This window comes from Streptomyces sp. NPDC058985 (assembly GCF_042740985.1).
Taxonomy (GTDB): domain Bacteria; phylum Actinomycetota; class Actinomycetes; order Streptomycetales; family Streptomycetaceae; genus Streptomyces.
Window position 1 is genome coordinate 4,547 of record NZ_JBHYJX010000048.1, and the last position, 57,379, is coordinate 61,925.

Sequence of the window (57,379 nt, forward strand, 5' to 3'; positions counted from 1 at the left end):
CGCGCTCCCCCGCCTCCGATCCCCCCGCCCCCCCCCCCCCACCCCCCGCCGGCGCCGGCCCGCCCCCCCCCCCCCCCCCCGACTCGTTCACCGGGCGCGGCACTCCCGTCGGGTCGAGCACGAACAGCGCCACCCCGAGCAGGTCGGCGCGGGTCCGGGCCTCGTCGGCGTATCCGGTGAGGGAGAAGTAGACGCAGCGCGCGGACTCCGCCATCGCCGTCAGCCACAGGCACTCCACGTCCCGCAGCGAGGCCGGGCCCACCGTCGGATCCACCTGGACGACGAGGCCGGCCGCGGCCAGCCCGATGCCGGACAGCGGCCGCTGGTCGGCGCGGCGCACGTCCCGGTGCCCCAGCCCGCGCAGATACAGCACGGCCGCGGTGACCGCGTCGCGCGCGGTGCGGATCGGGACCGCCCGGTGGGCCGGGACCCGTGACCCGGGGGCGCGCCCGGACCGGCCCGGGGCCGCGTCGTCCACCGGCACGCACAGCACCGTCCCGCACGGGCACCCCAGCTCCGGCCGCGGCCACCGGCTGCGCTCCCCGCAGGCCGTACAGCGCACCCCGACCCATTCCTCGTCCCACGCCCGGTGGGTGACGGCGGTCGCCCTCCCGTGCGGATCGAGCGCGGGCGCGACCGGCTTCCCGCACACGCAGGGATACGAGGGCGCCGTGTAGCGGTGCCGCCGCCCGCAGGCCGTGCAGCACACCGAGATGGTCTCGGACATGACCCCATCGTCCTCTCTTGACTGCCCTCGGCCGCCCACTTACATTACTTCCAGATCGTAGAAAACAAATTTCGCTATACGGAAGTTGCTACGGAAGAAGCTCACCGCGGGGCGCGACGGGAGTGCGAATCCGACAGCCGGAGCAGGAGTACTCGATGGCTCGTATGACCGCTGCCCGAGCGGCAGTTGAGATTCTCAAGCGCGAGGGCGTCACCGACGCGTTCGGTGTGCCGGGCGCGGCGATCAACCCCTTCTACGCGGCGCTCAAGGCGTCCGGCGGCGTCCAGCACACCCTCGCCCGCCATGTCGAGGGCGCCTCGCACATGGCTGAGGGCTACACCCGTACCCACCCCGGCAACATCGGTGTCTGCATCGGCACCTCGGGACCGGCCGGCACCGACATGATCACCGGCCTGTACTCGGCGATCGGCGACTCCATCCCGATCCTGTGCATCACCGGCCAGGCGCCGACCGCGGTGATCCACAAGGAGGACTTCCAGGCCGTCGACATCGCCTCGATCGCCAAGCCGGTGACCAAGATGGCCGTCACCGTTCTGGAGGCCGCGCAGGTCCCCGGCGTCTTCCAGCAGGCGTTCCACCTGATGCGCTCGGGCCGCCCCGGTCCGGTCCTGATCGACCTGCCGATCGACGTCCAGCTCACCGAGATCGAGTTCGACCCGGAGACCTACGAGCCGCTCCCGGTCTACAAGCCGGCCGCGACCCGCGCCCAGATCGAGAAGGCGATCGGCATGCTCAACGCCGCCGAGCGCCCGCTGATCGTGGCCGGCGGCGGTGTCATCAACGCCGACGCCGCCGACCTGCTGGTGGAGTTCGCCGAGCTGACCGGCACCCCCGTCGTGCCGACCCTGATGGGCTGGGGCCTGCTGCCCGACGACCACGAGCTGAACGCCGGCATGGTCGGCCTCCAGACCTCGCACCGCTACGGCAACGCGACCTTCCTGGAGTCCGACTTCGTCCTCGGCGTCGGCAACCGCTGGGCCAACCGCCACACCGGCAAGATCGACGTCTACACGGAGGGGCGGAAGTTCGTCCATGTCGACGTCGAGCCGACCCAGATCGGCAAGATCTTCGCTCCGGACTACGGCATCGCCTCCGACGCCAAGGCCGCGCTGGAGCTGTTCGTCGAGGTGGCCAAGGAGCTGAAGGCGGCCGGCAAGCTGCCCGACCGCTCCGCGTGGGCGGCGTCCGCGCAGGAGAAGAAGGCCACGCTCCAGCGCCGTACGCACTTCGACGACATCCCGATCAAGCCGCAGCGGGTCTACGAGGAGATGAACAAGGCCTTCGGCCCGGAGACCCGGTACGTCTCCACCATCGGCCTCTCGCAGATCGCCGGCGCCCAGATGCTGCACGTCTACCGCCCGCGGCACTGGATCAACTGCGGCCAGGCGGGCCCGCTCGGCTGGACCGTCCCGGCCGCGCTCGGCGTCGCCAAGGCCGACCCGGACGCCCAGGTCGTGGCGCTCTCCGGCGACTACGACTTCCAGTTCATGATCGAGGAACTGGCCGTCGGCGCGCAGCACAAGATCCCGTACGTGCACGTCCTGGTCAACAACTCCTACCTGGGCCTGATCCGTCAGGCGCAGCGGGCGTTCGAGATCGACTTCCAGGTCAACCTCGAGTTCGAGAACATCAACTCGCCCGAGCTGGGCGTCTACGGCGTCGACCACGTCAAGGTCGCCGAGGGCCTGGGCTGCAAGGCGATCCGGGTGACCGACCCGAGCGAGCTGGGCGCGGCCCTGGAGCAGGCCAAGAAGCTCGCTGCCGAGCACCGGGTGCCGGTCGTCGTCGAGGCGATCCTGGAGCGCGTCACCAACATCTCGATGTCGGGCACCAACGACATCTCGAACGTGGTGGAGTTCGAGGAGGTCGCGACCGAGCCGGGCCACGCCCCGACCGCGATCCGCACGCTGAAGGTCTGACCCTCCGCGGTACACCGAGAGCGGCCCGTTCCTGACGGACGGGCCGCTCTCTCGTGCGTGGCGGTGAAATGCACGGCGCGGCCCCGCTCAGTCGGATCCGCCGCCCGTGCCGCCGCCGCAGGAGAAGGCGCCCGACGCGCCGCTCGGGCCGCCACGCGGCGCGTGCCGCCGCAGGCCGCGGTCCGCCACCTCCGCCCGTTCCACCAGACCGGCCCTGAGGGCGAAACGGGGCAGCAGGAGGAGCAGCGCCGCCTCGTCGTGCAGGGCGACGGCGAGCAGCCGGTCGTCGGCCGTCAGACCGCGCCGGCTGCCGGGCAGCGGGTGCCGCTCCCGCAGGTCCCGCACGCGGCGGCGGGCGGCGCGGGTCGGGCCGAGCAGCGGGTAGCGCAGCAGGCCGTCCTCCGCGAGCGGGATCCGCATCAGCGCCACCGCCAGGCGGACGTCCGGGTGCCGGGTCAGCCTCCGGACGCCCAGCGGCTCCTCCAGGCTCCTCCGCACCGCCTCGGCCAGCGGCGGAAGGGGCGTCGCGGCCGTCCCCGGCTCCGTCGGCAGCGCCCGTACGGTGCCCGGCGGACCGGGCTCGACGGCGCCCCGCAGATACAGGTCCACCACCGCCACCGTGACGGCGGCGCGCGGCCCGCCCCGCAGCAGCGCCACCTCGTGCGGCTCCAGCCGGAACGTCCCGTCCTCGTCCATGACACCACCCCCGTGCCCCCGTGTTGCCGGGGTTGTGCCCGCCCCGGGGGGTGCCTACGCCCGGGTCAGTCCCCGTGGTGCTCGTGCAGCCCCGGCCACTCGTCCGGGCCGCCGCCCTGCCACTGGACCAGGTCGCTGTCCTCGACGTCGGTGACGTACAGGTCGGCCAGGCGCAGCAGTTCGGCGACGTCGTCGATGTGCGAGGCGACGCCGAGCGTCTCGTCGCCGGAGGTGACCCGGCGGGAGCCGTCGAGGGCGGGGGAGTGGACGACGATGTGCGGATGCTCCGGTGGATGTGCCATACCTTCAGGCTGCTGCGGCGGCGCCGGGCGCGCACCCTGGGCGAACGCCGGAAAGCGCCGGATGCGGGACCGTCCGCATCCGGCGCTCTCCAGCCGGTGAAGGTTCTTCACGTGGTGTCCGTCCGGCGGCGCGAGGCTGGGCGCGACAGGTCGTTCGCGCCGCCGGACGGAGTCTTGGGGCCTCTGGGGAAAGCAGAGGCGTGGTGTGGCTGGGACCGCGGCGGTGCGACGGGCCCGGAGCGCGCCTCCCCTCAGGTCGTAGGAGGACGTCCGTGCCCTTCACCACCGCACTGGCTCGCCTGCCGCCGCGGTCCTCGCCCTGCCCGCGCCGGCACCGGGCACTCACCCCTCATCCGGGCTGCTCGGTGCCTGCGCGGGCCGCGCACACGGTCCCGGCCTCCCCGCCGGGTTCCGTGCGCGAGCCGGTGGGTCAGTCCTCGCGCAGGGCGCGGACCGCCTCCTCGACGCGCTTGCCGTACTCGGTGTCGGCCGCGTGGAAGTGCGCGAGGTTCTTCTCGACCACGTCGTTGCGCGAGACCTGGGACAGGCCGCCGGCGATGGTCGCGACCAGCCTCTTCTTCTCGTCCTCGGACATCAGCCGGTACAGCTCACCGGCCTGGAAGAAGGGGTCGTCCTTGGTGTGCTGCGGCGCCTCGTGGCTGCCGGTGTGGCCGGAGACGGCGAGCGGTGCGGCCAGCGGGCGGCCGGTCTCCACCGGGCCGTCGTACGAGTTCGGCTCGTAGTTCCTGGCGTCACGGCCCTGCGCGTTGGACGCCATGAGGCCGTCGCGGCCGTAGTTGGCGGCGCCGCCGGGCACGGCCTTCGGGGCGTTCACCGCGAGCTGGGTGTGGTTGACGCCCAGCCGGTAGCGGTGCGCGTCGGCGTAGGCGAACAGGCGGCCCTGGAGCATCTTGTCGGGCGAGGGGCCGATGCCCGGTACGAAGTTGTTCGGGGAGAAGGCGGCCTGCTCGACCTCGGCGAAGACGTTGTCCGGGTTGCGGTCGAGCACCAGGCGGCCCACGCGGCGCAGCGGGTAGTCGCCGTGCGGCCACACCTTCGTCACGTCGAACGGGTTGAAGCGGTAGTTCGCCGCCTCGGCCACCGGCATCAGCTGCACGTGCAGCGTCCAGGACGGGTACACGCCCCGCTCGATGGCCTGTACCAGGTCGGTCTGGTGCGAGGTCGGGTCCTGCCCGGCCTGCTCGGCCGCCTGCTCGGCGGTCAGGCAGCGGATGCCCTGGTCGGTCTTGAAGTGGTACTTGACGAAGTACGACTCGCCCTTGGCGTTCGTCCACTGGTAGGTGTGCGAGCCGAAGCCGTCCATGTGGCGGTAGGACGCCGGGATGCCGCGGTCGCCCATCAGCCAGGTCACCTGGTGCGTGGCCTCGGGGGAGTGCGCCCAGAAGTCCCAGACGTTGTCCGGCTCCTGGCGGCCCGAGAACGGGTCGCGCTTCTGCGAGTGGATGAAGTCGGGGAACTTGATCGGGTCCTTGATGAAGAACACCGGGGTGTTGTTGCCGACGAGGTCGTAGTTGCCCTCCTCGGTGTAGAACTTCAGCGCGAAGCCGCGCGGGTCGCGGACCGCGTCCGCGCCGCCGAGCGAGTCGGCCACGGTGGAGAAGCGCAGGAAGACCTCGGTGCGCTTGCCGACGGCGCTCAGGAAGTCGGCGTGCGTGAAGCCGGTGACGTCGTCGGTCACCTCGAAGTGGCCGTAGGCGCCGGAGCCGCGGGCGTGCACCACGCGCTCCGGGATGCGCTCGCGGTTGAAGCGCGCGAGCTTCTCGATGAGGTGCTGGTCCTGGATCAGGAGGGGGCCGCCGATGCCGGCGGAAGCGGAGTTCTGGTTGTCGGCGACCGGGGCGCCGGACTCGGTGGTGAGCACGCGCTGCGACATCGTGGACCTTCCGTGGTCTTCCGTGCGAGATTCAGCGGAAACATGTTTCCGCTTCGTGGAGCCTAGATTTGGGGCGAAGCCACGTCAACAGTTTGTTGAAGTGGTTCCGGGTGGCGCCGCCGCTCGGGCGCGACAGGACAGGTGTCAGCGACGGCGCCCCCCGGAGGTCTGGTGAGGTGCGGCGGTCAGACCTGGGCGCCGGACAGGCGCTCCACGGCCCGCAGCAGGGCCGAGTGGTCCAGGCCGCCGTCACCCTGGGCGCGCAGCGAGGCGACCAGCTGGGCCACCACGGCGCCGACCGGCAGCGCGGCGCCGACGTTGCGGGCGGCGTCGGTGACGATGCCCATGTCCTTGTGGTGCAGGTCGATGCGGAAGCCGGGCTTGAAGTCACGGCCCAGGAAGTTGTCCTTCTTCCGCGTCAGCACGGTCGAGCCGGCCAGGCCGCCGTTGAGGACGTCGAGGGCGGCCTTCAGGTCCACGCCCGACTTCTCCAGGAAGACCACGGCCTCGGCGCACGCCTGGATGTTCACGGCGACGATGAGCTGGTTGGCGGCCTTCACGGTCTGGCCCGAGCCGTGCGGGCCGCACAGCACGATGGTCTTGCCGAGCGCCTCCAGGAGCGGCTTGGCCTCGTCGAAGTCGGCCTGCTCACCGCCGACCATGATGGACAGCACGGCCTCGATGGCGCCGGCCTCGCCGCCGGAGACGGGGGCGTCCAGGACGCGGATGCCCTTGTCCTTGGCGGCCTTCGCGAGGTCCACCGAGGTCTGCGGGGTGATCGAGGACATGTCGACGAGGAGCGCGCCGGACCTCGCGTTCTCCAGGATGCCGTCGGGGCCGTAGGCGATGGCCTCGACCTGCGGCGACGCGGGGACCATCGTCACGACGACGTCGGCGTCGCGCACGGCCTCGGCGATCGAGCCGGCCACGGTGCCGCCGGCGGCGGACAGCCGGTCCAGCTTCTCCTGCTCCAGGGTGAAGCCGGTGACCTGGTAACCGGCCTTGATCAGGTTCTCGGACATGGGGGAGCCCATGATGCCGAGACCGATCCAGGCGACCTTGGGGAGCGTGCTCATGATGGGTACCTCTCTGAAAATCTGAAAGTCGCGAACGTTCCTGCGGGCCGCGCTCAGCGGGCCGCGCGGGCCTCGGCCGGCAGCCAGGAGAAGGACTGGGCGCTGGGGTTGTCGCCCGGCTTGTACTCCAGGCCCACCCAGCCGTCGTAACCGGCCTTGCACAGCTGGTCGAGCAGCTCCTCCAGCGGGAGCGAGCCGGTGCCGGGAGCGCCGCGGCCCGGGTTGTCGGCGATCTGCACGTGGCCGGTCTTCGCGGCGTACGCGTCGATCACCTGCGGCAGGTCCTCGCCGTTCATGGACAGGTGGTAGAGGTCCATGAGGAACTTGGCGTTGCCCAGTCCGGTGGCCTCGTTGACCTGGTCCACGACCGCGATCGCGGCCGGCGCCGACACCAGCGGGTAGAGCGGCGACTCGGGCTTGTTCAACGCCTCGACCAGCAGGATCGCGCCGATCCGGTCGGCCGCGCGGGCGGCGAGGACCAGGTTCTCCAGCGCGAGGCGGTCCTGCTCGGCGGGGTCCACGCCCTCGGCCCGGTTGCCGTAGAGGGCGTTGAGCGCCGTGCAGCCCAGCGACTGCGCGAAGCCGGCGGCCACGTCGATGTTGGCGCGGAACCGGTCCGACTCCTCGCCCGGCACCGACAGGGCGCCGCGGTCGGGGCCCGGCAGCTGCCCGGCGTAGAAGTTGAGCCCGGTGAGCTGGACGCCCGCGTCCTCGATCGCCGACTTCAGGGCGTCGAGCTCGGACTGCTCGGGGGTGGGCGAGTCGATCCAGGGCCACCACAGCTCGACCGCGGTGAAGCCGGCCGCGGCGGCGGCCGCGGGGCGCTCCAGGAGCGGGAGTTCCGTGAAGAGGATCGACAGGTTGACGTTGAAGCGCTGATCTGCGTAGCCCATCGGGTGCCGCGCTCCCTTCCGTTCGAGTGTGTTCCGCATTACGGAAGTTCGTTTCTGCTTAACGGAAGATTGCCGTCGAGGTTCCGGGCTTGTCAAGAGGGGGCGGCGGAAAACGGTCACCCCGCGTTAGGTTGACCGCGTGCGATTGAGAGTGGAGTTCACGACCGAACCCTTCGACCTGGACGAGGCGCCCGCCCACGCGGTGGTGGCCCGCGAGGTCGTCGAGGCCGCCGAGCTGGACGCGGTCGACGTCGGCCCGTTCGGCAACACCGCCGAGGGCGGCGCCGACCAGGTGCTCGGTGCCGTGGACGCGCTGCTGCGCCGGACCCTGGAGGCCGGTGCCACCAGGATCTCGCTCCAGGTCAACGTGGTCGACGCGGTCGGCGCGGGCCGGGACGGGGAGGGCGAGCGGTGACGGGCCCGGGGGAGGAGCCCTTCATCGCGGCGGTGAAGCCCCTGGTCGACGCCATCGGCGGCGAGATGGTCCCGCCCGACGAGGCCGGCCAGGACGACGTGGTGCTCTCCTGGGAGGGCGCCGACGTCGTCGCCGTACGCCTGCCGCAGCTCGCCGACTCCCTGGACCACATCCTGGCGGCCCTGGAGCGCCGGCAGGGCATGCCGTTGGCCGATCTGGACCGCAGGGCCAAGCAGGAGGTGGTGCGGATGCTGGAGGCGCGGGGCGCCTTCTCGGTGCGCCACGGCGTCGAGACCGTCGCGGGCGCCCTCGGCGTCAGCCGCTTCACCGTCTACAACTACCTCAACCGCGAGAAGGGCGCCTGAACCGGGACACCCGTCTGACCAGGCATGACACCGTCGATGACGAGCCGCCGTCCGTTCACCGGGCGGCGGCTTTCGTAACCCCGAATTTTCAACAAAGTGTTGACGGCTTGTTTCCGAGGGCGTTAGCTATCGGCACGCCCGTTCAGCACAAGGCCACGGAGGCTCCCGTGACGTCCACATCCGCGTCGGGCCTGGCCCGATTCAACACCCTCGAGGAGTCCGCGGCACGCGCCGAACTCCACGAGGCGTGCGCCTCCACGGCTTGGGCCCGGCACCTGCTCGCCGCCCGCCCCTACGCCACCCCCGAGGACCTGTACGCCGCCAGCGACGCCGCCATGGCCGCCCTGACGGCCGACGACCTCGCGGAGGCGATGGCCGGGCACCCGCCGATCGGCCGCCCCAAGCCCGGCGACCCGACGTCGTCCCGCGAGCAGGCGGGTATGGCCGGCGCCGCCGAGGAACTCAAGGCGGAGATGCTCGAACTCAACCTGGCCTACCAGGACAGGTTCGGCCACGTCTTCCTCATCTGCGCCACCGGCCGGACCGGCGAGCAGATGCGGGACGCGGTCAAGGAGCGGATCGGCAACTCGCCCGAGCAGGAGCGGGAGATCGTCCGCACCGAGCTGGGGAAGATCAACCGCATCCGCCTGACCCGACTCGTCGAACAGGACGCCTGACCATGAGCACCAGCACCACCGCCTCCGTGTCCACGCACATCCTGGACACCAGCGTCGGCCGCCCCGCCGAGGGCGTCGCCGTCCACCTCTCCGCCCGCTCGGGCGGCGAAGCGGACTGGCAGGCGCTCGGCGGCTCCGCGACCGACGCCGACGGACGGTGCAAGGACCTCCCGGCACTGCCGGAGGGCACCACCCACGTACGCCTCGACTTCGACACCGAGACGTACTTCGCCAAGAAACAAGCCGCGGCCCAGCAGGACGCCCCCGCGCTCCGGGACAGCGAGAACGGCCGGCCCGTGTTCTTCCCCGAGGTCACCATCACCTTCGCGGTGGTGCCCGGCGAGCACTACCACGTTCCGCTGCTGCTCAACCCGTTCGGCTACTCCGTTTACCGAGGGAGCTGACCGAAGCCATGACCCGTTTCGTCCTGGGACAGAACCAGTACGGCAAGGCGGAGAACCGCGTTGTCAAGATCACGCGCGACGGCGACACGCACCACATCAAGGACCTCAACGTCTCCGTCGCCCTCTCCGGCGACATGGAGGAGGTCCACCGCAGCGGTTCCAACGCGAACGTCCTGCCGACCGACACCACCAAGAACACGGTGTACGCCTTCGCCAAGGAGCACGGCATCGAGAGCGCCGAGGACCTCGGCGTCAAGCTCGCCCGCCACTTCGTGGACAACAACGAGCCCATCGGCCGGGCCCGCATCCGCATCGAGGAGTACGGCTGGGAGCGGATCGAGACCTCCAAGGGCGGCGCCCGCTTCGTCGGCTCCGAGGAGATCGCCCACTCCTTCGTCCGCACCGGCCAGGAGACCCGCGTCGCGGAGATCACCTACGACGGCCACGGCATCCAGGTGCTCTCCGGGTTCAAGGACCTCACCGTCCTGAACTCCACCAACTCCGAGTTCTTCGGCTACCTGAAGGACAAGTACACAACCCTCAAGGAGGACTACGACCGGATCCTCGCCACCACCGTCTCCACCTGGTGGCGGCACAACTGGGACGGCGTCGACTCGCACGCCCCGGACTGGGACCGCTCGTACAACGGGGTGCGCAAGCACGCGCTCCAGGCGTTCGCCGAGACCTACTCGTACTCGCTCCAGCAGACCCTCTTCGAGATGGGTGTGCGGGTGCTCAACTCCCGCGATGAGGTCGACGAGATCCGCTTCTCCATGCCCAACAAGCACCACTTCCGCTCCGACCTGTCGCCCTTCGGGATCGACAACGAGGCCAAGGACGGCGCCGTCTACTACGCCGCCGACCGCCCCTACGGCCTGATCGAGGCCACCATCCTGCGCGACGGCGCCGAGCAACTGATCCCGGTCGACATGACCAACCTCTGACGCGGGACGCGCGCCGCCGGCCCGGCCACCGAGGCCGGCGGCGCGCCACACCGGAGGGAACACCATGGCAGTGCCTGCATCGGAGCCGGCGAAAGGCTCCCGTTCCACCCCGCCGGTGCACACCGAGGACGCCGTCACGTCCGTGCACCCGGTGGACGAGAAGCTCCACCCCTCGCGGCTCGTCCCCGCCGCGCTCCAGCACATCGCCGCGATGTACGCCGGCGTCGTCACCCCTCCGCTCATCATCGGCCAGGCCGTCGGACTCGACCTGGAGGGCCGCACCCGGCTGATCGCCGCGAGCCTGCTCATCGCGGGCGTCGCCACCCTGCTCCAGACCCTCGGCGTCAAGGGCTTCGTCGGCAACCGGCTGCCCTTCGTCAACGCGGCCTCCTCGGCCGGCATCGCCCCCATCCTCGCCATCGCCGAGACCAACGGCGGCGGCGGTCAGCTCCCCGCCATCTACGGCGCGGTGATGGTGGCGGGCGTGTTCTGCCTCGCCGTAGGCCCGTTCTTCGGCCGGCTGCTCCGCTTCTTCCCGCCGCTGGTCACCGGCGTGGTCATCACCCTCATCGGCGTCACGCTGATGCCGGTCCCGGTCGCCTGGGCGCAGGGCGGCGACAAGGCCGCCGCCGACTTCGGCTCGATGCGCAACCTCGCGCTCGCCGCCTTCACCCTCGGCGTCATCCTCGTCTTCCAGCGGTTCGGCAGGGGCTTCCTCAAGCAGGTCGCCCTGCTCTTCGGCCTGCTCATCGGCACCCTCGTCGCCCTGCCCCTGGGCATGGCCGACCTCGGCGCCCTGAAGTCCGCGCCGGTCGCCGCGCTGCCCACCCCGTTCGCCTTCGGCGCCCCCGAGTTCCAGCCCGCGGCGATCCTGTCGCTGTGCATCGTGATGCTGGTCCTGATGACCGAGTCGTCCGCCGGCATGCTGGCCCTCGGCGAGATCTGCGACCGCCGCGCCGACTCCAAGGTCATCACCCGCGGCCTGCGCACCGACGGCCTCGCCACCCTGATCGGGCCGGTCTTCGGCGGCTTCCCCACCTCCGCCTTCGCGCAGAACGTCGGCGTCGTCTCGCTGACCCGGGTGCGCAGCCGCTACGTCGTCGCCGTCGCCGGCGCCACCCTGCTGGTCCTCGGCGCCTTCCCGGTGCTCGGCGCGGTCGTCTCCCTGGTCCCGATGCCGGTCCTGGGCGGCGCGGGCATCGTCCTCTTCGGCTCCATCGCCGTCAGCGGCATCCGTACGCTGTCCGAGGCCGGACTGGACGACAGCTCCAACATCATCCTGGTCGCCGTGGCGCTCGGTGCGGGCATCATCCCGCTGGCCGCGCCGGCCTTCTACGCCGAGTTCCCCGCCTGGGCGCAGACCGTCCTCGGCTCCGGCATCAGTGCCGGCGCGCTCGTCGCGGTCACGCTCAACCTCTTCTTCCACCATCTCGGCACCCGGAGCCGCCAGCCGGTTCCGGTACTCAAATCCTCCTAGGGTCCTGCCGTGCCCTCCCCGTGGGTACTCGAATCCCCGCCCACGGGCCCCACTGAAAGACAAGGAAGCAGCATGGCAGCATCATCGGCAGCCGAGCGCACGGTCATCGAGAACTGCGCGATCGCGACCGTCGACGCGGGCGACACCGAGTACGCCTCGGGCCATGTCGTCATCGCCGGCAACCGGATCGAATCGATCGGCGCGGGCCGGGCACCGGAGGGCCTGGAGAACGTCGTACGCCGGATCGACGGGACCGGGCACCTGGTCACGCCCGGTCTGGTCAACACCCACCACCACTTCTACCAGTGGATCACCCGGGGCCTGGCCACCGACCACAACCTGTTCAACTGGCTCGTCGCGCTGTACCCGACCTGGGCGCGCATCGACGAGCCGATGGCCTACGCGGCGGCCCAGGGCTCCCTCGCCATGATGGCCCGCGGCGGCGTCACCACCGCCATGGACCACCACTACGTCTACCCGCGGGGCTCCGGCGACCTGTCCGGCGCGATCATCCGCGCCGCCCGTGAGACGGGTGTCCGCTTCACCCTCGCCCGCGGCTCCATGGACCGCGGCGAGTCGGACGGCGGGCTGCCGCCGGACTTCGCGGTGGAGAGCCTGGACGGCGCGCTCGCCGCCACCGAGGCCACCGTCAAGGAGCACCACGACTCCTCCTTCGACGCGATGACCCAGGTCGCCGTCGCCCCCTGCTCGCCCTTCTCCGTCTCCACCGAACTGATGCGCCAGGGCGCCGAACTGGCCCGCCGCCTCGGCGTGCGGCTGCACACCCACGGTTCGGAGACCGTGGAGGAGGAGAAGTTCTGCCACGAGCTGTTCGGCATGGGCCCGACCGACTACTTCGAGTCCACCGGCTGGCTCGGTGAGGACGTGTGGATGGCGCACTGCGTCCACATGAACGACTCCGACATCGCCGCCTTCGCCCGCACGAGGACCGGCGTCGCGCACTGCCCGTCCTCCAACGCCCGCCTGGCCGCCGGTATCGCCCGGGTCCCCGACATGCTCGCCGCCGGCGTCCCGGTCGGCCTCGGCGTCGACGGCACCGCCTCCAACGAGTCCGGCGAACTCCACACCGAACTGCGCAACGCCCTCCTCATCAACCGCCTCGGCGCCCACCGCGAGGCCGCGCTCAACGCCCGCAAGGCGCTGCGCCTGGGGACCCACGGCGGTGCGCAGGTCCTCGGCCGGGCTGCCGAGACCGGCTCCCTGGAGGCGGGCAAGCTCGCCGACCTGGTGCTGTGGCGGATGGACACCCTCGCCCACTCCGCGATCGCCGACCCGGTGACGGCGCTGGTCTTCGGCGCCGCGGCACCGGTCACGGCCTCGTTCGTGAACGGCCGGCAGATCGTCGAGGACGGCCGCCTGCTGACCGTCGACGAAGACGCCATCGCCCGCTCCACCCGCGACGAGGCTCAGCGCCTGGCGCGGATCACCGCCCAGGCCTGAACACCTCACCACAGCACACCACATGATCTCCGGCCGGGAGGGACGGCTCCCGGCCGGTAGCCGTGGACCCGAGCGGGGCCCACGGCGGCCGACTCCGGGGCGTGCGCGCCCATGCGCGCGCCCCCGGAGCGGTCACCGTTTCCCCAGACGGTCCGTCACGGTCCCGCACGACCATCACCACCAGCACCACCTCCATGACACCCGCGTCGGAGCCGACGCGTAACCGACCGGAGGGACGCCGCCGTGGCCGACCACCCTGTTGACGAGAAACTCCCGCCCCTGAAGATGGCGACGACCGGCCTGCAGCACGTGGCCGCGATGTACGCCGGAGTAGTCGCACCACCCCTGATCGTCGGCGCGGCCATCGGGCTGTCCGCCACCGAACTCACCTTCCTCACCGGTGCCTGCCTGTTCACCGCGGGCCTCGCCACCTTCCTGCAGACCCTCGGCATCTGGAAGATCGGCGCCCGGCTGCCGTTCGTCAACGGCGTCACCTTCGCGGGTGTCGCCCCCATGACCGCCGTGGTCGCCGCCACCGACGACAAGTCCGACGCGCTGCCGATCATCTTCGGCGCGGTCATCGTCGCCGGACTCCTCGGCTTCCTCGCCGCGCCCTTCTTCAGCAAGGCGATCCGCTTCTTCCCACCGGTCGTCACCGGCACCGTCATCACCCTGATAGGCATATCCCTGCTGCCCGTGGCCTTCGGCTGGGCACAGGGACCCAGCCCCGAGGCGGACGACTTCGGCTCGGCCACCAACCTCGGCCTGGCCGCGATCACCCTCGTGATCGTGCTTCTGCTGCGCCGCTTCACCCGCGGCTTCGTCAAGCAGATCGCGGTGCTGCTCGGCCTGGTCGCGGGCACGCTCATCGCGATCCCGTTCGGCGTCACGGACTTCGCCCCGGTCGCCGACGCCGACGTCGTCGGCTTCCCGACGCCGTTCCACTTCGGCGCCCCGCAGTTCCAGATCGCCGCGATCGTCTCCATGTGCGTGGTGATGGTGGTCTCGATGACCGAGTCCACCGCCGACATGCTCGCCCTCGGCGAGATCGTGGACCGCCCGGCCGACGAGAAGACCATCGCGGCCGGCCTGCGCGCCGACACCCTCGGCTCGGCGATCAGCCCGGTCTTCAACGGCTTCATGTGCAGCGCCTTCGCGCAGAACATCGGCCTGGTCGCGATGACGAAGATCCGCAGCCGCTACGTCGTCGCCGTGGGCGGCGGCTTCCTGGTGCTCATGGGCCTGTGCCCGATGGCCGCCTCGCTGATCGCCGTCGTCCCCCGGCCCGTGCTCGGCGGGGCCGGCGTGGTGCTCTTCGGCTCGGTCGCGGCCAGCGGCATCCAGACCCTGGTCCGGGCGAGCCTCGACAAGGACAACAACGTCCTGATCGTGGCGGTCTCGCTGGCCGTCGGCATCATCCCGATCGCCGCCCCGGAGTTCTACCACTCGTTCCCGGAGAACGCGAAGATCATCCTGGACTCGGGCATCTCGACGGGCTGTGTGGCCGCCGTCGTACTCAACCTGCTCTTCAACCACATCGGCGGCCGGGCACGGGAGGCGGAGGACGTGACCCACCCGATGGAGGCGGGAGAGGAGATCACCGAGGCATCCCGGGAACGCGGCCACGCCGTGACCCCCGGCACCTGACACGAACCGGGCCGGCGCCTCTCCCGCAGGGACGCCGGCCCCGTGGCGGGCGGCGGCCGCCTACAGCCCGAAGAGTCCCGGATCCGCGGCCAGTTCCTTGAAGCGCTCCCGCGGATCGGTCACCAGCTTGCGTGCCCGCAGGTCCATGAGGCCGCCGACGCCCTCCACTTCGGCGGCCACGGTCCCGTCCGGCTTGCGGATGATCTGGTGGATGCGGAAGGTCTTGCCCTCGCCCCACTCGAACGCGCAGGTCACCTCGACCTCGTCCCCGGCGAGCAGTTCGCGCTTGAAGCGGATGGTCGTCTCCAGGGCGACCGGCCCCACACCGCGGGCCACCAGATCGGCCTGCCGGATGCCGGCCGCGCCCAGCAGGGACCAGCGGGCGTGCTCGGCGTAGTTCAGGTACACGGCCTGGTTGAGATGGCCCTGCGTGTCGGTCTCGTACCCGCGGACCGTCACGGGTACGGAAAACGGCTCACTCACCGCTGCTGCCTCTCCTCTTGCACGTACGGACTGTCGACGTACGGACTCGTGGCCGTACTGACCGGTCGATCCTGCCACGGTGGGGGAGCGTCACACCTTCCGCGGGGAGGCCAACAGGTAACGGGCCCGGGTGCGCGGTTCGGTGTGCTCGCCGACCTGCCACCCCGCCCGCTCCAGGGTCTGCGCGCAGGCCCGCCGCGCGGTGTCGTCCGGTTCGTGCACGGCGACGGCCTCCGGCTGCGGGGTCGCGCGCACCCGGTACCCGTCGTCGCCCTCCGGGCCCGCCGGACGGTGCCCGGCCGCCTCCAGCGCGAGGGCGGCGGCCCGCACCAGGTGGGTCCGCTCCCACGCGCAGGGCAGCTCCGTACTGCCGTCGGGCCGCGTCATCCGGCGCAGTTCGAGCAGCCCCTGCCAGGCGCCGCGCACCTCACGCAGCCGGGCAGGCCCGACGTCGTCCGGCACGTCCTCCTCGCCGCCCACCCGTGCGGCGAACACGCCCCCGCCGGAGTCGGCGGCCGGAGCGGGCTCCGGGCTTCCCGGCGGGTCCGGCTCGGCGCTCGCGTCCCGTATCCGGTGCCCGGCCGGGGTCAGGAAGTGGTCGTGAGGCGGGCGCGGATGCCGGAAGGCGAGCCCCCGCTTCACCAGCGCCGCGAGCTGTGTCTGCGACCCCCTGAGACGCCCGGTGGCGGGGTCGGCCGCGTCGATGACCCGCCGCTGCGCGGGAGTGGGCGACAGTGCCACGGCGTCCTCCCTTCCCCTCACCGGTGATCACCGGTGACGCCGTCGGTGACGCTCTCGAACACTACGACGGCGGTCTGACATTCCACGCGGCGATCACCGGCCGCGCGTGCTCCGTGCCCAGTCGGCACAGGGTGCCGGTGCCCAGCTGGAACAGCGCCCCGTGCGAGGGCGGCAGCCCCAGGTGGCGTGCGGTCAGCACGCGCAGGAAGTGCCCGTGCGCGACCAGCACCACGCACCCCTCGGTGTTGGCGAACGCCGCCTCCACCCGGGCCAGCACCCGGTCCGCCCGCTCCCCGACCTGTTCCGGGGACTCCCCGGGATGTTCCGGCGGGCCGGGCACGACCCCGTCGCTGAACAGGAACCAGTCCGGCCGCTCCCGGTGAATCTCGACCGTCGTGATCCCCTCGTAGCCGCCGTAGTCCCACTCGTGCAGGTCCGGATCGACGCGCGCCTCGTCCCGCAGCCCGATCAGCTCGGCCGTCTCCCGGGCCCGCTGGAAGGGGCTGACGAAGGCGGCCCCGATCCGGTGCGAGCGGATCAGTGGCACCAGGCTCCGCGCCTGGTCCCGCCCGTGTTCGGTCAGCGGCACGTCCGTCAGCCCGGTGTGCCGGCCCGACCGCGACCACTCGGTCTCGCCGTGCCGGACCAGAAAAAGATCACCCATGTCTCCAGGCTACGGTCCCGGGCAGGCCGTGGCCTCGCGGACCTCGGCCGCGGCCGGCAGCTCGATCCGCACCGTGAGCCCGCCCCGGAGGTTCGCCGCCGCCGTCGCCCTGCCGTGGTGCGCCGAGGCGATCGACCGGACGATGGCCAGGCCCAGACCGTGGCCCGAGCGGTCGCTGCCGACCCGGGGCCGGGCCCGGTAGAAGGGTTCGAAGAGCCGGTCCAGCACGGCCTCGTCGACCGGCGGGCCGGTGTTCTCGACCTCCAGCACCACCCTCCGTGCCGCTCCTTCCCGGAAGACGCGGACCTGGACGCTGCCGTTCTCGGGCACGTTGTGGGCGAGCGCGTTGTCGAGGAGGTTGAGGACGAGCTGTCGCAGCAGCGTGGCGTTGCCGGTGACGTCGTGAAGCTCACGGCCGTCACCGGTGTCCACGTCCAGGCGGACACCGAGCGCCGCCGCCCGCCCGGCGCGCTCGGCGGACGCCGGCTCCACCAGCCCGGCCAGGTCCACCGGGTCCGGGTCGAAGGGGCCGGGGCCCGCCCCGGCCAGGTCGAGCAGGGCGCGTACGACGCCGATGTTGCGTTCGTTGGTCTCCCGCAGCAGCGGAACCAGCTCGGCGAACTCCGCGGGGGTGGGGTCGTCCCCGACGACCTGGAGGGCGGCCCGGGTGGTGGCCAGCGGGGTGAGCAGCTCGTGCGAGGCGTTCGCGGCGAACCGCTGGTGCGCGGTGAACGACTCCTCCAGCCGGGCCAGCATCGTGTCGAAGGTGTCGGCGAGCCGTTTCAGCTCGTCCTCCGGGCCCCGCGCGTCGATCCGGTCCTTCAGATTGCCGTCCGCCGCCTTCGCCGCGGCCTCGCCGATGGTGTGCAACGGGGCGAGCAGCCGCCTGGTGAGCAGCCATCCGGCGCCGAGGCCCAGGGCCGTCACCAGTGTCACTCCGCCGACGGACACCAGCAGGACCGTGTTCCAGACGTCCTCCTTGCTGGAGATGTCGCCGAGGTTCCTGGTCTTGGAGCCCTGCTGGATGTCGGGGCTCGACCCGCCCGTGGGCAGCGTGTCCACGGCCCCGCGCGGGGGCCTGGTGTCAGCGGAGGCGGCGGGGACGATCACGGTCGTGCTGAGGTCGTATGTCGGAAGGAAGCGCATCCCGACGTAGGTGATCGCCACCATCAGCGTGGCGCACACGCCGAGCACCGCCCCGAAGCCGAGGTGGAGACGGGCGCGGATGCCCAGGGCCCGGGGGCGACGGGGGCGGCGAAGGCGGCGGGTGCGGTTCACTCGGACCCCAGGTAGTAGCCGGCGCTGATCGCGGTCCGCACCAGCTGGGGGTCGCCCAGCTTCCGGCGCAGGGTGTGCACGACCAGGCGCACCGCGTTGGTGGAGGAGTCGGTGCAGGCGTTCCACGCCTTGTCCAGGAAGTACTCGGCACTCAGCACCCCGCCGTCGGCCCGCATCAGCAGCTCCAGGACGGTGAGTTCCTTCGGGGTGAGGCGGATCTCGGCGCCCGCGCGGGTGACCCTGCGCCGGTCGGTGTCCAGGCGTACGTCGGCGAAGGCGAGGACGGGGGCGTGAACCGTGGGGCTGCGCCGGTACAGGGCGCGCAGCCGGGCGACCAGCTCGGGGAAGTCGAAGGGTTTGGCGAGATAGTCGTCGGCGCCCAGGCCCAGGCCCTCGACCTTGTCCCCGAGCCGCCCGGCGGCGGTCAGCATCAGGATGCGGCACCCCAGGTCCATGGCGACGATCCGGCGGCACACCTCGTCGCCGTGCACGCCGGGCAGGTCACGGTCGAGGACCACCGCGTCGTAGTCGTAGACGGTGACCCGCTCCAGGGCCGTGGCCCCGTCGTGCACCACGTCGACCGCCACGGCCTCCCGGCGCAGTCCCATCTCCAGGACCCGCGCCATGTACTCCTCGTCCTCGACCACCAGCACCCGCACCCGCGACAACCCTCGCTTCCCACGACTCCCACCCGGTACGGGACCGGTTCTATCAAGCCGCGCATTTGATCCGTGTATGAGCGGCCCGGCACCTGCCGGATCCGGCAAACACCCCTCAAAGCACCGCGCTCCTAGCGTGGATCCCATGAATCTGTTCAAACGAGCCTGGTGGCGGCTGCGCGGTCATCCGGGCAAGACGGTCATGCTCGTCGGCCTGTTCTCCGTCATCTGCACCCTGGTCCTGTCCGGCTTCCTGATCCGGTCCGCCGCGGCCCGCGCCGCCGACTCGGCCAAGAGCAGCGTGGGCGCGGTGGCCACGATGCAGCTGGACGTGGAAGCACTGATCAGCTCGGGCGGAGCGTCGCAGGGCGACGGCGCGCGGCCCGGCACCATCGGACCCGGTGGCGACCTGCGCAGCAAGCTGGTCGACAAGGTCTGCGGGTCGCCAGTCGTGGCGTCGTGCAACTACACCGTGGACAGCGGCGCCGCCCCCACGGACCAGGTCGCGCTGCACCGGCAGGGTGAGCCGCCGGCCGGGCAGGACACCACGGGCACCGACCTCTTCAGGGCGGCCGGTGTCCGTGACCTCGACTCGGTCAAGGAGTTCCGCAACGGCGACTCGAAGATCGTCTCCGGTTCCGGACTCGAACGGGACAGCGCGAGCGACGCGATCGTCGTGGAGGAACGGGTGGCCGAGGACAATGATCTCGAGGTCGGCGACCGAATCAGGCTCAGGGTCGGGGAGATCGACCCCGAGAAGGGCGGCATGAGCACCGAGGAGGTCGAGTTCACCGTCGGCGGCGTCTTCAGGAACGACACCGCCGACACCGGCACCTACGTGCCGGCGATGGCAGATCCGGCGAACCAGGTCTACGTCACCCCGGAGGGCGCGACCCGGCTGCAGGGCAAGGAACCGACCGCCGGCGGAGCCGCCCTCAGGGACGCCACCTTCACCCTGCGCGACCCCGGCGACCTGGGCCGGCTGAAGAAGGACGCGGAAGCGGCCGGCATCGACATCGAGATCTTCCCGCTGAGCGCCAACGACAAGGCGTACCGGACGATGGTCGGCCCCATCAACAAGACCGCGGACTTCGCCACGGTCACCGTCTGGCTCGTCGCGGTCGCGGGCACCGTCATCCTCGCACTGGTCATCGCCTCGAACATGCGGGAGCGGCGCAAGGAGATGGGCATCCTGCTCTCCCTCGGCGAGAAGAAGCCCAAGCTGCTCGGCCAGCACCTGGTGGAGGTCGTCTGCTGCGCGGTCCTCGCCGTCGGCTTCGCGGCCGCCGGGAGCCGGTTCGTCGCCCAGACCGTCGGCGACCGGCTCCTGGCCGACCAGGTCTCGTCGGCCGAGGACGCCGCGGCCAACGAGGGCCCACGGCGTGACCCGTCCGACCCCACGGGACTGACCCACGAAGACCCGGACGGGGCCGAGCCCGTCGACTCGATGGACGTCGAACTCGGCGCGGACGGCATCGGCGCCGTGGGCGCCACCGGCCTCGGCATCGCCGCCCTGGCCACGATCGTTCCCGGCACCCGGATCCTGCGCCTGAACCCGCGCGACATCCTCACGAAGGGCGACTGAGACGTGACCACCACCGAGGCGGGCACCCCGCTCCTGCGGCTGTCCGGAGTGAGCCGCGTCCACCAGTCCGGCAACAGCCGCCGCACCGTCCTCAAGGACGTCGACCACTCCTTCGAGGAGGGCAGGATGTACTCCGTCATCGGCCCCTCCGGCAGCGGCAAGACCACCCTCCTGTCGATCGCCGCGGGTCTCGACTCGCCGACCGCGGGCACGGTCCGCTTCCGGGGCCGGGACATAGCGGAGATCGGCCTGGGCCGGTACCGCAACCGCCACGCGGCCACGGTCTTCCAGTCGTTGAACCTGCTCACCTACATGACGGCCGTGCAGAACATCACCTCCGCGATGGAGATCACCGGGGTGAAGGGCGTCCGGAAGAAGCAGCGCGCCGTCGAACTCCTGGACCTGCTCGGGGTGGAGGCGGCCGACCGGAACCGCAGGACGCCGGCGCTGTCCGGCGGTCAGCAGCAGCGGGTGGCCATCGCCCGGGCGCTCGCCTGCGAGGTCGACGTCCTCTTCGCCGACGAGCCCACCGGCAGCCTCGACCAGGACACCGCCGACGGGATCATCGGGGTGTTCCGGCGGCTGGCGCACGAGGAGGGAAAGTGCGTGATCCTGGTGACCCACTCACGGGCGGTCGCGGAAGCCTCGGACGAGGTGATCCGCCTCAAGCGGGGCAGGCTGACGAAGGCCTGAGCGGCCGCTACTGCCGGTACCCGCCCAGGAACCGGCCGATCCGCCCGATGGCCGCCTCCAGGTCGTCCGCGTGGGGCAGCGTGAGGATGCGGAAGTGGTCGGGGCTCGGCCAGTTGAAGCCGGTGCCCTGGACCACCTGGATCTTCTCCCGGAGCAGCAGGTCCAGGACGAACCTCTCGTCGTCGTGGATGCCGTGCACCTTCGGGTCGATGCGCGGGAAGGCGTACAGCGCCCCCTTGGGCTTCACGCAGGAGACGCCCGGGATCTCGTTCAGCTTCTGCCAGGCCACGTCACGCTGTTCGCGCAGCCTTCCGCCCGGGGCCGTCAGCTCGCGGATCGACTGGCGGCCGCCGAGCGCGGCCTGGATGGCGTACTGCGCGGGCGCGTTGGCGCACAGGCGCATGGAGGCCAGCATCGTCAGGCCCTCCAGGTAGTCCTTCGCGTGCTGCCTGGGACCCGTGACGACCAGCCAGCCGGAGCGGAAGCCCGCCACCCGGTACGTCTTGGAGAGCCCGCAGAAGGTGAGGACCACCAGGTCGGGGGCGAGGGCGGCGGCCGAGTGGTGCACGGCGTCGTCGTAGAGGATCTGGTCGTAGATCTCGTCGGCGAAGACCATCAGGCCGTGCCGCCGGGCGAGGTCGAGGATGCCCTCGACGATCTCCTTGGGATAGACCGCGCCGGTGGGGTTGTTGGGGTTGATGATGACGACCGCCTTGGTGCGGTCGGTGATCTTCGACTCCATGTCGGCCAGGTCGGGGTACCACTCGGCCTGCTCGTCGCAGAGGTAGTGCACCGCCTTGCCGCCGGCCAGGGTGGTCACCGCCGTCCAGAGGGGGAAGTCGGGGGCGGGGATCAGTACCTCGTCGCCGTCCTCAAGGAGCGCCTGTACGGCCATGGAGACCAGCTCCGAGACGCCGTTGCCGAGGAAGACGTCGTCCACGTCGACCTCCAGACCCAGGGTCTGGTAGCGCTGGGCCACGGCGCGGCGGGCGGAGAGGACGCCGCGCGAGTCCGTGTATCCGTGCGCCCGCGGCAGCATGCGGATCATGTCCTGGAGGATCTCCTCCGGCGCCTCGAAGCCGAAGAGGGCCGGGTTGCCGGTGTTGAGCCGCAGCACGCTGTGCCCCGCCTCCTCCAGCGCGTCGGCGTGCTCGATGACCGGGCCGCGGATCTCGTAGCAGACCTCGCTGAGCTTGTTCGACTGCCGGAACTCCATGCGCCGCTTCCCCTCCGGTATCTGGTGTTGCTTGGTTTTACCAAGTAGGAGCTTGGAAAGTCCAACAACTTGTCTACACTGCGTCGCATGTCACCTCGCCGAAGCTACGACCAGTACTGTTCCGCCGCCCGTGCGCTCGACGCCGTCGGCGACCGCTGGACCCTGCTGATCGTCCGGGAGCTGCTCGCCGGGCCGCGGCGCTACACCGACCTGCACGCCGATCTCCCGGGCGTCAGCACCGACGTGCTCGCCTCCCGGTTGAGGGACATGGAGCGCGAGGGGCTGACGGCCCGGCGCAGGCTGCCCCCGCCCGGAGCGGCGTACGTCTACGAACTCAGCGCGCGAGGACAGGAGTTGCTGCCGGTGCTGGAGGCCCTCGGCGCGTGGGGCGCGGGCGAGCTGGGGGAGCGGCGGCCCACGGACGCCCTGCGGGCGCACTGGTTCGCCCTGCCGCTGCTGCGCGCCCTCAGGGAGGCCGGGGCGGCTCAGGGGCTGGTCGAGGTCCGGCTGGAGGAGGGCGACTTCCACCTGTACGCCGGTCCGCGGGGCGACGACGGCTCCGTGTACGGCGACGGGCCGGCGCCCGCTGAACCCGACGCCCGGCTGGTGCTCGACGCCGGGACCTGCGCGGCGCTGAGCCGCGGTGAGACCGGGCTGCGGGAGGCGGTGCGGGAGGGTCTGGTCGAGGTCACCGGTGACGGCACGGCGGCCAAGGCGCTGCGCGAGGGGTGAGACGCCAGGAGTCCCGCCCCGGTGGCGGGGCGGGCCTCCTGAGCGGGCGTCAGACCGTCGGCGGCACCCGGGACGGGCGGCCCGACCCGCGGGTCAGCGCGTAGCCGCCGATGCCCGCGAGCGCGGCCAGCACCGCGCCGACGCCGGTCCACACCCAGCGGTCCGACCACCAGCCCGACGACCAGCCGTCCTCGGGCTCGATCGCGGAGAGCACGGCGCCGCGCTCCTTCCCGTCCTCACCGTCCCCGTCGTCCCCGTCGTCCTCGCCGGACGACACCGCGACGCCCGGCACCAGCGGCTCGGCAAGCGAGCCGTCGACCGCCGCGGCCCCGCCGATGTCCTTCGAGTCCACCCGTACCTCGGTGCCGACCGGGACGCCGAGGTCGGACGTCGGCAGGTTCACCGCCGTCAGCCGGACGTAGTACGTGCCCGGCAGCGGGTCGTTGGCCCACGGCTCCGACCAGGCGCGCACCGTGCGCAGCACGCAGGCCAGCTGCAGGGCGGAGGCGTCCGCGGCGGCGGTGCGGTTCTCGGCGCCCCACTGGCATGCCTGGCGGCGGCGCAGACCGTCGTACACGTCGATCCGCCAGGTCTGTGCCTCGTGCGTCTCGGGCAGCTTCACCGTGGCCCGTACGGTGGGCCGCTGGCCGGCGTCGGCGGGGAACGACCAGTACAGGTAGTCGCCGGCGGAGCCGTTCGCCGTGGCCCGCTGCCCCTGCTCGATCTCGGCCGCCGTACGGAACGACGTACCCGCCTCGGTCGGCGCGCCGCCGTCGTCCGACGGGCTCGCGGAGGGCGAGGGGCCGGCCGCCGCGGGGGCCGCGGCGACTCCCAGCAGCAGCACCGCCGCGCTCAACACTCGGGTGAAACGCATCAGTTGGTCCTCCAGACCGCGAACCGCCAGCGCGACAGCCAGCCCCACAGCAGACCGGCGAGGAAGCCGACGAGCACCAGCACGCCGAGCAGCCACCAGCCCCGGCCGAGTCCGAAGGAGGCCACGTCGTCGGCGTCACTCGGGGCGTCCACGACGTCGACGGTCAGCTCCAGCGGCAGACCGGGCGTGGTCTTCACGCCGGAGGCGACGGAGAAGGAGTGGGTGACCTGGAGGCACACGGCCTCGGCCGCCGAGTCTGCCGAGTCCTCGTCGGAGTCGCTCTCCGCCTTCGGGTACCGCAGCCCCGTCGAGAGCACGTCGGTGCGGCCGTCGCCCGCCGCCTCGCCGCGCACGATCTCGCGCCCGTGCGCCGTCACCGCCCGCAGCAGCACGCCGTGGGACCGGTTCACGGCCCGGTCGGCACCCACGCTCACCGAGGCGCGCACCTCCTCACCGGGCGCCACGTCGACCCGGTACCAGCGCTGCCCGCCGAACTCCGCGCGGTCGGTGTACAGACCCGACTTCAGCGTCGGCGCCTTCGCGCAGGAGTCCGCGCCCTCGGTGGCGACCGGCGTCACCACGGGGTCGGCCGCGCGGTCCACCAACTGGTTGACCTTCTCGGTCAGTTCGTCGGTGTGCTCGACCGACGTGTAGGTGCCGCCGGTCGCCTCCGCGATGCAGCTGAGCTGCTGCCGCATCTTCGCGTTGGGGACCAGGCCCAGCGTGTCGATGGTCAGTCCGATGCCCTCGGCGGCGATCTCGCGGGCCACCTCGCACGGGTCGAGCGGGGCGCAGGTGTCCTCGCCGTCGCTGATCAGCACGATCCGCTTGGACCCGGCGCCGCCGTCCAGGTCGTCGGCCGCCTTCAGCAGCGCCGGGCCGATCGGCGTCCAGCCGGTGGGCGCCAGCGTGGCCACCGCCGTCTTCGCCTCGGTGCGGTCCAGCGGGCCCACCGGGTAGAGCTGGGCGGTGTCCTTGCAGCCTGTTCTGCGGTCGTCGCCCGGGTAGTCGGCGCCGAGCGTGCGGATGCCCAGCTGCACCTCTTCGGGTGTCGCGTCCAGTACCTCGTTGAACGCCTGCTTCGCCGCGGCCATCCGGGTGCCGCCGTCGATGTCCCGCGTCCGCATCGACCCGCTGACGTCGAGCACGAGGTCGACCTTCGGAGCGTCCTCACCCGTGGGTTCACCGGCCACCGCTCCGGCCGGGAACGCCAACCCGGCCGTCAGCGCGGCGAGCAGGGCACAGGTGCCCGCCGCCAGCCGTGTTCTTGTGATCATCGGCGGATCTTATTGACCACTGACGCCCGGCTCCAAAACGAGACCGTCACGACGCCCCGACTTCACCCCGCGTGCAGCGGATTGGGCAGCTCCGTCCACAGATCCCCCGCGGTCCCCAGCGAAGTACGCATCAGTGTCAGCGACTTCACCGGCAGCGGCTCCTCGCACAGGGCCAGGACGTCGGGGGTGCGCGGCAGGTCGCGTACCGCCTCCTCCAGCGCCTTGCCCAGCACCGCACCGGAACCGGCCGTCGCCGCCAGCGCACCGCCCACCAGCGAACCGAACAACTTGCGCCGCAGCGCCACCGGATCGTCGGTGAGCATCCGCGCGGGAAGCGGCGGGACGGCGACGCCGTGCCGGGCCAGGCGGGCCGGGCTGACGCGGATGTCGGCCAGGTCGCGGTAGACCAGGCGCCGCGGTCGGCCCGTCGGGGAGAGCACCACGAGCAGATTCTGCCCGTGCGCCTCCAGGGCCACGCCCAGCTCCAGCAGGCGCAGCCCCACGCCGAGCGCGAGCCGCGCGAACGCCGCCTGCCACCCGGGCGACCCGGACAGGCCGGTGCCCGCCAGCGCGGCCACCGGGACCACGTGCTCGCCGGGGGCGGCGTAGGCCCGCGGCGACTCGCGCAGTACGGCGGCCAGGTCGGGGGAGCCGGCGGCCACCGCGCCCAGGGTGCCGGTGACGTGCAGCAGCCCGTCCAGGCGCGCCGCCAGCTCCTGCCCGAAGCGGGACACGTCCGCCGACGCGCCGACCGAGGCGACCGAGATGTCCCGCACCGAGGAGGTCAGGCGGGCGCTGAGCGCGGTCTTGACGTGTGGTCCGCCGGGCACGGCCAGCGTCCGCAGGGACATCAGCGGGTGCGCGGCGATCCCCTCCTCGCAGGGCCGCTTGAGCACGTGCGCCGCCTGCCACGGATGCACCGGGACCAGCACGGCCGGCCCGTCCCGCAGCTCCCGCGGCCACGCCCCCGTCACCAGGCACCCGGCCGCCGGGACCGGCACCAGGCCCAGCTCCACCACCGGCCCGTGCTCGGGTCCGTACGCGAGCTGCTCCGCCACCGAGAAGCCCGGCCGCGAACGGCAGCCGGGGTGGTAGGGGTGCCCGTCGACCACGCGCCGTTCCCAGCCCCAGTCGGTCTCCGGCCACTCGTCCGGGTGAATCTCGGGCGCCGCACCGCCCGCCGCCCGCGGCTGCCCGGCGCGGGACAGCGCCAACGAGGCGACGCTGTGCCCGAGTTCGGCGGCGAACCCCGTGGAGTGCGCTACGGCGAGGTCGGTCATCAGCCGCTCCGGATCGTCGTACGCGACCTCGTCGAGGTGGACGACCGGGGCGTACGCGTCCGTGCGGTACGGGTCGGCCGCCGGACCGGCCAGCCGCCGGCCGTCCACGAGGCGCAGCACCAGTCCGTCCCCGGCGGGCTCCCGGCCCGCGATCCAGGGCAGCGGCTCATGGGCGAACGCACGCCACAGCCGGGACAGCACGGCCGAGCGGGCGCCCGGCCGCTCGGCGGCGAACCGGTCGGCCAGAGCGGGCCGGACGGCCGCCAGCTCGTCGGCGACCTCGGCCTCTGTGCTGCTGGGACGGTGCACGGGCGGGCTCCTCGGGTACGGGTACGACGGCACGACGGCAGGGGAGGGACGACTGCGGACCCGGCGTCTGCAGACATACTGATCGTCTCCGTCCTCTCCGCCATGGACAGACCGTAGGGAACGAGTGGAACGCGTGGATCTCCTGCCCCCGCCCACCGGCGCCGACGCCGCCCGGGACGCCGCTTCCCCGGGCGGCATCGCCGAACGCGCCGATGCCTGCGCGGCCGTACCGCTGCTGAACTGCCTGCTGCGCGAGGTGGCCCGGCCGCTGCCCGGCGCCGGGGCGCGCCCGGTGTACCGGCTGCCCGGCGGCAGACTGCTGCGGGTGCGCGCGGGCCGGCGTCCCGCCGAACCGGAACTCCGCGTGGCGGGCGGCTGGCACCGCGTCGGCCACGCCGAGCTGGTGAAACTCGTCGCGGAGGAGCTGCGCCGGCACACCGGCCTGGCCAACCACGAACTGCCCAGCGAGATGACCGACAGCCGGGACGCGGTGGCCGCGCTGCTGACGGCACGCGCGCGTGCCACCCCGCCCGAGGACCCCTACCTCCGCTCCGAGCAGTGCCTCCTCACCGGCCACACCCACCACCCCGCCCCCAAGGCGCGCGGGGGCGGCCCGCACACCGGCTGGCTGCCGTACGCGCCCGAGGCGCACGCCCGCTTTCCGCTGGTGCTGCTCGGCGTGCGCGAGGACACGGTCGTCGACGAGGGCGACACCGCCGCCCTGGACGCCCTCGGCCAGGCCCCGCCCGGCTACCGGCTGCTGCCGGCCCACCCCTGGCAGCTGGAGCTGGCGGCGGCCGCCCTCGCCCCCGCCTTCGCCGACGGACGGCTCGTCCGGCTGGGCACCACCGGCTTCTCCACCTGGCCGACGGCGGCGATCCGCACGGTGTACGCGCCCGAGTACCTGCCGGGGCGCGACCTCTTCCTGAAGTTCAGCCTCGACGTGCGCATCACCAACGACATCCGGCGCCTGTGGCGGCACGACCTGCTCCGGCTGCGCCGCACCGACACGGCGGTCACCGAGGCGTTCGCCGCCGCCGGGCCCCCGGCGGCCTGGCTGGGCGACCGCGGCCACCGCACGGCGGACTTCGCCTTCGAGGAGCTGGCCGTCGTCGTCCGCGACGGACTGCGCGACCGCGTCCTGCCCGGCGCGACCCCGCTGCTCGCCGCCGCGCTCGTGGAGGGCTTCCCCGGCAGCCCGCTGGCCCGCGCCGGCGACCCGGCGGCCTGGTGGCGGGCGTACCTCGACGCCGTCGTGGAGCCCGTCCTGACCGCCTTCGCCGACGACGGCGTCGTCCTGGAGGCCCACCTCCAGAACACCCTGGTCGCCGTGGACGCCGACGGCACCCCGGTGCAGGCACTGTTCCGGGACGCGGAGGGTGTCAGGCTGCTGCCGGAGACCTCCCGTGCGAACGGCTGGGAACGGCTGGTGTACTGCCTGGTCGTCAACCACCTCTGGGAGATCGCCGCCGCCCTGGCCGAACACCACCCCGGCCTCGACCCCTGGCCCGCGGTCCGCCGTGCCCTGTCCCGTCACACGCTCCCCGAGATCCCCGCCCTGCTCACCGCCCCCACCCTCCCCGCCAAGACCAACCTCCTCCTGCGCTGGACCGGCGCCGACGGCGCGGACGCCCGCTACCTGCCGCTGCCCAACCCCCTGCGGGAGGCGTGAGCGGACCGGTACCGCCGCGATAATCCGTGCGATCGCGGGCCCCGGAGGTGCACACTCGCTCCATGGCGGACATCGAGGCGTTCCGGGACGAGGCGGCCCGCTGGGCGGCCGGCGGGACCGGCGGCACGGCGGGCGAGCTGGCGGGGGCGCTCGGGCTGCGGACGGCGGTGCTGCTTGAGGGCCCCAGCGACCTCGCGGCCGTCGAGGCGCTGGCCGTGCGGCAGCGCCGGGACCTGGTCGCCGAAGGGGTGGCCTTGGTGGCGATGGGCGGGGCGATGAGCGTCGGCCGCTACGCCGGTCTGCTCGGCCCGCCCGGTCTCGGCCTGTGCCTGAAGGGCCTGTGCGACGTGGGCGAGGTGCGGTTCTACGAACGGGGCTGGCAGCGGGCCGGGGCACCGCGCGACTTCTTCGTCTGCCAGGCGGACCTGGAGGACGAACTGCTCCGCGCGATCGGTCCGGAGCGGGCCGAGGAGATCATCCGGGCCGAGGGCGAGCTGCGCCCCTGGCAGACCTTCCTGGGCCAGCCCGCCCAGCACGGCCGTTCCCGGCACCAGCAGCTGCGGCGCTTCCTCTCCACGAAGAAGGGCCGCAAGATCCGCTACGGCCGCCTCCTGGTCGAGGCCCTCGACCCCGCCCGGACACCCGCTCCACTGCGCGGACTCTTCACGAGCCTGTGACCGGGCGGGCGCCGGCTCGCGGCCCGCGTCAGAACTGGGTCAGCCGGCCGATGTCCACCGGATCGATCCCGGTGAGCTGCGCGATGCGGGGCGCGGGGATCCCGGCCGCGTGAGCACGGTGCACCAGCGTCTCCCAGTCCTGGGTGACCTCGCGGAAGCCGAGGAGCTCCCTCTCCAGGTCGGTGACGGACGCCGGGGTGCACTCCTGCTCCACGCGTAGGGCCTCGTCGGCGGTCAGCGGCACGGGCAGCCGCTCGGCGTCCTCCGGGATGAGGACGTCCTTGGCCGCCGGAAGGATCCTGACCTGCTCGGACCCCGGCGCCGTGCCGTGCGCGGAGAGCCAGCCGCGCACGGCCGGCGTCTCCAGACACTCCAGCGGACCGACCGTCGCCAGCGGCGCGGCGAGCCGCGGATGACGCTCCGGCAGCAGGAACAGGTACGCGTCATCGGCCATCGCTCAGCCTTGCCTTTCCCGACACGGTTGTGGGCCACCGATGTTAATGCCGCGCGGAGGGCTCCGGAGCGTCCGGCGCCGCGACTTGCCGACGCCTCTTTGCGGTATGGGTAGCCTTACCTAAGTTAATCGCGTAAGGTCCGGCACGGGACAGCCGCGTGAAGGTCACGACCGCCCCCCACTCCTGGAGACTCCGACGTCATGATTCCCCCACCTCGCCCTGCGGTATGCCCTGTTGGGCCGCACGGATGCCCGCGTCATGCCGGGCGGCGCCACGGCTCCACCGGTCCGAAGGCCGATGTCCGGTGAGCGGTGCACGGGAACTGGAGGGGCGGTTCGCCCTGGTCACCGGGGCCGGGCGAGGGATAGGTGCCGCCGTGGTGGACGCGCTCGTCGCGCAGGGAGCGCGGGTGCTCGCCACCGACCTGGACGCGACCGCGGTGGAGGCCGTCGCCGACGGGCACGGAGGGGCGGGTGGCGGCGTGGTCGCCGCGCGGGGCCTCGACGTGAGTGACGCGGCGGCCGTGGAGCGCGTGGTCGACGAGGCCGAGCGTGAACTCGGGCCGCTGGACGTCGTGGTCAACGTGGCAGGCATCCTGCGCGGCAGTGCCGTATGCGAACTGGACGACGCCGACTGGGCGGCCACGTTCGCCGTCAACACCCATGGCGTGATGCACGTGTCCCGCGCCGCCGCGCGCCGCATGACCGCCCGCGGCCGGGGGAGCATCGTCACCGTCGCGTCGAACGCCGGGGGCATCCCGCGTACCGGGATGGCCGCCTACGCGGCCTCCAAGGCCGCCGCGGTGATGTTCACCAAGTGCCTGGGCCTGGAGGTCGCGTCCTTGGGGGTGCGGTGCAACACCGTCTCGCCGGGCTCCACCATGACCGAGATGCAGCGGGCCATGTGGGGGGAGTCCCCCGGGGGCGTCGAGGCCGGGCGGCGTGGCGTCATCGAGGGCGACCTGGCCTCGTACCGCACGGGCATTCCGCTGGGCCGGATCGCCGAGCCCTCCGACATCGCGGACGCCGTGGCCTTCCTGGCCTCCGACCGCGCCAGGCACATCACCCTGCACGACCTCTATGTGGACGGCGGGGCCACGCTGCGCGCCTGAGCCGAACGCCGCCGCCGTCGTACGTCCCGGACGGGAACTCCCGTATGCCGCTCCGCCGCGGCCCGCCCCCATCCCCCCCCCGCCACATTCCTGGAGTCAGCCGTGACCGCCGAACCGACCCACGCCGAGCCGGGCCCCGGCCCGACCGCGCTCACCCCCGGTCTCCACGCCCCCACCTGGCCCGCCGAGTTCGCCGACCGCTACCGAGAGGCCGGGTACTGGCGTGGCGAGACCTTCGGCGGGGTGCTCCGCGAGCGGGCCGCCGCCCACCCCGACCGGATCGCCCTGGTGGACCCCGCGCCCGAGCGCAGGGTGCGCACGTACCGGGAGCTGGACGTGGCGGCCGACCGGCTCGCCGCCGGTTTCGCGGCGCGGGGGATCGGGCGGGGGGACCGGGTCGTCGTCCAGCTGCCCAACGTGGCCGAGTTCGTCGAGGTGGTCTTCGCGCTGTTCCGGATCGGCGCGCTGCCGGTGTTCGCGCTGCCGGCCCACCGCGATACCGAGATCCTGCACTTCTGCTCCTTCAGCGAGGCCGTCGCCTACGTCGTCCCGGACGTGCTCGCGGGCTTCGACCACCGGGAACTCGCCGCGCGCGTACGGCAGAACTGCCCGGGGCTGAAGGAGGTGTTCGTGGTGGGCGAGCCCGGCGGGCACACGGCGCTGTCCGAGGTGCCCCGCGACCCCTCCGGACCGCTGCCCGGACCCGAGCCGCACGAGCTGGCCTTCCTGCAGCTCTCGGGCGGGACGACCGGGGTGTCCAAGCTGATCCCGCGCACCCACGACGACTACATCTACTCGCTCCGCGGCTCCAACGAGATCTGTGGCGTCGACGCCGGCACCCGCTACCTCGTGACCTTGCCCGCCGCCCACAACTTCCCGATGAGTTCACCCGGTTGGCTCGGCACCCTGTACGCGGGCGGAACGGTCGTCCTGTGCCCCCGCCCCGAGCCGGCGACCGCCTTCTCCCTCATCGAGCAGGAGGGGATCACCCTCACCGGTCTGGTGCCGCCGCTCGCGTTGCTGTGGACGGAGGCCGCCGCACGCGGCGAGCACGACCTGTCGTCGCTCGGTCTGGTCCTGGTCGGCGGCGCCAAGTACAGCGAGCAGGCGGCGCGTCGGCTGGAGCCCGCACTGGGCTGCCGCCTGATGCAGGTCTTCGGCATGGCCGAAGGTCTGGTCAACTACACGCGCCTGGACGACGATCCGGAGACCGTCGTCACCACGCAGGGCCTGCCGATCTCCCCGGACGACGAGATCCGGATCGTCGACGACGCCGACCAGGACGTGCCGGACGGGGAGTTCGGCCACCTGCTCACCCGAGGCCCCTACACCATCCGCGGCTACTGGCGGGCGCCCGATCACAACGGGCGCTCGTTCACCGAGGACGGCTTCTACCGCACCGGCGACATCGTGCGCCGCACGCCGAGCGGACACCTGGTCGTGGAGGGCCGCGCCAAGGACCAGATCAACCGGGGCGGCGAGAAGGTCGCACCGGAGGAGATCGAGAACATCATCCTCGCCCACCCCGACGTGCACGACGTCTCACTCGTCGCGGTGCCCGACGACTTCCTCGGCGAACGCACCCTCGCCCACGTGATCCTGCGCGAGGGCGCCGAACCGATGCGCCCCGCGGCCGTCAAGGCGTTCGTCCGCGCCCGCGGAGTCGCCGCGTACAAGATCCCCGACCTGGTCCGCTTCGTGGACGCCTTCCCCCGGACCGGCGTCGGCAAGGTCAGCAAGAAGGGCCTGCGCTCCGCCGCGTCCGCCCCCGAGCAGCTCTGAGGAACCCCCATGCCCCTTCCCGCCATCGCCGCCTATCCGCTCCCCACACCCGAGGAGCTCCCGGACAACCTGGTCTCCTGGACCGCGGACCCGGCCCGTTCCGTACTGCTCGTGCACGATCTGCAGCAGCACTTCCTGTCCGCCTTCCCGGCCGGCGAGCAGCCGCTGACGGGGATGCTCGCCAACACCGCCCGACTGCTGGAGGGCGCGCGCCGTCTGGGCGTGCCGGTGGTGTACTCCACCCAGCGCGGCGGGCAGAGCCCACAGGAGCGCGGACTCCAACTCGACTTCTGGGGGCCCGGGGTGGCCGACGATCCGGCGGTGCTGGCGGTACCCGCGGACGTGGCGCCGGCGCCCGGGGACACGGTGCTGACGAAATGGAAGTACAGCGCCTTCGCCCGCACCGATCTGGAGGAGCGGCTCCGGGGCTGGGGCCGCGATCAGCTGGTGATCGTCGGTGTCTACGCGCACATCGGCGTGATGATGACGGCCTGTGACGCCTGGATGCGGGACATCCAGTCCTTCGTGGTCGCCGACGCCGTGGCGGACTTCTCCCCGGCCGACCACGAGATGGCGCTGCGCTGGTCCGCGGGCCGCTGCGCGGTGGTGTCCACCACGGACCGCACGCTGCGGACCTGGCTTGACACCCCTCTGCCCGATCAGAAAGATTAGGTAAGCCTTACCTAAGTGAATGCCGCAGTTCAGGTGTGGTCCTGGTGGGACCCGAACAAAGGACGAGGATGTCAGCAGGGCACGTAGACGCGGGACGGGACGACGGGCAGTCGGTCCACGATCTCGTCGGCATTGGTTTCGGCCCGGCCAATCTCGCGCTGGCCATCGCGATCGAGGAGCACAACGCACACAGCGGCGGCGCCCGCTCACTGCGCACCGCCTTCCTGGAGCGACAGCGGGAGTTCGGCTGGCACCGGGGCATGCTGCTCGCCGGCGCCACCATGCAGGTGTCCTTCCTCAAGGACCTGGCCACGATGCGCGACCCGAGCAGCCGCTTCACCTTCCTGCGTTTCCTGCACGAGCGGGGCCGGCTCGTCGACTTCATGAACCAGAAGACGTTCTTCCCGACGCGGATCGAGTTCCACGAGTACCTGAGCTGGTGCGCCGCCGGGGTGGCCGAACAGGTGCGCTACGGCCGGCAGGCCGACTCCGTCCTCCTGGAGGACGGCGGCGCGGCCGACGTCCTCCAGGTGCGGTCACGCCCGGCGGACGGCTCCGCGGCCGAGGGTGAGACGCTGCGGGCCCGCAATCTCGTCATCGGCACCGGACTGACGCCGAGACTCCCCGACGGTGTCGAGCTGGGGCCGCGGGTGTGGCACAACCGGGACCTGCTGCCCAACGCCCGTTCGCTGAAGAGCCGTCCGCACCGCCGTTTCGCCGTCGTCGGCGCCGGCCAGTCCGCCGCGGAGACCGTCGAGTTCCTGCACCGCGAGTTCCCGGACGCCGAGGTCTGCGCGGTCTTCAGCCGGTACGGGTACAGCCCCGCGGACGACAGCGCCTTCGCCAACCGGATCTTCGACCCGGGGGCGGTGGACGACTTCTACGCCGCGCCCGACGACGTCAAGCGGTCGCTGCTCGACTACCACTCCAACACCAACTACTCGGTCGTCGACCCCGATCTGATCGAGCAGCTGTACCGGACCTCGTACCAGGAGAAGGTGTCCGGCGACGAGCGGATGCGGTTCCTCAACACCACCGCCCTCACGGCCGTGGAGGAACGCGAGGACGGGACCCGCCTCCACCTGCGACCGCTGATCGAAGGGGAGCCGTACACCCTCGACTGCGACGCCGTGGTGATGGCGACCGGCTACCGGCCCACCGACCCGCGCACCCTGCTCGGCCCGCTGGCCGAGGAGTGCCTGACGGACGGTGCGGGACGGCTGCGCATCAGCCGCGACCACCGGGTCCTCACCACCCCGCGCGTGCGCGCCGGGATCTACGTGCAGGGCGCGGCCACCGAGCACACGCACGGGATCACCTCCTCGCTGCTGTCCGCCCTCGCGATCCGCTCCGGCGAGATCTGCGACGCCCTGCTCCTCGACCGGGCCGGACGGGGGGTGCCGGCTCCGGCCGGCGCGGTCGAAGCGGCCGCGAGCCTCGCCGTCACGGCCGAATGACACCTCGCCAGGACGCGTAGGGAAACGGCCGAGTCCCCGCTCCGGGACACTCCCTCCCCCCACGCCGCCCGGCCTCACCCAAGCAAGGAGCTTCCATGGGCGCCAACCCCTTCGAGGACGACGGAGCCGACTTCCTCGTCCTGGTCAACCCGGAACAGCAGCATTCGCTGTGGCCCGCCTTCGCCGAGGTGCCCGCGGGCTGGACCGTGGTGCACGGTGAGGACTCCCGCGCCGGCTGCCTCGCCTACGTGGAGGAGCACTGGACGGACATGCGCCCCGCCAGCCTGATCGCGCACTCCGAACGCGCACGGTGACCGTCGGGGAGCCCGTGCCACACGCTCCCCGCCACAGACGCAGCTCAACAGCCCGACCCCGCAACCCGACCGGGGATTCATCCGCTACGCCGGAACAAAGGATTCGCAGACGTGTCCATCTCCACATCGGTGCGTCCCCACCCCGTCTACGAGGCCGCCGACCTGCTGGCGGCCTACCTGACCGGATCGTTCTACTTCTCGTCACCGCGCGGCACGATGCTGGCGGACGGGGTGCACTCCCGTGTCGCGCCGGCCGGAGGCCCGCTCGCCGCGGCCGCCGCCCGGGCACTGGACAAAGCCGCCCTGGCCGGCGTGCCGGACCCCGTGGTGGTCGGAGCCGTCGGCTTCCGTCCCGAGAAGGAGGCCTCCCTGGTGGTGCCGGCCGTCGTCCGGCGCGCGGGTGCGCCCGAGCACATACAGATACCGGACCTGCGGACCCGCGAGGGCTGGCAGGTCCGTCCGGTCCCCGAACCCGAGGGCTACGCCGAGGGGGTGCGCCGCGCGCTCGACCTCATCCGCGACGAGAAGCTCCGCAAGGTCGTCCTCGCCCGCTGCCTGGAACTCACCGCCGACGCGCCCGTCTGGGTTCCCACCCTGCTCTCCCGGCTGGTGTGCGGCAACCCGTCCGCCTACGCCTTCGCCGCCGACGTCACCGCCCCCGGCGACGGCGCCTCGCGCACCCTCGTCGGCGCCAGCCCCGAACTGCTGGTGTCCCGGCGGGGCGCGACGGTGACCGCCAACCCCCTGGCCGGTTCCGCCCCGCGCTCCGGCGACGAGGCGCTGGACCGCGAACGCGTCGCACGGCTGCGGAACTCGGCCAAGGACCTCGGCGAACACGCCCACACCGCGGGACAGGTGGCGGAGGTGCTCGGCCGGTTCTGTACCGACCTGGAGGTTCTCGACAGCCCCGAAGTGCTCGGCACCCCGACCATGTGGCACCTGTCCACCAGGATCACCGGCCGGCTGCGCGACACCGCCGACCCCGCCTCGTCGTCGCTCGGCCTGGCTCAGGCCCTGCACCCGACTCCGGCGGTGGGCGGAGTCCCCACGGCCGGAGCCGTCGACGCCATCGCCGAGATCGAGGCCCAGGACCGCGGCTTCTACGCCGGCATGGTCGGCTGGAACGACCGGCACGGAGACGGCGAATGGGCGGTGACGATCCGCAGCGCCGAGGTGTGCGACCGGACGGTACGGATCTTCGCCGGCGCCGGAGTCGTCGCCGGCTCGCGCCCCGAGGCCGAACTCGCCGAGACCACCGCCAAGTTCCGCACCCTTCTCAAGGCGCTCGGCCTGGAGGAACTGGCGTGAGACCACACCACCGCGGCACGACCGCCCCCACACCAACAGGAGTCAACCGGTGAACCAGACACTGTCGTCCGAACGGATTCTCGCGGACGTGGCCGAGATCCTCGGGTGCGACACCTCCGAGATCGGCCCCGAGGAGAACCTCTTCGACCTCGGCATGGACTCGGTCCGGCTGATGACCCTGACCGAGCGCTGGCGTGCGGCCGGCGCGTCCGGCCTGGAACTCCCCGACCTCGCGGAGCAGCCCGAACTCGCGCACTGGATCAGCCTGCTGACGGACAAGAGGGAAAGTCCGTGACGGTAACGGGCCATGCGCACCGGCACCTGGAGCGGATCGCCGAGGTGCGGGCCGGGAGCGTCCCGGAGAAGGTGCGCTATCCGATCCGCATCCGTGAGACACGGGTGGTGCGCACCACCATGGTGGGCACCGGACTGCTGCGGCTGACCCTGGGCGGACCCGGCGTCGAGGGCTTCGAGTCCCACTCGCCGGTCGACCACGTGAAGCTGATCTTCCCGGAGCCGGACGGCTCGCTGCGCCTTCCGGAGCCCAACGGCGATCTGCTGCGCTGGCCGCGCCCGGCACCCACCTCACGCGAATACACCGTGCGCCGTCACGACGCGGCGGCCGGGGAGATCGACATCGACATCGCCCCGCACGAGGGCGGTCTGGCCTCCGACTGGGCCCGGCGCGTTGCCCCCGGTGCCCGCGCCCACGTCGCGGGCCCGCCCGGCGGGCTGATCGTCCCCCCGGTCTACGACCGCTACCTGCTGGTCGCCGACATCACGGCGCTGCCCGCGGTCGCCCGCTGGCTGGAGCACCTGCCCGGCGACGCCCGGGGCTGGGCGTTCGTCGAGGTCGCCGACGCCACGCAGGAGATTCCGCTCTCCGCCCCGGAGGGGGTCGAGGTGCACTGGCTGCACCGCGGCGCCCGCCCGGCCGGCACCGGTGACCTCCTGGTCCGGTCCGTCACCGGGATCACCGTGCCCGAGGGCGAACGGCTGTACGCCTGGATCGCCGGCGAGGCGGGGCAGATCAAACCCCTGCGCCGCTGGCTCCGGGACGAACTGCGCCTGGAACGCGCCGACTACGAGATCAGCGGCTACTGGAAGCGCGGCGTCGCCGACTTCGACGACGACCACGACCACGAGCCGCACGGGCACGACCACGACCACGAGCCGCACGGGCACGACCGTGACCAGCGCGGAGCATGAGGCGGGTCGCACCCGCCGCCCCGCCCTTCCCCTCCCCGACCCGGTGTCCGGTACTCCGACGGTCGTCCCCACCCTGCAAGGAGAGTGAGTTGACCACCCCACGCGTCCCCTCGCGCCGGCTGCTTCCCCTGACCGGCGCCCAGCGGGGCATCTGGAACGCCCAGCGCCTGGAGCCCGACTCCCCGTACTACCTGGTCGGGGACGTGGTGGAGATAGCGGGCCGGGAGCCGGTGGACGCCCAGGCGGTGGCCGAGGCCGTCCGCGCCACCACCGAGGAGGCCGAGAGCCTGCGGCTGCGCGTGTACGACACCGCTGACGGGCCCCGCCAGGCCGTCAGCGACGAGCCGGTGCGGACGCCCCGCGTCATCGACCTCAGCGACCGGCAGGACCCGGCCGCCGCCGCGGAGGCACTCGTCGAGGCCGAACGGAGCCGGGCCGCCGAGAGCTGCCGCCTCATGGTGGACCGCCCCCTCTACGCACCGGTCGTCATCAAGCTGTCGGACCACGAGGTCTGGTACACCCAGCTCGGCCACCACCTGGTCTTCGACGGCTACAGCGGCGCCATGATGGCCCGCCGCACCGCCGCCCACTACACCGCCCTGGTCGGCGGGACCGAACCGTCCGCCTGCAACTTCGGCACCATGGAGGACCTGGTCGCCACCGACCGGGAGTACCGGGACAGCGCCCGCGCCGCCGAGGACCGGGCGTACTGGGTGGACCGTTTCACCCCGCTGCCCGGGCTCGGCGAGGAGCCGGCCCCCGCCGCACCCTCCGGCCGCTCGCTGCTCGTCCGGACCGAACTCGGCCCCGAGGACGTGGCACGGCTGCACGCCTTCGCCAAGGCGGAGAACGTCACCTGGGGCGAGGCGATGATCGCCTGCTACGCCGCCTTCCTGCACCGCGTGCTGGGCGACGACGAGGTGGTCTTCGCGCTGCCGCTGATGTGCCGCAGGGCCGCGGTGGAACTGCGTACCCCCGCGATGGCCGTCAACGTGCTGCCGCTGCGCACCCGCGTCCACCCCGAGGACGGGCTGGCCGCGCTGACCCGGCGCGTCGCCGCGACCCTGCGCGAGATGCGCAGGCACCAGCGCTACCGCGGCGAGGACCTGCCGCGCGACCTCGCGGTCCCCGGCGCCGGCGCGCTGCTGCACGGCCGCGGGATCAACCTCAAGGCATTCGACCTGGCGCTGGACTTCGCCGGTGCCCGCGCGGTGATGCGCAACGTGGCCGGCGGACCGCCCGAGGACCTGGGACTGTCGGTGCTGCCCACCCCGTCGGGCGGCCTGCTCCTCGGCTTCGAGGTGGACGCCCGTGACAACGACCGGGCCACCGTGGACGGCAGACTGGCCGGCCTGCGCGCCCTGCTGACGGGCCTGCTCGACGGACACCCCGTGGGCCGCGTCTCCCTGAACCCCGACGGGCCTCCCGCCGCATGGGCACCGGCGGCGCTGCCCGGCGAACACCTGTCCGTCCCCGAGGCCCTCGATGCCGTGGCCGCCGCCCGGCCGGGGCGCACCGCCCTGGTGTGCGGGGAGGAACGCTGGTCCGCCGGTGAACTGGCGGGCCGGGTGCACCGGCTGGCCCGTGCGCTGCGTGCCCGCGGCATCGGTGCCGAGGACGTGGTGGCACTGGCCCTGCCCCGCTCCGCCGAGATGGTGACCGCGCTGCTCGCGGTACTCGACGCGGGCGCCGCCTTCCTGCCCCTGGACACCGCGTACCCGCCGGAGCGGCTGCGCGCCCTGGTCGCCGACGCCCGTCCCACGCTCGTGGTGACCTCCGGCGCGGCCGGCGGGATCGAGGGCGTCGACGGGACCGACTGGAAGACCCTGCTCGACGACGCGGAGGGACTCTCCGCCGAGCCGCTGGCACCCGCCGAACTCGCCGCCCCGCGCCACCCGGAGCAGCTGGCCTACGTGATCCACACCTCCGGCTCCTCCGGCCGCCCGAAGGGGGTGCTCGGACGGACCGGCGGTCTCGCCTCCCTGCTGCACCACCAGCGGTCCACCGTCGTCGCGGAGGCGGAGCGCTCCGCCGGCCGCCTCCTGCGGGTCGCCCACACCTATTCCTTCGCCTTCGACTCCGCCCTCGACCACCTCGTCTGGCTGCTGTGCGGACACGAACTCCACGTCTACGACGCGGAGACCGCCCGCGACGCCGAACTGCTCCTCGCCGCCTTCACGCGCGACGGCATCGACGTCGTCGACACCACGCCCTCGATGGCCGTGCCGCTGATCGACGGAGGGCTGCTGGACCTCGGACCGACGCTGCTCGTGCTCGGCGGCGAGGCCACCCCGGCCGCGCTCTGGCAGCGGATCACCGCCGCCGGGATCACCGCCCGCAACATGTACGGGCCCACCGAGGCCACCGTCGACAGCACCACCGCGCTCCTGACCGGCTCCGAGCCGACCATCGGCCACCCCCTCGCGGGCACCCGCGTCCACGTACTGGACCACGCCCTGCGGCCGGTGCCCGCCGGCGCCGTCGGCGAGCTGTACCTGGCGGGCCCCCACCTGGCCCGGGGCTACCTCGGCATGCCCGCGACCACCGCCGAACGGTTCGTGGCCGACCCCTACGGCCCGCCCGGCTCCCGCATGTACCGCACCGGCGACCGGGCCCGCTGGGTTCCCGGACGCGGACTGGACTACCTCGGCCGCGCCGACGGCCAGGTGAAGGTGCGCGGCCACCGGGTGGAACTCGGCGAGGTCGAGGCGGCGCTGGCCGCCCTGCCGGACGTCACCGCGGCCGCCGCGGACGTACGGGCCGCCCGGCTGGTCGGGTACGTCGTGCCCGCCACCGGCACCACCACCGTCACCGCGGACGCGATCCGGGCCACCCTGTCCGAACGGCTGCCCGAGCACCTGGTGCCGGCGGCCGTGGTGGTGCTCGGCGCCCTGCCCCTCACCCCCAACGGCAAGCTCGACCGCGCCGCCCTGCCCGCCCCCGCGGCGGCGGGCCGGGGCCGGGAGCCCCGCACCGAACACGAGCGGCTGCTGTGCGGCGTGCTCGCCGAGGTCCTCGAGATGGAACAGGTGGGAGTCGACGACGACTTCTTCTCGCTCGGCGGCGACAGCATCACCGCGATCACCGTCAGCAGCCGGCTGCGGCGCGCGGGTCTCGAACTGCGCCCCCGCGACCTGCTGGCCCGCCGCACCTTCGCCGCCCTGGCGGCCTCCGCCACCGCGGCCAAGCCCGCCGACGAACCCGCCGACGAACCCAGCGGGCCGGTGACCGCCCCGCCCATCGTCCGGCAACTCCTCGACGCCCACCCCGATGTGGACGTGGTCGCGGGCTACGCGCAGTGGACCGCCCTGCGCGTCGGCGAACTCACCCTCGACGACCTCCTCGCCGGCGTACGGACCGTCCTCGACCGGCACGACGCGCTGCGCCTGTCCGTCGGCGCGTCCGGCGCCGAGGTGCTGCCGCGGGGCACGGTCGGCGCATCGGTCACCGAGACGCACGGCGAGGACGCCCAGGCGGTGGCGGAGCGCCTCGCGGGCGAACTCGCCCCCCGCCACGGCGACCTGCTGCGTGCCGCCCTGATCCGTACCGCGGCCGGCGAACCCGACGAACTGGTCGTCGTCGTGCACCATCTCGCCATGGACGGCGTGTCCTGGCGGATCCTCGTCCCCGACCTCCAGGCGGCCTGCACCGGCGGCGAACCGGAGCCGGTCGGTGCCTCCTGGCGCCGGCACGCGCAGCTCCTCGCGGAGCGGGGCCGGACCGGGGCGTGCCGTCAGGAGCTGGGCCACTGGCAGTCCGTCCTGGACTCCGCGACCCGGCTGGGCGCACGGCCGCTGGACCCGGCCCGCGACACCGTCTCCACGGCCCACCGCACGGTCACCCTGGCCTCCCCGGCCGTCACCGAGGCCCTGCTGACCACGCTGCCCGCGGCCTACCGGGCCGGTGTGGACGAAGTGCTGCTCGCGGCGCTGACGCTCGCGCTGCGGGAGTCCGGGCCCTCGGCGGGCCCGGAGGAGACCGGCGGTGGCGACACCGTGACCGTCACCCTGGAGGGCCACGGCCGGGAGGACCTCGACCTCTCCCGCACCGTGGGCTGGTTCACCGGCGAACACCCCGTGCGGGTGCCCGCGTCCGGCGGACCGGCGGACGTCCTGCGCGCGGCCAAGGAGGCCAAGCGCGGTGTCCCCGGCAACGGCCTCGGCTACGGCGTGCTGCGCTACCTGGACCCGGCGGGCGCCGCCCTGTCCGCCGTCCCGGCCCCCGACGTACTCCTGAACTACCTGGGCCGCTTCGCCGCCCCGGCCGGTGACGGCTGGCGGCTGCCGGAACGGGAAGCCTTCTCCGTGATCGAACCCGGTGCCAAGGCACTGGAGCAGGTGCTGGCCCTCAACTGCTTCGTCCACGAGGAGGGCGAGCCCCGGCTGGCCGTCGAGTGGACCGCCGCCACCGGGGTCCTCGGCACCGACGCACTGGCCGCCCTGCAACAGGCATGGGACCGGGCCCTCCACGTCCTCGCCGAGCACGCGCTCCACGCCACCGGCGGACTCACCCCCTCCGACCTGCCTCTCGTCACCCTGGACCAGGACACCATCGCCACCCTGGAACGCTCAGGGCCCCTGGCGGACGTCTGGCCCGCCACCCCGCTGCAAGTCGGTCTCTCCTTCCACACCCTGGTCCGCGACGAGGACGACACGGACGTGTACGTCGTCCAGGCCGTCACCACCCTCGAAGGCGCCCTCGACCCCGCGCGCATGGCCGAAGCGGCGCGGGAACTGCTCCGCCGCCACCCCTCGCTCCGCGTCCACCTCGCCTCCGCGGGGGACGAGGTCGTGCAGGTGGTCCCCGCGGAGGTCGCGGTGGACTGGCGGCAGGACGACGACTTCGACACCGCCGCACGCGAGGAACTGGCGCGGCCCTTCGACCCGTCGACGCCGCCGCTGATCCGCTTCCTGCTGTCCCGGGTCGCCCCGGACGTGCACAAGCTGGCCATCACCAACCACCACGCGCTGCTGGACGGCTGGTCCATGCCGCTGGTCGGCCGGGCGCTGCTCGGCATCTACGCCGAACTGGGCGGCGGGGACGCCGTGCCCCCGGCCGCCGACCCGACCGAGTACTACCGCTGGCTGGTCGCCCGGGACCGCGGGACCTCCGAGGACGCCTGGCGCCAGGCGCTGGCCGGCGTCGACGGGGCCACCCGCCTCGCCCCCGCCACGGCCGGCGGCGCGGTGGAGCGGCCCGGACGGGTCTCCGTCGGACTCGGCGCGGAGTTCAGCGAGCGGCTGCGGGCCTTCGCCCGGGAGCAGGGTGTCACCCTCACCACGGTCTTCCAGACCGCCTGGGGCCTGCTCCTGGGCAGGCTCACCGGCCGCAGCGACGTCGTCTTCGGCTGCCCGGTGTCCGGCCGGCCCGCCGAGGTCGGCGCCGTGGAGTCCATGATCGGGCAGCTCGGCACCACCATCCCGGTCCGGGTACGCCACCACCAGGACCAGAGCACCCGTGAACTCCTCGCCGAGGTGCACGCCGAGAGCGTCCGCCTCGCGGAGCACCACTACATCGGCCTGCCCGGCATCCAGCGCCTCGCCGGAGTCGGTGAACTCTTCGACACCATGCTGGTGATGGAGAACTTCCCGCTCGCCAGCCGGAAGCGCACCCCCTTCGCCCCCGGGCTCGACCTGGCCGCGGTGGACATCACCGACGCCACGCACTACCCGCTCACCGTGATCGTGCTCCCCGACGACGACGCGATCACCGTCGGTCTCGGCTACCAGCCCGGCGCCTTCACCGAGTCCCGGGTCGCCGACATCGGCCGCTGGCTGCACCAGCTGCTGCGGGAGATCACCGGCGACCCCGAGCGGCCGGCGCTCGCCCTGCCCGTGCTCGGACCGGAGGAACGGCAGCGGATGCTGCGCACCGGCACCGAGGCCGTCCCCGCCCGCGCGTACGGCCCCTGGCTCGACGTCTTCGCCTCCTGGGTGCGCCGCAAGCCGGACGCCGAGGCCCTGGTCTGCCGCGACCGCAGCCTGTCGTACGACGAACTCGACCGGCGGGCGAACCGGCTCGCGCACGCGCTGCTGCGGCGCGGCGTACGGCCGCAGGACCCGGTCGCGGTCTTCCTGGGCCGGGACGTCGAGATGACCGTCGCCCTGTTCGGCGTGGCCAAGGCCGGAGCGGTCTACGTGCCGATGGACGCGAGCTACCCCGAGGACCGTCTGGCGTACATGCTGGATGACCTCGCCCCCGCCGCCGCCGTCACCACCGGGGCCGAACTGCCCACCGCACGCGACATCCCCGTACTGCGGCTCGACGACCCGGCCACCCTCGACTCAATGCCGGACACCGACCCCGCCGAGGCCCGTGCCGGGCTGACCGAGGACGCCCTGGCGTACGTCATCTACACCTCCGGAACCACCGGGCGCCCCAAGGGCGTCGGGGTGACCCACCGGGGGGTGCCCGATCTGATCGCGCTGCAGGAGGAGGTCGTCGGGATCACCGAGCACGACCGCTACCTGCACTTCGCCTCCACCGGCTTCGACGTGGCGTTCTGGCAGACCATGGTTCCGCTGCTGTCCGGCGGTACCTCGGTGATCGCTCCCGAGGAGGTGCGCGTACCGGGCGACGAACTCCTCGACTACATCGTCGAGCACCGGGTGACCGGGGTGAACCTCCTGCCGTCCTTCCTGGCGGCCATGCCCGACGACCGCACCGTGGACCCCGGCGTGTTCTTCGTCGTCGGCGCCGAACGGCTCGACCCCGAACTCGCGCGCCGCTGGGGCACGGGCAGGCGGGCCCTCTTCAACGCCTACGGCCCCACCGAGGTCACCATCAACTCCGTGACCTGGCAGTACGATCCGGACGACGCCGGACCGCTGCCGATCGGCCGGCCCGACCCGAACGTCCGCGCCTACGTGCTGGACCGGGGGCTCCAGCCGGTGGGCACCGGGACCACCGGAGAGCTGTACCTCGCCGGCCCCAGCCTGGCCCGCGGCTACCTCGGACGGCCCGGACTGACCGCCGCCGCCTTCGTGGCCGACCCGTTCGGTCCGCCCGGGGAGCGGATGTACCGCACCGGCGACCTGGTGCGGTGGCGCCCGGACGGGCAGCTCGTGTTCCTCGGCCGGGTCGACCACCAGGTCAAGATCCGCGGATTCCGCGTCGAACTCGGTGAGATCGAATCCGCCCTGACCCGCCATCCGGCGGTCCGCGCGGGCGCCGTGATCATGCGCGAGGGCAGGCTCGTCGGCTACCTCATCCCCGCCGACGGCACCACACCCGACACCACGGAGATCCGCTCCCACCTCGCCGCGCAACTGCCGGACCACATGGTCCCGACCGCCCTCGTGGTGATCGACGCGCTGCCCCTGAGCCCCAGCGGCAAGCTGGACGCCGCCGCCCTGCCGGCCCCGGAGACCGCCGCGACCCGGCGCCGTGCAGCCGCGAGCCCGGCCGAGGCCGTCCTGCTCGGCGTGGTCCGGGACCTCCTCGGCAACGACGAGATCGGCCCCGACGACGACTTCTTCGGCCTCGGCGGCGACAGCATCGTCTCCCTGCAGGTGGTCTCCCGGGCCCGCCGTCAGGGACTCGGACTGCGCGCCCGCGACGTCTTCGAGGGAGCGACGGTCGCGGGGATCGCCGCCCGCGCCCGCGCCCTGGAGGAGGCCGAGGCACCGGCGGTGGGCGACGCCCCGCTCACCGCGGTCATGCGGGACCTGCTCCGCCGGGCCGGCGACGCCGCCGACGGCTTCTGCCAGTGGGTGGAGGTCGGCGTCCCCGCCGGCGGGGACGAGGACCGCTGGCGCGGGGCGCTCGACGCCGTGCTGGCCCGGCACGACGTCCTCCGCGCCCACCTGGCCCAGGACGCGCTGCGCATCCCGCCGGCCGGCACGGTCACGGCGGCCGAGGTGCTGCTCCGGATACCGGTCACCGGGGACCTCTCCACCGGAGAACTGCGCGCACTGATCGACGCGCGGATCGCCACCGCCCGCGCCGAGATGGCACCCGCCACCGGGCCGCTGCTGCGCGCCCTGTGGGTGGACGCCGGACCCTCGGCGCCCGGCAGGCTCGTCCTGATCGCCCACCACCTCCTGGTGGACGGCGTCTCCTGGCGCATCCTGCTCGACGACGTGCGGCACGCCTACGAGGGCGGGGCGCTGGTCCGGCACGGGATGTCCTTCCTCGCCTGGGCGCGCTCCCTGCGCGAGGCCGACCGGCGGTCCGAACTCCCGCACTGGCGGCGGACGACGCCCACCCCGCCGATCGCGGCCCGGCCGCTCGACCCCGCCCGGGACACCGTGGCCACCGCCGTCCACCACGAGATCCGGCTGGACAACGACGCCACCCGCGCACTGGTCACCACCCTGCCCGCCGCCCTGCGTGCCACCCCGGACGCGGGACTGCTGGCGGCCCTCGCCCGGGCGGTACGCGCCTGGCGCGGCAACCCGCGCCTGCTGGTCGCCCTGGAGAGCCACGGCCGCCCCAGCCACACGGACCTGTCCCAGACCGTGGGGTGGTTCACCGCCGTGCACCCCGTACTGCTCAAGGCGGGGGAGGAACCGGCTCAGGTGGCGGAGCGGCTGCGCGCCCAGGGCGACGGACTCGGCCACGGCATCCTCACCACGGCCGGACTGCTGGACCCGGTCGAGCCCGAGATCGCCTGGAACTACCTGGGCCGCTACGCCGCCGCTCCCGCGGAGGAGACCCCCTGGCAGTCCCCGCCGGACGCGGACCCCCTCGGCTCCGGCGGCACGCCCGAACTCCCGCTGCCGCACGCCCTGATGGTCAACGCGCTGGTACGGGACGACCGCCTCGGCATCCGCCTGACCTGGCCGGGCGGGCTGTTCACGGAGCCCGAGATCGAGGAACTGGCCGGACATCTGCGCACCGCCCTGCTGGAGACGGCGGCGGCGTCCGAGGAACTGGTCCGGCTCGGCGACGGCCGTCCGGTCGCCGAGGTGCAGTCGCTCGCCCCGCTGCAGTCGGTCGTGCTGCGGCACTCGCGCACCGAACGCCCCGACCCGTACACGGTGCAGTCCTGCTTCTCCCTCGCCGGACCGCTCGACGCGGACGCCCTGCGGGAGGCCGGCGCGGACCTGCTGGCCCGGCACCCCAACCTGGGGGCCGTGTTCCCCGGCGCTCTCGGGCTCGTCCCGCGATCCGCGCGACCGGACTTCCGGGTGTCCGACGGCCCGGCCGAGGAGGTCCTCGCCGCCGACCTGGCCGAGACCTTCGACCTCGGCGCCGGGCCGCTCTTCCGGCTGACCGTGATCCGGCACCACGCGGAACGCTTCGACCTGGTCCTGACCACCCATCACGTACTCTCCGACGGCTGGTCGGCCCCGCGGATCCTCACCGAGCTGTTCTCCCTGTACACCGCCCGGGTGCGGGGCGGGAAGGCGGACCTGCCGGAGCCCGTGCCGTTCTCGCGCTACCTGGACTGGCGCGCGGCGAACCCGCCCTCCCTCACGGCCTGGGCGGATGAACTGGCGGACCTGCCCGAGGGGGACCACTTCGGCGCCGGAGAGCCGGGCCCCGCCTGGCAGGAACCCGCGGTGGTCACGGTCGACGCCGCTCTGGTGGCCGAGCTGAGCAGGATCGCCGCGGAGCGCGGACTGACCCGCAACACCCTGGTGCAGGGCGCCTGGTCGATCCTCCTCGCGCGCCGCGCCGGGCGGACGGACGTCTGCTTCGGCGCCATGGTCGCCTGCCGTCCGCCGGAGCTGGAGGGCGTCGAGGAGATCATCGGGCTGCTGGCCAACACGGTGCCCGTGCGGGCCCGGTTGAGCGGCACCCTCGCCGAGACGCTGACCGCCCTGCAGAACGGACAGCGCGCGCTGCTGGAGCACCATCACGTCGACCTCTCCGACCTGGAGCGGCTGACCGGCAGGCAGCGGCTCTTCGACAGCATGGTCGTCTTCGAGAACTACCCGGTCGACCGCGACAGGCTGCGCGAACCCGCCCCCGGGCTCACCCTCGTCGGCACCCGGTTCCGCGAGGCCACCCACCACCCGGTCACCCTCACCGTGATGCCCGAGGGCGACGGCTGGACCTGCGTGCTCGCCCACCGCGCCGGTGTGGACGCCGAGGGGCTCGCCGAGGAACTGCTGACGCTGCTGCGCCGGCTGGGCGACCACATCGAGGACGACGTGCGCACCCTCCTGGAGGGCCGATGAGCGAGCCGCCCGTACGGGCCGAACCGGCGAAGGCTCCGCCGGACCGGGTGGACAGGGCACTGCTGCGCATCGCCTTCATCCTGGTGCTCGGCACCTTCATGGCGTCCCTGGACGCGACGATCGTCACTGTCGGCATCGACACCCTGACCCGGGAGTTCGACGCCTCCGTCGGTGAGATCCAGTGGGTCAGCACCGCCTACCTGCTGGCCGTCGTCACCGCGGTGCCCGCCTCCGGCTGGCTCGCCGACCGCTTCGGCGGCCGACGGGTCTGGCTGGCCGCCGTCGGCGTGTTCCTGATCGGCTCGGCACTGTGCGCCCTGGCCTGGTCGGCGACCAGTCTGATCGTCTTCCGGGTGATCCAGGGGCTCGGCGGGGGAGTGCTGCCGCCGACCGGGCAGGCACTGCTGGCCCGTGTCGCCGGACCGACCCGCACCGGCAAGGTGATCAGCGTGGTGGCGGTCGTGCCGCTGCTCTCCCCGGTGCTCGGACCCCTGGCCGGCGGCGCACTGCTGGGAGTGGCCTCCTGGCAGTGGCTGTTCCTGGTCAACCTGCCGATCGGCGCGGTCGCCGTGCTGCTCGCCCGGCGGTACGTCCCGGTGGTGCCGCCCGCCGCCAAGGGCGCGGCGTTCGACGTACGGGGGGCGCTGCTGCTGTCGCCGGGCCTCGCGGTCCTCGTCTACGGGCTGACCGAGGTCTCCGAAGGGCGTCGGCTCCCGGGCTTCCTCGGCGTGGGGGCGGGGCTGCTGATGTTGGCCGCGTTCACCGTGCACGGGCTGCGGACCCGCGGCACCCCGCTGATCGACCCCCGGCTCTTCACCCGGCCGCCCTTCGGCCCGGCGGCGCTGGCCCTGCTCGTGCTCGGCGCCTCGGTGTTCGGCACGGCCTTCCTGCTGCCCCTCTACTTGCAGACCGGCGAAGGACTGTCGGCCTGGGAGGCAGGTCTGCTGCTGGCTCCGCAAGGGGTGGGCGCGGCGGCCGGGTCGGTCCTGGTCAACCGGACCATCAACGCGGTGTCCCCCCGGGCCCTGGTCGTCACCGGCGTCGGTCTCGTCCTCGCCGGAACCGTCCCGTTCACCCAACTCGACGGCGGCCTGCCGGACGCCGTCCTGGTCGCGGCGCTGGCGGTACGCGGCTTCGGCATGGCCATGATCGGTGCCCCGTTGATGAACATCGTCTACACCCGTATCGAGCCCGCGCACCTCCCCCGCGCTTCCGGAGCGCTCAACCTGCTCAACACCGTCGGTGGTTCCCTCGGCACCGCCGCCCTCGCCGTGATCCTGCAGAGCCGGCTCGACGCCCGGCAGGACGTTCCCGCGGCGTTCTCCGACACCTTCTGGTGGGTGGTGGGGCTCGCGCTGCTCGCGGCGGCGGGGACCACCAGGCTGCCCAGGACCCCCGTCGACAGGAGTGCGTGATGCTGCTGCCCGTCCCGGCCGAACTGCACTCGGCCGTCCCTCTCGCCCCGGCCACGGCACAGGCCGTCGCGGCCCACCGCGACACCGTCGCCGCGGTGCTCGACGGCAAGGACCCCCGACTGCTCGTGGTCGTCGGACCCTGCTCGGTCCACGACACCGAGGCGGCGCTCACGTACGCGGACCTGCTCGGCGGGGCCGCCCGCCGGCTGGCCGACGACCTGGTCGTCGTCCTCCGCGCCTACCTCGAGAAGCCCCGTACCGCGCTGGGCTGGAAGGGCCTGCTCGACTCGCCCGACCTCGACGGCAAGAGCGACCTGGCCGCCGGACTGCGCGCCGGACGCTCCTTCCTGGTCGAGGCCGCCGGGCGAGGGCTGCCGCTCGCCTACGAGTTCGTCGACCCGCTGCTCGCCCCGTACGTGGCGGACACGGTCTCCTGGGCCGCCATCGGGGCCCGTACGGTCGCCAGCCAGCCGCACCGGCACCTGGCCTCGTGGCTGCCCATGCCCGTCGGCATGAAGAACTGCGTGTCCGGCGATCTGCGTCCGGCCGTAGCCGCCGCACAGGTCGCCGCCCACCCGCACGCCCTCCCCATGCTCTCCCCGCACGGGCGGCTCACCCTCACCCACACCGTCGGCAACTCCCACCCGCACGTGGTGCTGCGTGGCGGGCCGGTCCCCAACTACGGTGCCGACGAGGTGGAGCGGGCCGCCGGCCTGCTGGCGGCCGCCGGCCTGAGGCGGTCCGTCGTCGTGGACGCCTCCCACGGCAACAGCGCCAAGGACCACAACCGCCAGGCGGAGGTGGTCGCCGAGCTGGCCCGGCGGATCGGCGAAGGCGAGCAGGCCCTCACCGGTGTGATGATCGAGTCCTACCTCGCCGACGGCCGGCAGAACCTCACGGCACAGCCCTTGCGACCCGACCTGAGCGTCACCGACGCCTGCCTCGGCTGGGAGCGTACGGAGCCGCTGCTCGACGCCCTGGCCGTGGCCTCCCGGCACCGCAGACGGGCCCGGGCGGCGGCCCTCGCGTAGGACGGTCCCCGAGTCCCCTTTCACGTCCCCTCATGCACAGCAACAGTTCAAAAGTCCAAGGAGGAATCCTCATGCGCGTCGTCATGTTCGGTTACCAGACGTGGGGTCATCGCACTCTGCAGGCACTGCTCGACTCCTCGCACGACGTGGTGACCGTGGTGACGCATCCGAAGAGCGAGCACGCCTACGAGAAGATCTGGAGCGACTCCGTCGCCGACCTCGCCGCCGAGCACGGCGTACCGGTGATCATCCGCAACCGGCCCGACGACGAGGAGCTCTTCCAGCTCCTCAAGGAGGCCGACCCGGACATCATCGTCGCCAACAACTGGCGCACCTGGATCCCGCCGCGCATCTACAACCTGCCCCGCCACGGCACCCTCAACGTCCACGACTCGCTGCTGCCGAAGTACGCCGGCTTCTCCCCGATCATCTGGGCCCTCATCAACGGGGAGCCGGAGGTCGGAGTCACCGGCCACCTGATGGACGAGGTGCTCGACGCCGGGGACATCGTCCTCCAGCGCTCGGTACCGGTGGGGCCCGAGGACACGGCAACCGACCTCTTCCACAAGACCGTCGACCTCATCGCCCCCGTCACCATCGGCTCCCTGGACCTGATCGCCTCCGGACAGACCGAGTTCACCCCGCAGGACCGCTCGCAGGCCACCTTCTTCCACAAGCGCGCCGAGGAGGACATCCGGATCGACTGGGGGTGGCCGGCCGAGGACCTCCAGCGGCTCGTCCGGGCTCAGTCCGCCCCCTACCCGGCCGCCTTCACCTACCACAAGGGCCGTCGGCTGGAGATCCTCTCCGCGGTGGTCTCGGAGAACCGTTACGGCGGCACGCCCGGCCGCATCTTCTACTGGGAGGGCGAGGGAGTGGTGATCGTCGCGGGTGCCGACGCCCGCACCGGCCGCAACCACGGGCTCGCCGTGACCCGGGTACGCACCGAGGACGGCCGGGAGCTGCCCGCCACCGAGTACTTCACCACGATGGGCGGCTACCTCACCGACAGGCCCTGAACCGACGGCAGCGGACGGCCCGGGGGCGAGTTCACCGCCGGGCCGTCGGCGACCTCGGCGGTGGTCGGCGGTGGTCGGCGCCACCTTGTTCGCGAGCGGAGAGAGAAAGCCCTTGATCACCGCCACGCCGCGCCTTGCGACAGCGCAGCCCGGCGCCCTGTTCCCACCCGCCCCCGGCACGTCGTCCGTCCGGCCCGCACGGTCCGACGACGCCACCGCGCTCGCCGCGCTCTCCCGCCCGTTCGTGCGCTCGGGCGCGCTGCGCGAGCGCCCGCGGGCCCAGTACGTCACCGAAGCGCCCGACTTCCTCGTCGTCGAGGCCCCCGACGGAACCCTCGAAGGATGCGTCGGGCTGAGCGTCCACCGTGCCGACCCGGGGGCCGGCCGGCCGGCGGCCGGAGTCCTCTACAACTTCTGCGTCGCCGGTCACCGGCAGGGGAGCGGCTTGGGCGCCCGGCTCCTGCTCGCCGCGCTCGCGAGGGCGCGGAGCCGCTCCCTGCAGACCCTGTTCGCGGCGACGACGGGCGGCGGCCGGCTCTTCCTCCGGCACGGCTTCGCACCGGTCTGCCCGGATCAGGCGCCGCCGGCCTGGGCACAGTCCCTGGACCCCCGGCGCGAGGCGCGCGTCCTCGCCCGCGCCGTGTGAGGCCAGACCTGAGAGGGGCCGGTCCCGGCGGACGGCCTCGCCCCGCGGGCTCAGCAGCCGTTGTCGACGCTCACGCGCCCTCCCCCTCGGCCTCGGGCGCCGGGCCCGGGTCCGGGGCCGGGTCCGGGACCACGGTCGTGCCCGGACCGTCCGCGGCGAGGAGGCCGCGCAGCACCGCGTGCGGCACCCGGCCGTCGACGACCCGTGCGCTGCGGACACCGGCCCGGACCGCCCGCAGGCAGCCCTCCATCTTCGGCAGCATGCCGCTCGCCAGCTCCGGCAGCAGTGCTTCGAGTTGACCGGCCGTCAGACGGCTGACGACCTCGGTGCTGTGCGGCCAGTCCGCGTACAGGCCCTCGACGTCGGTCAGCACCACCAGCCGTTCCGCGCCGAGGGCCACGGCCAGCGCGGACGCCGCGAGGTCGGCGTTGACGTTGTAGACCTCCCCGTCCACTCCCCGCGCGACGGGTGAGATCACCGGGATGCGGCCCTCCCTGAGCAGCGTGCCCACGGCGCCCGGTTCGACGGCCACGACCTCTCCGACGAGACCGATGTCCACCGGCCGGCCGTCCACCCACGCCGGGCGACGTACGGCCGTCATGGTCCGCGCGTCCTCGCCCGACATCCCCACCGCGAAGGGGCCGTGGGCGTTGAGGGCGCCCACGAGTTCCCGTTGCACCTGACCGGTCAGCACCATGCGGACCACGTCCATGGTCTCCGGTGTGGTCACCCGCAGGCCCGCCTCGAAGCGGACTTCCAGGTCGAGTCGGGCCAGCATGGCGCTGATCTGGGGTCCGCCGCCGTGTACGACGACCGGGCGCAGGCCCGCGTGCCACAGGTCCACCACGTCCTGGGCGAACGTCCGGTGGAGGGCGGGGTCCACCATGGCGTTGCCGCCGAACTTGACGACGACCGTCCGGCCACCGGGCTCCGCCGGCCGGGACGGGCCGACGGCCGTACCGCTCGCGAGGGATTCACGGGCAGCGGTCACACTCACGGAGCCACTCCATTCAGGGGGTTCTGTTCGGCGAGAGGTCGTGCAACAGAGCCTCGGTCGTGCACACCACGCCGGTGCGGACGGCCCATCGCAGGGCCATGGCGTGTTCCTCGGCGGACAGATCCGCCACGGCGTTGGCGACGACGAAGGGCTGAATGTCGTTCATGAAAGCGTCCGCGGCCGTGAGGAGGACGCCGTGGTGGGCGTAGACCCCGCAGACGATCAACTGGTCGCGCCCCTCCGTGCGCAGCAGTCTTCCGAGGTGGCTGCGGAGGAAGGCGTTGGGGCGCACATTCTCGAGCAGATGCTCACCCGGGCGGGGCGTGAGCGGATCGATGATCGCGGCCGCGTCGGGCTCGTCCCCGATGCCGGGCCCCCAGATGTCGGCGACGAGGCCGCGCCCGCCGGGCCGCCGGGCGGCCGGTTCGGCGCTGAAGACGACCGGCATGCCGAGGGCCCCGGCGAGGTCACGCAGGGCCGCGATGTTGTCGACGAGCTCCACGACGGGGGAGCGCCCGGGCGTGAAGGGGGCCACGAAGTGGTTCTGCATGTCGTGGACCAGCAGCGCGGCGCGACGGGGGTCGACGTCCCAGGAGGCGGGCGAGCGGGGGACGTCGGCGGGGCCTGGCATGGGGTAGGAGCCGATGGCCGGTGCGCCCATGGTGATTCCTCCCCGGGCGGCGCCGGCGGCCCGCACCCTTGTCTCTATTTAGCTTAGCCTAACCTAACATGTGGTCATCGGCGTTCTCGGGTGCCGTGACGCCTGGTTACTATGCTCACCCCATGCCGGAGGCAGACGACCAAGGGATGCAAGGCCAGTAGGCGATGAGATATTCGAAGTCGTTGAGAGATGTCGCCGTGACCCGCTACATCGAACCCCTGCGATCCGGTGGCTCCGTCCCCGGTGTCGTGGAGGCCGACGACCTCGGCACCTACGTCCTGAAGTTCACCGGCTCCGCGCAGGGCCACAAGGCCCTGGTCGCCGAGGTGATCGTGGGTGAACTGGCCCGGGAGCTGGGCCTGCGAGTGCCCGAACTGGTCCTCGCGCACTTCGACCCGGCGATCGCCGAGGACGAACCGCACCAGGAGGTCCGTGACCTGCTCGACGCCAGCGCCGGACTCAACCTCGGCATGGACTACCTGTCGGGCGGCGCCGACCTCACGCCCGAGCTGGCCGGAACGTTCCCCGTGGACGCGCGGGAGGCCGGACGGATCGTCTGGCTGGACGCCCTCACGGTCAACGTCGACCGCACGGTGCACAGCTCCAACCTGATGGTCTGGCCGACCCTCGGTGTCGCACCCCCGCGCCTGTGGCTGATCGACCACGGCGCCGCGCTCGTCTTCCACCACCGCTGGGACACCTCGGCCCCGGAGAAGGCGTACGACTTCCGCCACCACGCCCTCGGCCACCACGCGCCCGACGTCCGGGCCGCCGACGCCGAACTGGCCCCGAAGGTGACGGAGGAACTGCTGCGCGACGTGGTGGGCCGGGTGCCGGACGCCTGGCTGACCCCCGAGGCGGGCTACGGCACACCGGACGAGGTGCGCTCCGCCTACGCCGGCTACCTGCACGCGCGCGTACGGGCGTCCGGGCAGTGGCTGCCCACCGACTTCCCGGGCCGCGACGAGCTGGCCGCCGAGAACGCCGCCCGCGCCGCCCGGACCGAGCGGGGGCGCCCGGCCTGGCTCAAGCGCGTCCCCGACCTGCACGGCAGGCCCGCCGCCGAACGGGACTGGTCCGCCCACCTGGACTGAGACACGACCGCGCCCCCGGTGCTGTGCGGTACCGGGGGCGCGGTCGTCTCACGGGGTGCCGGGCGTCAGCCCTTCAACTGCTCGTACGCCGGCAGCGTCAGGAAGTCGGCGTAGTCCTCGTCGAGGGAGACCGTCAGGAGCAGGTCGTGGGCCTGCTGCCAGTTGCCCGCCGTGAAGGCCTCGTCGCCGATCTCCGCGCGGATGTTCGCCAGTTCCTCGGCGGCGACCTTGCGGGCCAGCTCGGCGGTGACCTGCTCGCCGTTGTCGAGGACGACCTCCGCGTTGATCCACTGCCAGATCTGCGAGCGGGAGATCTCGGCGGTGGCCGCGTCCTCCATCAGGTTGAAGATGGCGACCGCGCCGAGACCGCGCAGCCAGGCCTCGATGTAACGGATGCCGACCTGCACCGCGTTGACCAGGCCCGCGTACGTCGGCTTGGCGTCGAGCGAGTCGATGGCGATCAGGTCGGCCGCCTTGACGTCGACGTCCTCGCGCAGCCGGTCCTTCTGGTTGGGCCGGTCGCCGAGGACCTTGTCGAAGGACTCCATGGCGATCGGGACCAGATCGGGGTGGGCGACCCAGGAACCGTCGAAGCCGTCGCCCGCCTCGCGGTCCTTGTCGGCGCGGACCTTCTCGAAGGCCACCTTGTTGACCTCGGCGTCCCGGCGGGACGGGATGAACGCCGCCATGCCGCCGATCGCGTGCGCGCCGCGCTTGTGGCAGGTGCGCACGAGGAGTTCGGTGTACGCGCGCATGAACGGGGCGGTCATCGTGACCGCGTTGCGGTCCGGGAGGACGAACTTGGCGCCGCCGTCACGGAAGTTCTTCACGATGGAGAACAGGTAGTCCCAGCGGCCCGCGTTCAGCCCCGAGGCGTGGTCGCGCAGTTCGTAGAGGATCTCCTCCATCTCGTACGCGGCCGTGATCGTCTCGATCAGGACGGTGGCGCGGACGGTGCCCTGCGGGATGCCGACGTAGTCCTGCGCGAAGACGAACACCTCGTTCCAGAGGCGGGCCTCCAGGTGCGACTCCGTCTTGGGCAGGTAGAAGTACGGACCCTTGCCGAGGTCCAGCAGGCGCTGGGCGTTGTGGAAGAAGTACAGGCCGAAGTCGACCAGCGCGCCCGGCACCGGACGGCCGTCGACCTGGAGGTGGCGCTCGTCGAGGTGCCAGCCGCGCGGGCGCATGACGACCGTCGCCAGCTCCGCGTCCGGGCGCAGCGCGTACGACTTGCCGGTGCGCTCGTCGGTGAAGTCGATGGCGCGGTGGTAGGCGGCCTTGAGGTTGAGCTGGCCACCGACGACGTTCTCCCAGGTCGGCGCGGAGGCGTCCTCGAAGTCCGCGAGCCAGACCTTCGCGCCCGAGTTGAGCGCGTTGATGGTCATCTTGCGGTCGGTCGGGCCGGTGATCTCGACCCGGCGGTCCTGCAGCGCGGCGGGGGCCGGGGCCACCTTCCAGGAGTCGTCCGCGCGAACGGCGGCGGTCTCCGGGAGGAAGTCGAGCGTGGAGGTGCGGGCGATCCCGGCGCGGCGCTCCGCACGGCGGGCGAGGAGCTCGTCACGCCGGGGCGTGAACCGCCGGTGCAGCTCGGCCACGAAGGCGAGCGCCGCATCGGTGAGGACCTCTTCCTGCCGGGGCAGGGGCTCGGCGTCGACGATGGCCAGCGAGGACGGCGCTGGTGCGGACATGAGCTGTCACTTCCTTCAGCGGTGGCACCGGGTGCCAGAGGGCGCGTATGGGGCATTACGCACTCGCTGTGCGGTCGAGTGCTTCTGGGCAGTGGATACTAGTTTCCTCATCGTGGAACTTCAAGGTTTGTTGACGTCGAGATTCTCCGGTTCGAGGAAAGGTGGCGCTCGGTGCCACGCCCTTCACTCAAGGTGGACCAGGTCGGCCTCGGTGTCGATGTCGAACGGCCGCGCCACGTCCGCGCACTCCACGAGCACGATCTCGGCCTCGTGTTCCCTCAGGTAGGCGCGTGCCCCCCGGTCCCCGGTGGCAGTCGCCGCGATCCCCGGCCAGTGCGCGGCGCCGAGCAGGACGGGGTGTCCGCGCACCCCCGCGTAAGCCGCCGACACGAGCGACGTCTCGTCCCGGTATCCGGCGCGCACCCGGGCCATCGCCTCCGCCCCGATGCCGGGCTGGTCCACCAGGGAGACCAGGGCCGCCCGCGCCCCCGTCCCGGAGAGCGAGTCGAGCCCGGTCCGCAGCGAGGACCCCATGCCCAGCTCCCAGTCGGCGTTGTCCACGAGTACGCAGCCCTCGAGGGCCGCCCGGTCGCGTACGTCCGCCGCGCGCGCCCCGAGGACGACGTGCACGCGGGTGCAGCCGGCCGCGCGCAGCACGGCGACCGCGTGTTCGACGAGTGGGTGTCCGCGGTGTTCGAGCAGTGCCTTGGGGCGCCCGCCGAGCCGCCGGCCGCCCCCGGCGGCCAGCAGCAGCCCCGCTACCTGGTCTTCGTCATCCGTCATGGCTCCTGCATACCTGACGGCCCGCCAAACGTCCGGGCGTGCGCGGGGTCGCCGAAGGCTGAAATTCGGTCCGCGTGGTGGCGTGTGCCGCAGGGCGTGGCGTTTACTGGCCCGCGCACGACGGGGTTCGAGGGGGAGGGCTGTGGTGCGGAGCTTGGGGCAGCGGCGAGTGACCGTCGGCGACGAGGACGTGAGGGTGGCGGAACTGAGGGCCGCGGTGTCCCGGTTGCGCCGCCGGCTCGCCCTGCTGCCCGCCGACTTCCCGGACCGGGCGATCGCCGAGGACGAGCTGGCCGACCTCGCCGCGATGGTGGGGCACGGGGTCCCCGAGGCGCCGCGGCTGCGCCGCTCCCTGCTGCTGATAGCGGCCGCGATCGGCTCCGTCAGCGCCCTGTCGCCGGGGCTGACGGAGGTCCGGCACGCCGTGGAACTCTTCGAGGACCCGCCGCCGCGCGGCGCCTAGGGCCTGTCTGACAATTCCCGTCTGCCTCGCGACGCCATGCACGCTCCCCCACTGCCTTGAGGGCGTGGGAGGTACCCCCACTCGCCGCA

49 protein-coding genes are annotated in these 57,379 nt (G+C 72.8%); 29 read left to right on the forward strand and 20 right to left on the reverse strand.

The features are described from left to right. A partial coding sequence (locus ACFW01_RS31350; RefSeq protein WP_384509286.1) for a hypothetical protein occupies positions 1-727 on the reverse strand: 727 nt, incomplete at its 3' end. A gap of 155 nt (positions 728-882) precedes the next feature. Here ACFW01_RS31350 and gcl point away from each other — a divergent pair. Continuing rightward, positions 883-2,667, forward strand: a complete 1,785-nt coding sequence (gene gcl / locus ACFW01_RS31355; protein WP_384509289.1) for a glyoxylate carboligase — start codon at positions 883-885, stop codon at positions 2,665-2,667. Between the two features lie 87 nt (positions 2,668-2,754). Here the strand turns inward: gcl and ACFW01_RS31360 are convergent, their stop codons facing one another. From ACFW01_RS31360 to ACFW01_RS31380, 5 genes are all read right to left on the reverse strand, one after another. After that, positions 2,755-3,363: a TIGR04222 domain-containing membrane protein gene (locus ACFW01_RS31360; RefSeq protein ID WP_384509291.1), complete on the reverse strand. Its 609-nt coding sequence runs from the start codon at positions 3,361-3,363 to the stop codon at positions 2,755-2,757. A gap of 65 nt (positions 3,364-3,428) precedes the next feature. Next, positions 3,429-3,665, reverse strand: coding sequence for a hypothetical protein (locus ACFW01_RS31365; RefSeq protein WP_234960994.1), 237 nt, complete (start codon positions 3,663-3,665; stop codon positions 3,429-3,431). Between the two features lie 430 nt (positions 3,666-4,095). Beyond that, entirely contained in the window at positions 4,096-5,559 is a 1,464-nt protein-coding gene (locus tag ACFW01_RS31370) for a catalase (RefSeq protein WP_234960995.1), read from the reverse strand. Between the two features lie 185 nt (positions 5,560-5,744). Then, a complete protein-coding gene (locus ACFW01_RS31375) occupies positions 5,745-6,635 on the reverse strand; it encodes a 2-hydroxy-3-oxopropionate reductase (protein ID WP_234960996.1) in 891 nt (296 codons plus the stop codon). A 53-nt stretch (positions 6,636-6,688) separates the two neighbouring features. After that, positions 6,689-7,528 carry a TIM barrel protein gene (locus ACFW01_RS31380; RefSeq protein ID WP_384509296.1) on the reverse strand — a complete coding sequence of 280 codons (840 nt, stop codon included), beginning with the start codon at positions 7,526-7,528 and terminating at the stop codon, positions 6,689-6,691. 139 nt (positions 7,529-7,667) lie between these two features. On the opposite strand from ACFW01_RS31380, the gene ACFW01_RS31385 reads away from it, so the two are divergent. From ACFW01_RS31385 to ACFW01_RS31420, 8 genes are all read left to right on the forward strand, one after another. Beyond that, positions 7,668-7,943, forward strand: coding sequence for a hypothetical protein (locus tag ACFW01_RS31385; protein WP_234960998.1), 276 nt, complete (start codon positions 7,668-7,670; stop codon positions 7,941-7,943). After that, complete coding sequence (locus ACFW01_RS31390) at positions 7,940-8,308, forward strand: helix-turn-helix domain-containing protein (RefSeq protein ID WP_122618798.1); 369 nt, start codon at positions 7,940-7,942, stop codon at positions 8,306-8,308. The genes ACFW01_RS31385 and ACFW01_RS31390 overlap by 4 nt, the downstream gene beginning before the upstream one ends. Positions 8,309-8,475: 167 nt before the next feature. Further along, positions 8,476-8,985 (forward strand): 2-oxo-4-hydroxy-4-carboxy-5-ureidoimidazoline decarboxylase, encoded by a 510-nt coding sequence (gene uraD, locus ACFW01_RS31395; protein ID WP_234960999.1) that lies wholly within the window; start codon positions 8,476-8,478, stop codon positions 8,983-8,985. A gap of 2 nt (positions 8,986-8,987) precedes the next feature. After that, a complete protein-coding gene (gene uraH, locus ACFW01_RS31400; protein ID WP_114529923.1) occupies positions 8,988-9,389 on the forward strand; it encodes a hydroxyisourate hydrolase in 402 nt (133 codons plus the stop codon). An 8-nt stretch (positions 9,390-9,397) separates the two neighbouring features. Beyond that, on the forward strand, positions 9,398-10,333 hold the full coding sequence (gene pucL, locus ACFW01_RS31405; protein WP_234961000.1) for a factor-independent urate hydroxylase: 936 nt from the start codon (positions 9,398-9,400) through the stop codon (positions 10,331-10,333). A 64-nt stretch (positions 10,334-10,397) separates the two neighbouring features. Continuing rightward, entirely contained in the window at positions 10,398-11,810 is a 1,413-nt protein-coding gene (locus ACFW01_RS31410) for a nucleobase:cation symporter-2 family protein (protein ID WP_384509302.1), read from the forward strand. A gap of 72 nt (positions 11,811-11,882) precedes the next feature. After that, entirely contained in the window at positions 11,883-13,271 is a 1,389-nt protein-coding gene (locus ACFW01_RS31415; RefSeq protein WP_384509305.1) for an 8-oxoguanine deaminase, read from the forward strand. 243 nt (positions 13,272-13,514) lie between these two features. Continuing rightward, complete coding sequence (locus ACFW01_RS31420) at positions 13,515-14,918, forward strand: nucleobase:cation symporter-2 family protein (protein ID WP_234961003.1); 1,404 nt, start codon at positions 13,515-13,517, stop codon at positions 14,916-14,918. A 60-nt stretch (positions 14,919-14,978) separates the two neighbouring features. Here the strand turns inward: ACFW01_RS31420 and ACFW01_RS31425 are convergent, their stop codons facing one another. The 5 genes from ACFW01_RS31425 to ACFW01_RS31445 all read right to left on the reverse strand — a co-directional run bounded on the left by ACFW01_RS31425 (position 14,979) and on the right by ACFW01_RS31445 (position 18,743). Beyond that, complete coding sequence (locus tag ACFW01_RS31425; RefSeq protein WP_384509309.1) at positions 14,979-15,401, reverse strand: acyl-CoA thioesterase; 423 nt, start codon at positions 15,399-15,401, stop codon at positions 14,979-14,981. Between the two features lie 90 nt (positions 15,402-15,491). After that, complete coding sequence (locus ACFW01_RS31430) at positions 15,492-16,142, reverse strand: hypothetical protein (protein WP_384509312.1); 651 nt, start codon at positions 16,140-16,142, stop codon at positions 15,492-15,494. 61 nt (positions 16,143-16,203) lie between these two features. After that, on the reverse strand, positions 16,204-16,806 hold the full coding sequence (locus tag ACFW01_RS31435; RefSeq protein WP_384509315.1) for a histidine phosphatase family protein: 603 nt from the start codon (positions 16,804-16,806) through the stop codon (positions 16,204-16,206). A 9-nt stretch (positions 16,807-16,815) separates the two neighbouring features. Further along, positions 16,816-18,084, reverse strand: a complete 1,269-nt coding sequence (locus ACFW01_RS31440) for a sensor histidine kinase (RefSeq protein ID WP_384509317.1) — start codon at positions 18,082-18,084, stop codon at positions 16,816-16,818. After that, positions 18,081-18,743, reverse strand: coding sequence for a response regulator transcription factor (locus ACFW01_RS31445; RefSeq protein ID WP_234961035.1), 663 nt, complete (start codon positions 18,741-18,743; stop codon positions 18,081-18,083). Before ACFW01_RS31445 ends, ACFW01_RS31440 begins: the two co-directional genes overlap by 4 nt. A gap of 145 nt (positions 18,744-18,888) precedes the next feature. Between ACFW01_RS31445 and ACFW01_RS31450 the strand changes: the two genes are divergently transcribed. Continuing rightward, complete coding sequence (locus ACFW01_RS31450) at positions 18,889-20,328, forward strand: ABC transporter permease (RefSeq protein WP_384509321.1); 1,440 nt, start codon at positions 18,889-18,891, stop codon at positions 20,326-20,328. Positions 20,329-20,331: 3 nt separating this feature from the next. Next, positions 20,332-21,021 carry an ABC transporter ATP-binding protein gene (locus ACFW01_RS31455; RefSeq protein ID WP_384509324.1) on the forward strand — a complete coding sequence of 230 codons (690 nt, stop codon included), beginning with the start codon at positions 20,332-20,334 and terminating at the stop codon, positions 21,019-21,021. Between the two features lie 7 nt (positions 21,022-21,028). Here ACFW01_RS31455 and ACFW01_RS31460 read toward each other — a convergent pair whose 3' ends face one another. Then, positions 21,029-22,237: a pyridoxal phosphate-dependent aminotransferase gene (locus tag ACFW01_RS31460; RefSeq protein WP_234961010.1), complete on the reverse strand. Its 1,209-nt coding sequence runs from the start codon at positions 22,235-22,237 to the stop codon at positions 21,029-21,031. Positions 22,238-22,324: 87 nt separating this feature from the next. Between ACFW01_RS31460 and ACFW01_RS31465 the strand changes: the two genes are divergently transcribed. Continuing rightward, positions 22,325-22,969 (forward strand): winged helix-turn-helix transcriptional regulator, encoded by a 645-nt coding sequence (locus tag ACFW01_RS31465; protein ID WP_384509328.1) that lies wholly within the window; start codon positions 22,325-22,327, stop codon positions 22,967-22,969. A gap of 49 nt (positions 22,970-23,018) precedes the next feature. Here ACFW01_RS31465 and ACFW01_RS31470 read toward each other — a convergent pair whose 3' ends face one another. The 3 genes from ACFW01_RS31470 to ACFW01_RS31480 all read right to left on the reverse strand — a co-directional run bounded on the left by ACFW01_RS31470 (position 23,019) and on the right by ACFW01_RS31480 (position 26,709). Beyond that, positions 23,019-23,843 carry a hypothetical protein gene (locus ACFW01_RS31470; RefSeq protein WP_384509331.1) on the reverse strand — a complete coding sequence of 275 codons (825 nt, stop codon included), beginning with the start codon at positions 23,841-23,843 and terminating at the stop codon, positions 23,019-23,021. Then, entirely contained in the window at positions 23,843-25,120 is a 1,278-nt protein-coding gene (locus ACFW01_RS31475; RefSeq protein ID WP_384509334.1) for a VWA domain-containing protein, read from the reverse strand. The genes ACFW01_RS31470 and ACFW01_RS31475 overlap by 1 nt, the downstream gene beginning before the upstream one ends. Positions 25,121-25,182: 62 nt before the next feature. Then, positions 25,183-26,709, reverse strand: coding sequence for an IucA/IucC family protein (locus ACFW01_RS31480; protein WP_384509337.1), 1,527 nt, complete (start codon positions 26,707-26,709; stop codon positions 25,183-25,185). 124 nt (positions 26,710-26,833) lie between these two features. On the opposite strand from ACFW01_RS31480, the gene ACFW01_RS31485 reads away from it, so the two are divergent. After that, the gene (locus ACFW01_RS31485; RefSeq protein WP_234961015.1) at positions 26,834-28,381 is read left to right on the forward strand and encodes an IucA/IucC family protein; all 1,548 of its coding nucleotides are present in this window, start codon (positions 26,834-26,836) and stop codon (positions 28,379-28,381) included. 62 nt (positions 28,382-28,443) lie between these two features. Next, positions 28,444-29,058: a TOPRIM nucleotidyl transferase/hydrolase domain-containing protein gene (locus ACFW01_RS31490; RefSeq protein WP_234961016.1), complete on the forward strand. Its 615-nt coding sequence runs from the start codon at positions 28,444-28,446 to the stop codon at positions 29,056-29,058. Positions 29,059-29,086: 28 nt separating this feature from the next. Here ACFW01_RS31490 and ACFW01_RS31495 read toward each other — a convergent pair whose 3' ends face one another. Continuing rightward, entirely contained in the window at positions 29,087-29,512 is a 426-nt protein-coding gene (locus tag ACFW01_RS31495; protein WP_234961017.1) for a DUF6003 family protein, read from the reverse strand. Positions 29,513-29,817: 305 nt separating this feature from the next. Here ACFW01_RS31495 and ACFW01_RS31500 point away from each other — a divergent pair, with 305 nt between their 5' ends. The 13 genes from ACFW01_RS31500 (at position 29,818) to ACFW01_RS31560 (ending at position 51,604) form a co-directional block, all read left to right on the forward strand. Continuing rightward, on the forward strand, positions 29,818-30,624 hold the full coding sequence (locus ACFW01_RS31500) for a 2,3-dihydro-2,3-dihydroxybenzoate dehydrogenase (protein WP_234961018.1): 807 nt from the start codon (positions 29,818-29,820) through the stop codon (positions 30,622-30,624). A 102-nt stretch (positions 30,625-30,726) separates the two neighbouring features. Continuing rightward, entirely contained in the window at positions 30,727-32,406 is a 1,680-nt protein-coding gene (locus ACFW01_RS31505) for an AMP-binding protein (protein ID WP_234961019.1), read from the forward strand. Between the two features lie 9 nt (positions 32,407-32,415). Then, positions 32,416-33,078, forward strand: a complete 663-nt coding sequence (locus ACFW01_RS31510; RefSeq protein WP_234961020.1) for an isochorismatase family protein — start codon at positions 32,416-32,418, stop codon at positions 33,076-33,078. Positions 33,079-33,146: 68 nt separating this feature from the next. Beyond that, on the forward strand, positions 33,147-34,535 hold the full coding sequence (locus ACFW01_RS31515; protein WP_234961021.1) for a lysine N(6)-hydroxylase/L-ornithine N(5)-oxygenase family protein: 1,389 nt from the start codon (positions 33,147-33,149) through the stop codon (positions 34,533-34,535). A gap of 95 nt (positions 34,536-34,630) precedes the next feature. Next, positions 34,631-34,849, forward strand: coding sequence for an MbtH family protein (locus ACFW01_RS31520; protein ID WP_234961022.1), 219 nt, complete (start codon positions 34,631-34,633; stop codon positions 34,847-34,849). A 111-nt stretch (positions 34,850-34,960) separates the two neighbouring features. Further along, positions 34,961-36,157, forward strand: a complete 1,197-nt coding sequence (locus tag ACFW01_RS31525) for an isochorismate synthase (protein WP_234961023.1) — start codon at positions 34,961-34,963, stop codon at positions 36,155-36,157. A 49-nt stretch (positions 36,158-36,206) separates the two neighbouring features. Further along, on the forward strand, positions 36,207-36,452 hold the full coding sequence (locus ACFW01_RS31530) for a phosphopantetheine-binding protein (RefSeq protein ID WP_161327386.1): 246 nt from the start codon (positions 36,207-36,209) through the stop codon (positions 36,450-36,452). Continuing rightward, entirely contained in the window at positions 36,449-37,366 is a 918-nt protein-coding gene (locus ACFW01_RS31535) for a siderophore-interacting protein (RefSeq protein ID WP_234961024.1), read from the forward strand. The genes ACFW01_RS31530 and ACFW01_RS31535 overlap by 4 nt, the downstream gene beginning before the upstream one ends. 89 nt (positions 37,367-37,455) lie before the next feature. Then, entirely contained in the window at positions 37,456-47,493 is a 10,038-nt protein-coding gene (locus ACFW01_RS31540; protein WP_384509346.1) for an amino acid adenylation domain-containing protein, read from the forward strand. Beyond that, positions 47,490-48,908: an MDR family MFS transporter gene (locus ACFW01_RS31545; RefSeq protein WP_234961026.1), complete on the forward strand. Its 1,419-nt coding sequence runs from the start codon at positions 47,490-47,492 to the stop codon at positions 48,906-48,908. Before ACFW01_RS31540 ends, ACFW01_RS31545 begins: the two co-directional genes overlap by 4 nt. Then, the gene (locus tag ACFW01_RS31550; protein ID WP_234961027.1) at positions 48,908-49,939 is read left to right on the forward strand and encodes a 3-deoxy-7-phosphoheptulonate synthase; all 1,032 of its coding nucleotides are present in this window, start codon (positions 48,908-48,910) and stop codon (positions 49,937-49,939) included. Before ACFW01_RS31545 ends, ACFW01_RS31550 begins: the two co-directional genes overlap by 1 nt. 71 nt (positions 49,940-50,010) lie before the next feature. Continuing rightward, on the forward strand, positions 50,011-50,958 hold the full coding sequence (locus tag ACFW01_RS31555) for a methionyl-tRNA formyltransferase (protein ID WP_384509351.1): 948 nt from the start codon (positions 50,011-50,013) through the stop codon (positions 50,956-50,958). Between the two features lie 112 nt (positions 50,959-51,070). Next, positions 51,071-51,604: a GNAT family N-acetyltransferase gene (locus ACFW01_RS31560; protein WP_384509354.1), complete on the forward strand. Its 534-nt coding sequence runs from the start codon at positions 51,071-51,073 to the stop codon at positions 51,602-51,604. Between the two features lie 70 nt (positions 51,605-51,674). Here the strand turns inward: ACFW01_RS31560 and argB are convergent, their stop codons facing one another. Together argB and ACFW01_RS31570 are read right to left on the reverse strand one after the other, a co-directional pair. Continuing rightward, positions 51,675-52,595, reverse strand: coding sequence for an acetylglutamate kinase (argB, locus tag ACFW01_RS31565; protein ID WP_384509360.1), 921 nt, complete (start codon positions 52,593-52,595; stop codon positions 51,675-51,677). A 19-nt stretch (positions 52,596-52,614) separates the two neighbouring features. Then, the gene (locus ACFW01_RS31570; RefSeq protein ID WP_234961029.1) at positions 52,615-53,262 is read right to left on the reverse strand and encodes an isochorismatase family protein; all 648 of its coding nucleotides are present in this window, start codon (positions 53,260-53,262) and stop codon (positions 52,615-52,617) included. A 164-nt stretch (positions 53,263-53,426) separates the two neighbouring features. On the opposite strand from ACFW01_RS31570, the gene ACFW01_RS31575 reads away from it, so the two are divergent. Next, a complete protein-coding gene (locus tag ACFW01_RS31575; RefSeq protein WP_234961030.1) occupies positions 53,427-54,356 on the forward strand; it encodes a HipA family kinase in 930 nt (309 codons plus the stop codon). Between the two features lie 65 nt (positions 54,357-54,421). Here the strand turns inward: ACFW01_RS31575 and aceB are convergent, their stop codons facing one another. After that, positions 54,422-56,044, reverse strand: a complete 1,623-nt coding sequence (aceB, locus tag ACFW01_RS31580; RefSeq protein WP_234961031.1) for a malate synthase A — start codon at positions 56,042-56,044, stop codon at positions 54,422-54,424. A 183-nt stretch (positions 56,045-56,227) separates the two neighbouring features. After that, positions 56,228-56,827, reverse strand: a complete 600-nt coding sequence (locus ACFW01_RS31585; RefSeq protein ID WP_234961032.1) for a nucleotidyltransferase family protein — start codon at positions 56,825-56,827, stop codon at positions 56,228-56,230. A 142-nt stretch (positions 56,828-56,969) separates the two neighbouring features. On the opposite strand from ACFW01_RS31585, the gene ACFW01_RS31590 reads away from it, so the two are divergent. After that, positions 56,970-57,290 (forward strand): DUF5955 family protein, encoded by a 321-nt coding sequence (locus tag ACFW01_RS31590; RefSeq protein WP_234961033.1) that lies wholly within the window; start codon positions 56,970-56,972, stop codon positions 57,288-57,290. Positions 57,291-57,379 lie beyond the last annotated feature (89 nt).

Excerpts from the sequence above, each read along its gene's own strand:
- gcl (WP_384509289.1), top strand. The coding sequence starts at position 883 with ATGGCTCGTATGACCGCTGCCCGAGCGGCAGTTGAGATTCTCAAGCGC.
- ACFW01_RS31360 (WP_384509291.1), bottom strand. The coding sequence starts at position 3,363 with ATGGACGAGGACGGGACGTTCCGGCTGGAGCCGCACGAGGTGGCGCTG.
- ACFW01_RS31365 (WP_234960994.1), bottom strand. The coding sequence starts at position 3,665 with ATGGCACATCCACCGGAGCATCCGCACATCGTCGTCCACTCCCCCGCC.
- ACFW01_RS31370 (WP_234960995.1), bottom strand. The coding sequence starts at position 5,559 with ATGTCGCAGCGCGTGCTCACCACCGAGTCCGGCGCCCCGGTCGCCGAC.
- ACFW01_RS31375 (WP_234960996.1), bottom strand. The coding sequence starts at position 6,635 with ATGAGCACGCTCCCCAAGGTCGCCTGGATCGGTCTCGGCATCATGGGC.
- ACFW01_RS31380 (WP_384509296.1), bottom strand. The coding sequence starts at position 7,528 with ATGGGCTACGCAGATCAGCGCTTCAACGTCAACCTGTCGATCCTCTTC.
- uraH (WP_114529923.1), top strand. The coding sequence starts at position 8,988 with ATGAGCACCAGCACCACCGCCTCCGTGTCCACGCACATCCTGGACACC.
- pucL (WP_234961000.1), top strand. The coding sequence starts at position 9,398 with ATGACCCGTTTCGTCCTGGGACAGAACCAGTACGGCAAGGCGGAGAAC.
- ACFW01_RS31410 (WP_384509302.1), top strand. The coding sequence starts at position 10,398 with ATGGCAGTGCCTGCATCGGAGCCGGCGAAAGGCTCCCGTTCCACCCCG.
- ACFW01_RS31415 (WP_384509305.1), top strand. The coding sequence starts at position 11,883 with ATGGCAGCATCATCGGCAGCCGAGCGCACGGTCATCGAGAACTGCGCG.
- ACFW01_RS31435 (WP_384509315.1), bottom strand. The coding sequence starts at position 16,806 with ATGGGTGATCTTTTTCTGGTCCGGCACGGCGAGACCGAGTGGTCGCGG.
- ACFW01_RS31450 (WP_384509321.1), top strand. The coding sequence starts at position 18,889 with ATGAATCTGTTCAAACGAGCCTGGTGGCGGCTGCGCGGTCATCCGGGC.
- ACFW01_RS31460 (WP_234961010.1), bottom strand. The coding sequence starts at position 22,237 with ATGGAGTTCCGGCAGTCGAACAAGCTCAGCGAGGTCTGCTACGAGATC.
- ACFW01_RS31465 (WP_384509328.1), top strand. The coding sequence starts at position 22,325 with ATGTCACCTCGCCGAAGCTACGACCAGTACTGTTCCGCCGCCCGTGCG.
- ACFW01_RS31470 (WP_384509331.1), bottom strand. The coding sequence starts at position 23,843 with ATGCGTTTCACCCGAGTGTTGAGCGCGGCGGTGCTGCTGCTGGGAGTC.
- ACFW01_RS31475 (WP_384509334.1), bottom strand. The coding sequence starts at position 25,120 with ATGATCACAAGAACACGGCTGGCGGCGGGCACCTGTGCCCTGCTCGCC.
- ACFW01_RS31490 (WP_234961016.1), top strand. The coding sequence starts at position 28,444 with ATGGCGGACATCGAGGCGTTCCGGGACGAGGCGGCCCGCTGGGCGGCC.
- ACFW01_RS31495 (WP_234961017.1), bottom strand. The coding sequence starts at position 29,512 with ATGGCCGATGACGCGTACCTGTTCCTGCTGCCGGAGCGTCATCCGCGG.
- ACFW01_RS31510 (WP_234961020.1), top strand. The coding sequence starts at position 32,416 with ATGCCCCTTCCCGCCATCGCCGCCTATCCGCTCCCCACACCCGAGGAG.
- ACFW01_RS31515 (WP_234961021.1), top strand. The coding sequence starts at position 33,147 with ATGTCAGCAGGGCACGTAGACGCGGGACGGGACGACGGGCAGTCGGTC.
- ACFW01_RS31520 (WP_234961022.1), top strand. The coding sequence starts at position 34,631 with ATGGGCGCCAACCCCTTCGAGGACGACGGAGCCGACTTCCTCGTCCTG.
- ACFW01_RS31545 (WP_234961026.1), top strand. The coding sequence starts at position 47,490 with ATGAGCGAGCCGCCCGTACGGGCCGAACCGGCGAAGGCTCCGCCGGAC.
- ACFW01_RS31550 (WP_234961027.1), top strand. The coding sequence starts at position 48,908 with ATGCTGCTGCCCGTCCCGGCCGAACTGCACTCGGCCGTCCCTCTCGCC.
- ACFW01_RS31555 (WP_384509351.1), top strand. The coding sequence starts at position 50,011 with ATGCGCGTCGTCATGTTCGGTTACCAGACGTGGGGTCATCGCACTCTG.
- ACFW01_RS31570 (WP_234961029.1), bottom strand. The coding sequence starts at position 53,262 with ATGGGCGCACCGGCCATCGGCTCCTACCCCATGCCAGGCCCCGCCGAC.
- ACFW01_RS31575 (WP_234961030.1), top strand. The coding sequence starts at position 53,427 with ATGAGATATTCGAAGTCGTTGAGAGATGTCGCCGTGACCCGCTACATC.
- aceB (WP_234961031.1), bottom strand. The coding sequence starts at position 56,044 with ATGTCCGCACCAGCGCCGTCCTCGCTGGCCATCGTCGACGCCGAGCCC.
- ACFW01_RS31585 (WP_234961032.1), bottom strand. The coding sequence starts at position 56,827 with ATGACGGATGACGAAGACCAGGTAGCGGGGCTGCTGCTGGCCGCCGGG.